The sequence below is a fragment of the Arcticibacter eurypsychrophilus genome (genome assembly GCF_001730525.1).
GTDB classification, from domain to species: Bacteria; Bacteroidota; Bacteroidia; order Sphingobacteriales; family Sphingobacteriaceae; genus Arcticibacter; species Arcticibacter eurypsychrophilus.
Window position 1 is genome coordinate 1 of the sequence record NZ_MDFN01000019.1, and the last position, 57,671, is coordinate 57,671.

Below are 57,671 nucleotides of genomic sequence, written 5' to 3' on the forward strand. Positions count from 1 at the left end.
CAAGTGTATAGTTATTTTAGGATCTGACAGAGTCCTTCCCTTCCTTTCTCAGTGCCCAATGATAGTCCTGAAGTAGTTATACACATCGAATTCATATTTTAAATATGCCAATACTGCTGGATTTGTAGTCCTGAAGTATTAATTTGAACATTCTGTAGACAATACTTAAACTATAGTGCTCGACAATGTATATAAAAATTTGAATGACTTTATTCGTTGTATACCACATTACACAACGTGATTGTGTATTTTTGCGGTATGAGTTTAGAAATGGAGAATGGAGGATTTACTTCGGAGAGGAAAAGCGGTACTGGTACAGACAGGCGAACTCGTCTTACAAATACAGTGAGTAGCCTTGGAAAGCTGCCTCCTCAGGCTATTGATCTTGAAGAAGCTGTTCTTGGTGCTTTAATGCTCGAAAAAGATGCACTCTCCGCCGTTATTGATATTCTAAAACCTGAGCTTTTTTACAAAGAAACTCATCAGAAAATATTTCAGGCCATCTCCACTTTATTTCAAAAATCATCTCCTGTTGATATTTTAACCGTCATCTCACAGCTTAGAATACAAGGAGAACTGGAGATTGTTGGAGGTGCTTATTATATAACAGAACTGACAAATCGTGTCGTTTCGGCTGCTAATATTGAATACCATGCCCGAATCATATCCCAAAAATTCATACAGCGTGAGCTAATCAGAATTTCTACAGAGATCATTCAGAACGCGTATGAAGATACGACAGACATATTTGATTTATTAGATCATGCAGAAAAAAACCTGTTTGATATTGCGCAGAATAACTTGCGACGTGATTCAAGAAAAATGGATGATATCATTCGTGAATCATTGGATTCTCTTGAAAAATTGCGCGATAAGGAAGACGGTTTAACTGGTGTTCCATCTGGGTTCACCGCCTTAGATAGGATCACCTCAGGATGGCAGCCATCGGATCTTGTTATTATAGCTGCTCGTCCGGCAATGGGTAAAACAGCGTTTGTGCTAAGCTGCGCCCGTAATGCCGCTGTTCAATTCAATAAACCAGTAGTTGTGTTTTCATTAGAAATGTCCTCTGTTCAGCTGGTCAACAGGTTAATTTCCGGAGAAACAGAGATTGAACAGGAAAAAATACGTAAAGGAAGTCTTGCTGAATGGGAATGGCAGCAGTTGCACTCAAAAATTGGTACCTTAACTGAAGCTCCTTTATTTATAGATGATACCCCTGCGTTAAATATTTTTGAATTCAGAGCGAAGTGTCGTCGATTAAAAGCTCAGTACGACATACAAATGGTCATTGTGGATTATTTACAGCTGATGCATGGTAAAGGAGAAGGAAAAGGTGGAAATCGTGAGCAGGAAATCGGTAGTATTTCCAGGGCATTGAAGTCTGTTGCGAAAGAGCTTAACGTTCCGGTAATTGCCCTTTCTCAGTTAAGTAGAGCTGTAGAGAGTCGCCCCGGTGCAAATAAAAAGCCGATGTTATCCGATTTACGTGAGTCCGGATCAATTGAACAGGATGCCGACATGGTACTGTTTTTATACCGCCCTGAATATTATGGGCTAACCGAAGATGAAGAAGGGCGGTCAACAATTGGCGTAGGTGAAGTGATTATAGCGAAGCATCGTAATGGAGAAACAGGTACAGTTCCACTTCGTTTTATAGGTAAGTACGTAAAGTTTACCGATTTAGAAGATGATTTTGGTGCTGGCTCACCTGCTAAAAGCAATGATCAGTTTGCGGGTATGGCTCCTTCTGCAGACTTTGACAAGCCCGGAAACTTCATCATTAGACCATCAAGAATGGATGATATGGAGGATGAGGCACCTTTTTAAATCAGGAGACCTAAAAGGAAGCCTGCTAAGATTAGCCAAGGGGTTCTTATTTTGGTGAAGTGTAAAATCAACATGGTCGCACTAACGATTGACAGGTCGAAGAGTGCATTTGAAGAAGATTTACTTAGCAAAGGTTGAAGTAAGAAAATAAAGGCTGCAATCACAAAACCTACAGCCACTGCATTTATCCCTGATAGTGATCTTTTGATGCTTCCTATCTTTTTTAAATCATTCCAGAATGGTACAAAGAAGAGTACCAGTATTACGCCTGGCAAATTGATTCCTAAAGTTGCAACAATGCTTCCCATAATCTGTCCGCCAAGTCCACTTCCTGAATTTTGCATCGCCATCGTACCTACAAAAGAGGTAAATGAGAAGGTTGGTCCGGGCAAGATCTGTTGAAAAGCATAACCACTTAGAAACTGGTCGGCAGTAAGGTATTCTTTCATTTCTACAAATTCCGTAAACATCAAAGGAACAAGAACCTGTCCTCCACCAAAAATAATAATGCCGTTTCGGTAAAAATTTTCAAAGAGCCTTATTGGTAAACTAAAGGGAGATGTTTGATTAATAATAGCTCCAAGGGTAGCAAAAAGAAGCAAAATACCTAAAAAGTAAAAAATCTTTTTCTGATTGATGTTTTTAAACAGGTTGCTCTGAAGGTTAGGTTCTTCCTGTGTGTCCTCAATAGCTGAGGATATGATGCCTCCTAACAAAATTAGAATAGGGAAAACAAACGCATTTTTTAAAATTAAGGTAGCTACTACTGCTGAGAAAGCAAGCCATAGGGAAAGTTTGGATTTGAGCTGTTTAAGTCCTAAAGTGATTGCGGCAGACCCTACAATTCCTACAGCAATAGGTTGAATAAAAGTCATTACCTCATTGAACTCATTTTTAGCCCCTAGAAAAGAATACATGGTAGCAATACCACATAATATAGCTGCTGAAGGAGAAACCCATATCAGAAAGGTCAAAATGGATAACCACAACCCCCCTACTTTATATGCAATTCCGACCAATGTCTGCGTGGATGATGGTCCTGGAAGCACCATGGTCATGGCATTCAGTTCTAAAAGTTCTGATTCGGAAATATACCTCCGCTTCATGACAAAGTCTTTGAGCATAATTGCTAAGTGACCCTGAGCCCCACCAAAAGCTGTGAACGTAAATAGTGTTACATCTCTCAGGAATAAAATTTTCTTTGCGTTAAGCTTAATCATTCTCGTAATCTGGCCCTGTTACCGATAAATATACGGTTTGCAGCTCCGAAAACGCATGCATATCATTAGCCATCTTTGCTATAGCCATTCCTTTTTCATATACTTTTATGGCTTCTGCAGGTCTGCCCATCGTTTCATATAATTTTCCTGCATGGTAATAGGTTCCCACATAATTTTCATTATTCTTCAAAAGATCTTCATAATAAATAAGAGCTTGTTTCTGATCTTTTTGTTTCATATATTCAGTTGCAAGAGCATATTTTATGAAAGGGTCAACAGGATCATTATCCAAAAAAGCTAAAAGCTTTTGTAATCGGTCGTTGTTCATTGTAATTAAATGCTTTTTTAATCTATTTTTGCAAAATAAAACAAAACAGGCGATTAAGGGTAAACGGAATGAAAAAAATAAAATTAGATATTGTAGGGTTATCGTATAGTCAAACTCAATCTGGCGCTTACGCCTTGGTTTTGGGGGAAGTCAACGGTAGACGACGCCTTCCTATTATTATTGGGGGGTCTGAGGCTCAAGCTATTGCTGTTGAAATTGAAAAGATGACACCTACCCGTCCTCTTACTCATGACTTGTTTAAGTCCTTTGCATTATCTTTTCATATCAATGTACAAGAAGTAATTATTTACAATTTGGTCGACGGAATCTTTTATGCCAAGTTGATCTGTAGTGATGGAGAACATCTGCATGAAATTGATGCACGTACGTCAGATGCAGTGGCTCTTGCCGTTCGTTTTGAATGTCCTATACATACATATGAATTCATTTTGGCCACTGCAGGGATCATGATTGAGGGAAATGATTTTGTTTTTTTAGAAAACATTGATCCGAACACGGCTGAAGATAAACCAGAAGCAACACCTCAAGGATACTCTTCCTTTAGCGTAGAAGAGCTAAAAGAGAAACTTCAGCAAGCCTTATTAGAGGAGGCCTATGAAAAAGCAGTAAAAATAAGAGATGAGTTATCCAAAAGAAAGTCTTCATAGCTTATTCAAATTCCCACAACATAAAACAATCACACACAAATAATAAATGGAAAGATTCACCGGCTTGATTGGTATACTACTAATTTTTGCCATTGCCTTTTTAATGTCTAACAACCGTAAGGCAATTAATTATCGTTTAGTTTTCTCAGGTATAGCCATTCAGCTTGTTCTGGCTGTTTTTATTCTTAAAGTTCCCGCAGGAAAATTAATTTTCTCCTGGCTTGGAGCAGGCGTGACCAAGATTCTTGATTTCTCTCATGCAGGGGCAGATTTTGTTTTTGGTCCTTTAGCAAGCAGGCTTGCGCTTAATACTGCTTTTGGCGTAAATACGATATTCTTTTTTAACATCGTACCCACCATAATATTTGTGGCTGTACTGGTTAGCGTGGCCTATTACCTGGGTATTATGCAACGGATCGTGAAGGTGCTCGCCTTTGGTGTTTACAAGCTTATGGGTGTATCAGGAGCAGAAGCATTGTCTAATATTGCCAGTGCTTTTGTTGGACAGGTTGAGGCTCAAATCATGATTAAACCTTATTTAAAAGGAATGACCATGTCTGAGCTACTGGCCTCCATGACAGGAAGTATGGCTTGTATCGCCGGTGGCGTGATGGCCATTTACATTTCATTTGGTGTTCCTGCCGAATACTTATTAGCAGCCAGCATCATGGCGGCTCCGGCAGCGTTGGTGATCTCAAAAATTGTATGGCCTGAAACTGAAATATCAGAAACGAAAGGTGCGGTATCATTGGAGATTAAAAAAACGAGTGCTAACCTGGTTGATTCCATATCGCATGGAGCCAGTGACGGTCTAAAAGTGGGCCTAAATGTAATTGCTATGCTAATTGGTTTTATTGCAATCATCGCCCTGGTAGATTATGTACTGGGAGGAATTGGCTCTATGCTGGGCAGTATTGGTTTGTCGCTTTCATTTGTAGGAATAGACATCAATCATTTAAGCTTAAATCAAATTTTAGGTGCACTATTTTCAATCTTTGCCTGGGCAATGGGTGTGCCATATAAAGATATTCATACTGCAGGATCGCTAATGGGTACCAAGATGGTTATAAACGAGTTTGTTGCTTATTTAGACCTTGTTAAAGTTCAAGGAGTTATAGAACCCAAAACATTGGTAATCACCAGTTTTGCTTTATGTGGCTTTGCAAACTTTAGTTCTATCGCCATTCAGGTAGGTGGAATTGGAGAATTAGCTCCGGAACGAAGATCTGATCTGGCCAAATTAGGTGTAAAGGCTTTAATATGCGGAACATTAGCTTCTTATCTTTCTGCCACTATTGCTGGGATCTTAATCGGCTAATAGTAAAGCGTATAAAAAAAGCCGGCTTATGAAATTAAGCCGGCTTTTTTTATGCGCTTTACTACTTTATACTCTATCAGCAATAGGAATAAATTGTTTATTTACTTCACCAACATAAACCTGTCTGGGTCTTCCAATAGGCTCTTTATTCTCTCTCATTTCTTTCCACTGCGCAATCCAACCAGGTAAACGTCCCAATGCAAATAACACGGTGAACATATCGGTTGGAAAACCAAGTGCCCTGTAAATGATTCCGGAGTAAAAATCCACATTTGGATATAACTTACGTTCAACAAAATAAGGATCATTCAAAGCTGCATCTTCCAGCTTCTTGGCAATCTCTAATATGGGATCATTGATACCTAATTTATCCAGGATCTTATCGCATGCTTTTTTAATGATATTTGCCCTTGGATCGAAGTTTTTATAAACCCTATGACCAAAGCCCATCAATAGGAAAGGATCGTTTTTATCTTTCGCTTTATTGATCCATTTTTCGGTATCTCCTCCGTCATTTTTAATCAACTCAAGCATTTCTATTACTGCCTGGTTTGCGCCACCATGCAGTGGTCCCCATAGAGCAGAAATACCTGCGGAAATAGATGCTGGTAGGTTACAGCCGGAAGATCCGACGATGCGAACGGTAGAAGTAGAACAATTCTGTTCATGATCAGCATGTAGAATAAGTAATTTATCCAATGCGTTCACTACTACAGGATCAATTCCTATCTCTTCCGTAACCTGACCAAAAGTCATATTCATAAAGTTAGCTACGTAATCAAGCTGGCTTTTGGGATATATGAATGGCTCCCCTAATGAACCTTTATAGATCCAGGAAACGATGGTCGGCATTTTAGCAATCAGTTTAATGATTCCTAAATCAATATCTTCCTTAGAAGGATTTGGATTTAAGCTTTCGGGTGAAAAAGCGGACAATGAACTTACTAAAGAACACAACTGACCCATTGGGTGGGCCTTTGGAGGAAAGGCGTCGTAGAACTTCTTCATATCCTCATGCAAAAGGGTATGCTTGCTGATCTGAAGCTTGAAGTTATCTGTTTCTGCCTGAGTAGGTAAATTGCCATATATAAGCAAATAGGCAACTTCTATAAAAGTTGATTTTTCTGCGAGATCTTCAATAGCATAACCTCTATACTTTAATAAACCCTGTTCTCCGTCCAGAAAAGTGATCGCACTTTTAGTACATCCTGTGTTTTTAAAACCACTGTCCAATGTAATATAACTGGTTTGATCTCTAAGCTTTGAAATATCAATAGCCTTTTCATTTTCTGTACCAGTAACGACTGGTAACTCGTACGTTTTATTACCTAGGTTTAAAGTAGCTTTTTCTGACATATTATTTTGGATGTTGCAACGCAAAAATAATTAAATATGAATATCCTCAAAGTTAATTATGATTATGTAATGTAATTTTTTTGATAATTTGAATTTACATTAAAACTGCATTTTTTGAGAAAGTATGTAAATGTTTGTTCTAAAGATTTTACCAATATACCATATTTGTGAATTTTAATGTAACATAATTGTGTATATTTATAAACAAAACTTATACAACCTTTTGTTTTATGACTCGTAGAAGGCTAGAAAGTAAATACAAAGGTTAATTATCCTGCTTATGAAAAAAGAAATACTTATAGTTGATGATGAGATAAGTATCTTAAAGCTTTTGAATTTTGTATTAGCTAAAGACTATGATCTGATCATTAAGAATAGCGGTATTGAAGCAATTAGTTGGTTGGAAGACGGGAACACACCTGCATTAATTATATCGGATTTGCATATGCCCTATTTTGATGGTAGTTCATTCGTTCGTAATCTAAAAGTCAGTGGTTATTATCGTGACATTCCTGTTATTCTTCTTTCGGGTGCCGAAGATCTGGACAGTGTAGCAGAAGGGATGTCACATAAGGCAGAATCGTATATTCAAAAACCATTCAATCCAACTGCATTAAAAACAGAAATCATTAAACTACTTATAATTCCCACCTCAATTAATTAGCACGATGGTATCTATATCCACATTAAACTTACCGCAATCAGGCATCCATGCACGGGTATTGTATGCGGGTACAGAACTGAGAGATTATTTATCCGGTGAATTGTCCAACCAGTTCTCACTTGATTCAAATGATTTGAACATTAAAAATCTTGAAAAGTTCCTAAATGATCAGTCCTTACTCACTTTACCTGATATTCTGTTGATTGAAGCAGATTTTAAGGGTGACTGGATTAATGTTATTTCGAATATCAAGAAAAATCCTCTTTTAGGAGGTATGATTATTGTTCTATTATCTGCCTTTATCAACAAGCAGTGGAGGGCAAAGGCTATGGCACTGAAGATTCATGATTTTTATAGTTACCCTTTCCCTGTTGAAGATCTTTGTGAGCGATTGCAATTCCTGGTAAAGTTCAGGCTGATTAAACCAAAACTAACAGAGTTGTCAGGGAGGGTGGATGTTCGGTATACACTTCCGGCTTATAAAAGAATCTTTGACATTATTACTTCCGGATCTGCATTATTAGTTTTATCTCCCTTATTTCTTGTTGTAGCCGCATGTGTTCTTTTCGAATCAAAAGGACCTGCTATATATAAAAGTAAACGGGTAGGTACAGGATATAAGATCTTTGACTTCTATAAATTCCGATCGATGCGTACAGGTGCTGATAAAGAAATGACAATGCTATCTGCTTTAAATCAATATACCGATATCGAAAAGGGGAAATCTGCATTTATCAAACTTAAAGACGACCCTAGAATTACAAAACTGGGTAAGTTCATCCGGATGACTAGTATTGATGAGCTTCCCCAACTTTTTAATGTACTGGTTGGGGACATGTCAATGGTTGGAAATCGTCCATTGCCATTATATGAGGCGGAGATGCTTACTTCCAATGAATGGACAACACGCTTTCTTGGTCCTGCCGGACTAACCGGTTTATGGCAAATTAGCAAACGGGGGAAAGCTGACATGTCTGAACGCGAAAGAAAGAAGTTAGATAACTTTTACGCATCTAACTATTCCTTCTGGTTAGACTTAAAAATTCTGTTAAAAACATTTCCTGCATTGTTGCAAAAAGAAAAGGTTTAATCCCTTTTCTTTTTACCTGTCATTACAATTCTGTTGAGTGAGGTTCACTCCATTTATAATAACATCAAATTCAGTACGACGGTTCAGTTGCTGATTAGCTTCCGAACACACCACACCATCATAGCAGCGGTTCACCAAGCGTGTTTTACCATAATATTCTATTTTTACCCTGCTCCCGCTTATTCCTTTTGATACCAGGTAATTCTTTGCTGATCCACCTCTTCTAAGCGATAGATTACGGTTATATCCTTCAGAAGCACGACTGTCGCAATGGCTTGAAGTAATCACGGTCATTTCGGGATGTCTTTTCATCAAGGCCGCTAAAGCATCCAGTGAAGGTCTTGCATCGGAACGTATTTCATCCCTGTCAAGATCATAGTAAATGTTATCCACAGCGAAAACACGTTTTAGCGAGTCGCAGTTATTAATTACATATTGCTGAAGGCTTTCCGTTTTATTCAGCTTCATATCCAAGCGTATAACAGAATCTGTAGTAATGCCCACCGAAGTAGTAAAAACCATTTGACTGATATATCCTAATTTTTGAGCAGTAACCTCATAATCAGTTTCCTTCTTCAGGTTATACTTAAATTCCCCTCTTGAATTAGCCGTAATGGTATCAATTCTATCTAGTGTTTTCAATAGTAACCGGCTCCCTGCGAGCGCAATGCGTGTCCTTGCATCAGTAACTAATCCTTCAAGTGAAATTCGATATGTAGCCTGACTGAAATTATAGATGTTGTCATTACCAGTTCTGTTGGAACTAAAATAGCCACTTTTACCATCATCGGACCTGATCAAGCCAAAATCATCTTTAGATGAGTTGATAGGCATACCCAAATTTCTTGGGTTATACTGAGGTTTCATATCCTTCAACATCACTTCAAAAACATCCAAACCTCCTAAACCAGCATGTCCGGTTGACGAGAAGAATAAGGTGCCATCTTTGGAAAGAGAAGAAAATTGTTCGTTTCCCTCCGTATTAATCTGTTTTCCCAGATTTATAGGTCTTGTCCATTGTGTCCCTGAGCGAACGGAATAGTATAGATCCGTTCCACCAAAACCTCCGGGCATATCGGATGAAAAAATGAGGATGTTACCATCTGCGGTCAATGCAGGATGACCTGTTGAATATTCATTGCTGTTGTATGGGAATTCAGTTATCTTGTCCAGATTCTTTCCTGTGGCCAGATACAACTTCAACTTATTAATGCCGGTCTTGCTCTTTTTTGCGGTCCCTTTATAATAATTATTTCGGGTAAAAATAAGTGAGCCATCAGGGAATACAGCAGCAGGACCTTCATGAAATCGGGTATTTACATTTCCCTTCAAGAGGTGGATATTACGATTTGGATGCATCATTGTTCCTGATGAATCCAAATAAAAGGAAGAATTGTATTGGCCTAGCGTCCTGCTATCATTACTGGTAGGTGCAGTATCGTCATCATTGTATACACTTGAATTTTTAGAATCGGCCCTATTACTGCCGATTGCATCAGAATTTACATCACCTATGTCTGATAGCTTTGCAATGTAAAATAAGTTTGTATAAGGCGTATTATCCCAGGGAAAAACCTTCTTAATGGTTGCACCCATTGCTCTGTTGCTATTAAAGAGAAGACCCTGTTTGTAGTATACAGGTGAATATTCCGAAGCCGAAGTATTTAGGTTTGTTAGGGCTACTTTCCAGAACTCACTGTTTGGCGATAATGAACCCGTGTTTGAGCGGGCAAAAGCAGAAGCTCTTTTATCTGATGGAACCATACTTAAATAGGCGCGATACCAGTTTTCCGATCTTTCATATTGCTGCGCATTAGCAAGAGCCTCTGCATAGTACAATACCCATTCCTGTTTCAATGGTTTTTGTTTACTCAGTTTCTCATACCAAGTTAAAGCTTCCGGATATTTTTTTGTTTGCCGGTAGCTAAATGCAATCATTTCCAGTGCTTGAACATTGCCGGAATCAATAGCTAAGACCTTTTCTAAATTGGCGATGGCGTTCAAATATTTTAAAGATTGAAAATCAGAAGTTGCCTGCAGCATCAATTTATCCCGAGAGGATTGAGCAAAAGCAGTGTTGATCACGAAAGTTGTGAGAATATAAAAACAAATCAGATAACGCATGGATAACTTCATAATCATTAAAAATATCTTGGAGATAAAATTTTACCACGTTCAAAGCCAAACTCATACCTGATCATAATTTCATGACTGCCCGTATTGAAGTTTCTTAAACGGGTCACACTATGATCATAACTATAGCCTATTCGGATTTGAGGACTAGCCTGAATCTCAAGAATACCTGCCACGTCGGCACTTGTGCGGTATTGTGCTCCTACAGCAACGACATCTTTTATCCAGAGCATGGCATTCAGATCCGCTTCCAAAGGAGCCCCTTTAACACCCTTGATTAACAGAGAAGGCTTCAGCTTTAAATTATCATCCACTTTGAACACATAACCTGTAGCAAAGAAAAGATGCATGTTTTTTAAACTCCCGCCGGTAGTATCATCCGCTGCCTCATATGCTGTAATTCGGGAGTTCAATAAGTCCTGAGCAGACAGGCCTATATAAAAGCGATCAGAGTTATAATACACACCCGTTCCGAAATTGAATAAGAATTTATTGATGTTCTCTGAAAATGCAGGATCGTACGCACCGGAGTTTCCCAGGTCAACACCAGTATAATTAGCCTGGTATTGAACCGCACTTCCCTGAATCCCAAAAGCCAGGGAGCCCTGAGCCATTCTGATCCTGTATGCATAACTTAGTGCAGCACCCGTTGTCGAAGTAATGCCCAGTTTATCACTTAATAGCTGCAAACCCAGACCCACTTTTTTATTATTAAATGGAGCGTCAATAGTGAAAGATGTTGTTTTGGGAGCGCCTTCTAAGCCAGACCACTGACTGCGGTGTAATGCAGTGGCCGAAACCACATTTCTGCTTCCTGCATAAGCAGGATTTATTGCCAGTGTGTTAAACATATATTGCGTGTACATCGCGTTTTGCTGCGCATCCACAGAGATTGCACATCCAAGCAAGCATAGCGCCCCTACTAATTTTTTAAGCCTCTTCATTTATCTGTTAATTGTGAGATATCCCGCTTTCTTTTCCTTATTATCCAATACAACGATGTAATAGTAGGTGCCCACAGGAACATCCTCACCAATATGAATTCCTTCCGTACACTTTCCATTCCATGTGTTCTGATATTCTTTCGACCTGAAAACCCTGTTTCCCCAGCGGTTAAAGATTTCAATATCTACCTTTTTACCAAGTGTATTTTGAATAATCAGATTATCATTAATCCCGTCGTTATTGGGAGAAAAACCACCAGGAATAAATAGGGGTTTATTTTCCAGTGTAAACGGAGTGGGATCAGAAGGAGTCGGATCTCCTGAGATCTGAGAATCCGGTGACAATCCGTTAGTTGACTGATCTGCAGTTTCTGCACCATCAAGTACGGAAACCCCTTTTACTAAAGCCCTGTTCAAAAAAGCAGTCTCATCTGTTGTCACCAAAACAACCAGATCAACCACTACGGTTTCTTTATATAGAGGTTGAATGGAGCTGGTGTTTAAAAGCAGTTCCTGATCGGTGATACCATTAAAACTACTATTGATGAGTAAACTTCCTGAAGCGGCTATGCCGGATACCTTAAATTGATTTCCTGCAAGAGCAGTCAGCAAATTATCCGTTAGACTTAAACGGTCAATACGGTAATCACCATAGTTGACAATTGTAAAAGTAAACTTGATAGCATAGCTTCCATCCAGGTTTTTAGAAATTGATGTCAGCGCTTTAGCTAAACCTATTTTAGCAGGAATATTAACCGTGATCGTCACTTTTCCTGGCACGGATTGGTTGCCTGCGCCGTCTGTAACAATATATTCAAATTCATCCGGACCACTATATCCAGGTTCAGGAGTATAAATTAGTTTACCAGTAATTGGATCAGTGGTTAACGTACCATGAGTTGGCCGAGTCGTGATTGTGACAAAACTACCTGTTGGTAAAGGAATATTGATAATAGCACTACCATTTGAAGGGACGTTCACCTTTATGGCCGGAGCAATCGGGGGTAGTCCTGTAATCGTAACCGTAACGTTAATAGGTGTAGATTGCAGTCCTTCGGGAGTAATGAGCGTATACGTAAATACATCAGTTCCGGTATAACCTGCTACCGGTGTGTAAGTAATGATTCCTGTCCCACCAACCACAATGCTTCCATGCAGAGGATTCGTTTCCGGCTGTACAGTAGTTCCTGTTTTACTCAGATCGTTATCTTTAACCGTAATAGTTACTGGGGTATCACTAGCTGTCGTAGCCGCATCTGCACTGCCTATTGGGATGACGTCGATAAACACAGTGATAGGGTCAGACTTTAGATTTTGAAGATTTTGTATGACATAGGTAAACGAATCTTTACCACTGAAGCCGGAAATAGGCGTGTAGGTGAATGTTCCATCCGTTTCCAATACAACTGTACCATGGAGTGGATTCGATAGTTTAAAAACAGTTGCTCCTGCACGTCCTCTATCATTATCAAGTACTCGTATTAAGACAGGAATGTTCGAATATGTAAACGCGTTATCATTTGAGCCCTCAGGTTTAATATTTACTGCGATAGTAACCGTAGCAATGTTTGATTCCAAGGCAAAATTATCCTTAACTGTATACACAAAAGAATCATAGCCGCTGTATGCATCATTAGGACGATAATAGATCAATCCTGTAACCGGGTCAACCAGGAGAACACCATGTAAAGGATTAGACTTAATGCTAATACTGCTTTTATCGATCGTAATGTTGCCATCTTCATCTGTATCGTTCGCCAATACGGGAATGTAGATAAATGTATTCAAAGCGGTAGTTATTGTATCGTTAACAGCCACAGGTCTTCTGTTTACTGTTAATTTTATATCATCCGATAATTCACATCCTCCAGGCGACAAAATAGTCCAACGAAATACATAAACGCCACCTGTCAATTTATTAACCAAAGAATTATAAATTTTAGGACTTAATATGGTAGCTACTTCAGGGCCAGAGAGCTGGGTCCAGGTTCCCGTATTTGTGCCCGGAGTACTTCCCTGTAAAATATAGCTACCTGCACCCGTTATAATATTAATCAATGAATCTTTTCCTGCATTAGGCTGCACAGGTATGGCTACATAATTCAACGTTATTATTCCAGGATTAGAACTTATTCCAAAATTGTCTTTAACAGTATAATAGCTAGTTACTGTGCCTATTAAGGAAGATATAGGAGTGAAAGATACAGTTCCATCGCTATTCAGAGAAAAAGTACCCTGATTAGCTATAGTATAGGTGGTTTGGATCCCAACAGTTGAAGGATCCAGATCTATGGAAACTTTATTGATAATACCCCCAATGTTTTTAGTTGCATCATTCGCAGTGACATCTACTGTTGCCACTTTGCCTGAACACAAAGTTAAGTTATCAGGATTAGCTAAAGGCTCTACTAATTCATTCTTGCTGATTACATCAATAAATACATTTCTAATTTCATGAAAATTGGTGCTTGCACCAGTTGAGGAGGATAATCCATAACTTAAATTCTGTGGAGCCAGTTCAGGATAGTAATAATTGTCAATTACGGTTGTGATTTGCGGAGTAGATCCCCCTCTTGTAATGCGTACAGTAACATTAAATCCTCCGTTTACGTTTGGAACCAGATTAATAAAAACTTTTCGGTAACCGGTAGAGCTGGCATCAGGACTACGTGTGGTACCTCCATCTGTTAAAGCAAAGGTTAAATCTGCTGTTTTTTTACTTGTCAGAAACTGATAATTACCAACTGTAAGTGCAACCCCATCTCCTTTTCCTCGTAAAGTAACTGAACCTGGTCGCATTCCTGATCCACCCTGCCTTCCTTCTGTCGGATTGGAGAAATTACCAAATTCATCTAATCCAATTCCAATGTATCCTTTTGATACACCCGGGGACACAGGAGTTGTTGTTGTAATCTGAGCATATCCTAAGGATCCACCAAAACCACCAATTACAAAAGGGCTGGCGGTAGCATCAAATAAAAATAGGCAGATCCCATCAGCACCTGTTCCACCATAGATAAAATATTCGAATTCAACTGAAAGACCTTTTGAAGAAGGGAAACTTGCTGTACTGTATATATATCCTTTTTGATTTTTAGTATTATTAGTTAAACGCAGATAACCATTCCCTGCGGCGTCAACACTAGCCCCTCCTATTCCAGTTCCAGGAGCTGCAGTTAGAAATGCATTAGGAGCTCCACCGAAATTGATACCCGGAGCTGTGCTATTTTTAAAGCTTTCGATGTATGGAAATTGTGCTTTTGCAGGTTGCGCTAACAGAAGCCCAAACGCAATGATTGCCATAAATAACGGGTAATTTTTTTTCACTTATTAATTATTTAAAACGATTTGATTTTGTTTAGGTGCGTAATTTGTGTGCAGTAATGTAGTTCAATAATAACGCCATTGTGTGATTTTGTTACAAAATAGGCATTTAATGGTGTATAATAGTTGAAACGTGCAAACTTTAAGTTAATTTTAATCACATTTTTAAATGACAGTTCTCACAATAAGAGCCTTTTTATAATTGATTTCTCGTTTTGGGTCATATGTTCTACATCATTACACATATTTATATGTGAAAATATAGCAAGAAATCACTGCTTCTTTATAAATTAGCATAATTCAAATCCTCAGTAATGCGGATGAATAAAATAATTTAATCCTTCTAAAATTAACAATGATTATTAAAAAATCATCGATCATCATATTAGTACAAATGCTTCTAATCTGTAACCTTTTGAAAGGACAGGAAACCATTATGGCAGATTATTCCGCGGTATATGTGGAGAAACTGGTGGCCGTAGCAAAGGAGAATAATCCTAATGGAAAAGTGTTTGAACACCAGGTTAACATCGCTAAAAATATGCTGAACGGAGAAAAAACATCTTGGGTAAGTTCATTCACTTTTTCATATTTAGCACGGTCAAACAGTAGTTCAGTCGATATTGTGAATCCGCAATTATTGACAGGATATCAGTTTGGAGTATCCCTCAATCCCGGTACACTGTTTAAAATACCCTTTAATATTAAAACTGCGAAAGAGCAGGTAAAAATATCTTATTTAACTAAAGAGGCTTATGATCTTCAATTAGAGAGTGATGTAAAAAGCCGGTATCTGCTTTATTTACAAAGTCTTTCCGGCCTTCGTTTACAAAACAAAATTGTATTGGATGCTGAAAGTATTTTCAAGGATATGAAGATCAAATATGAGAGGAGTGAAATAACATTTTTGGATTATAATAATGCATCTATGTCGCTATCAACTGCATATCTTACCCGTATACAAGCAGAAACAAGTTTAATAGCAGCAAAGGTTACATTGGAAGCATTACTGGCAAAGAAGCTGGAAGAAATAAAATAAATGGAAGAAATTAATAGATTTTTAAGGCTGCTCAAGAAACATCGTCTCATTCTGATCATCGTTCCTGCCATTACAGTAATCATTACATACTTCCTGGTTAGAAATTTGCCTAATTCATACGTTTCGCAAACGCAAATAGCAACGGGTATTGTGGACAATACACAATCTAGTTTAACTGGAGAAGCCACTGGCAAAAGCTGGAGTGAAGTAAGTCAGGCATTTGCAAATCTGATGGAAGTAATGCGGTTGAAAAAGATTCTTGACCAGGTATCTTATAAATTGATCATTCATGAAATAAGTGCGAAAAAGTCATTCAGACCTATTCCTACCGAATTACAAGTTTATAATCAGCAAGAGCTTAAAAAAGTATTGAGTACCTTTCAGGACAAGTATAATAAAACGCAAGGGTTAAATCTCTGGGAAAATGAACAAGTCAAACTTTATAATGTTCTTCGTGCCATTGGCTATGACAGTGAATCAATAAAGAATAATGTACGGATCAACCGGGTTGGAGACAGTGACTTTATTATGGTAGAAGCTGACACTGAAAATCCAGAGCTATCAGCTTTTATTGTTAATTCGCTTACCGAAGAGTTTATTAAGTATTATACTTTTCTGATCAAGCAAAATCAGAGAAAAGCAAATACTTTTCTGGATAAAATGCTCGTTGAAAAAAGAGCCGCCATGAATTCTAATGTGAATGCATTGCGTGATTATAAAATCAAAAACAGAGTTTTAAATCTGGAGGAGCAGTCCAGTCAGCTTTACGCTCAAATAATTACTTATAATGATCAAAAGCAAAGCATTTTAAAGGATATTGCATCAAATACAGGAGCTGTAAATGAAATTGATGCCCGATTTGATCCAAAGGATCGTAAATATTTAGAATCTACATTAACAAGCATAAACCAGCGCTTATTATCCACAAAGGAAGAATTACGATCATTATACGATTTATATATTCAGAACGACTTTGAACCCAGTTATAAAGAATCAATAGATTCGGTACAACGCATTTTGACCTCTCAGATCAATCAGTCATCAGATCAATATATCAATAGTCCATTAGCTGCTAAACAGGCGTTAATTCAACAAAAACTACAGTTAGAAGTTCAACTTGATCTTTCCAGGTATAGTATGAATTCCATTGAAAACGAACTATTGAGCTTGAACGCGCAATTTGATAAAATGGTTCCGCATGAGGCCCAAGTTCAATCATTAGAAAGAGAGGTTGATATTTCAAGCAAAGAATACCTGGATGCTTTAGAAAAGTTCAATCAGAGTAGTATGGAATCGGGATTCGCTATTAAAATTAATCAGGTTCAGATTGCAATGCCCGGATTACCGCAGCCTTCAAAGAAAATGCTGTTGGTCATCATAAGTGGAATTGTAACTTTTATATTTTGTCTCGTTGTATTATTTATTCTTTACTTTCTTGATGATACCATTAGTTCGCCGAAGGAGCTTGCAAATAAAACAGGTGTGGCAGTGTTAGGCGGACTGAACACCATACAAGGGTCAGTAGTGGATCTCAATGAAATATGGAATAGTTCTTCCTCTGATAGTATAAACCAGTTCAAGGACCAGTTGCGTTCTATACGCTTTGAAATAGACAAAGAGATCAAAAACGGTGTGATTGCCATAACGAGTATGAAGGAGTTCGAAGGAAAGACACTTTTAGCCCTTAGTTTGGCACATGCCTGGAAGATGACGAATAAAAAGGTATTAATTATTGATGGGAATTTTACTAATCCTGGAATCAGCAAATCATTAGATACTTCCATGTATATTGAGGATTATTTAAATGGGACAACAGAACTGAGTCAACTCCAAACGGACCAATCTGTCACCGTTTTGGCTAACAAAGGCGCAGATACTTCTCCCTTAGAAATAGCAGATTCAGAAACGATTAAATTAAAAATTAATCAATTAAAAGAACTCTTTGATCTGATCATTATAGAAACAGCACCACTATCTAAAATGAATCAAAGTAAAGAATGGCTCATTTTTGCAGGTAATGTTATAGCTGTTTTTGAAGCAAGACAAAGTTTGAATGATGAAAAATTGAATGATATAGCCTACCTGACATCTCTTGGTGATCAATTTACAGGTTGGGTATTTAACAAACAAGAGAGTTCCTTATCTACTCGAAAGAGAATTAAAAGTAGCAAGAACGGATGAGTATGATAAGTACAATGTGGATATTCTTTCAGGTATTAGTTGGGTATAACCTGATCTTGCCGCTTTTGCTGTATATTATATGGATGAACCGTAAGGCCTCTTCCATTATAGCAAACCAATCGCCAAACAGATCGGAAGCTGATTATGCTATTATCATCACTGCCTATGAACAAACTCAAACGCTCTGTGCTGTTGTAACCTCTATTCTTAAGTTAAACTATTCAAATTATATCATTTACATCGTAGCTGATAAATGTGATATTTCCACTTTACGGTTTGATGATCCGAGAGTTATCCTATTAAGACCGGTTGATACGCTTGCTAGTAATGTGAAATCACACTTTTATGCTATTGATCGTTTTGTTCGTAAACACGACCGCTTAACCATAATCGACAGCGACAATCTTGTTCATCCTGAATATTTAAATCAACTAAATACCTGTTTTGATCAGGGATTTCAAGCGGTACAAGGTCTTAGGGAAGCTAAAAATTTGGATACTACCTATTCATGCCTGGATGCCGCCCGTGACATCTACTATCATTTTTATGATGGAAAGGTTTTATTCGGTTTAGGGTCTTCTGCTACACTATCCGGATCTGGGATGGCTTTTACCGTTGATCTTTATCGTGACTGTCTGGAGAATAAAGAGGTAAGCGGAGCAGGCTTTGATAAAGTATTGCAATCTATAATTGTGTTGAAAGATATTCGAATTGCTTTTACGGAAATGGCTATTGTATATGATGAAAAGACATCCCGTTCAGATCAGCTCGTTCAGCAACGTTCCAGATGGATTAATACCTGGTTTAAGTATTTCAGCTTAGGTTTTACCATAATGGGAAAAGGTATTCAGAATTTCAGTTCCAATCAGTTTACTTTCGGTTTAGTACTACTCCGGCCGCCTTTGTTTTTATTTATTTTAGGATCGGGAATTTGCTTTATCTGTGACTTATGGTTTAGTCCTGTGTCATCTTTAATATGGCTGGTAGCCTTTATCCTTTTTGTTTTAGGCTTTTATATAGCATTACAAAAGTCATCAACTGATAAGCGTATCTACAATTCACTTGTGAATATACCCAACTTTATGTTCTACCAGATTGTGTCTTTAATGAAAAGCAGGAAAGCAAACAAGACCTCTGTAGCAACAAAACACTATCATACTCATTCTATTGACGATATAAATGACGTAAAATGAGAGTTGACCCAGTAATTCCAGATCAAAAAAAAGTTAAAAAAAGAATTTTAAAACGGCAGAATATCTTGAGGAAAGTAGCCATTGCGTTTGTTGCAGCGATCATTTATTTCATCTTCGTCAAAATAATGATTCTCTAATGGAAAACATTAAGCTGAACTTGAAAAAAATAAAGGGAAGTTGGAGAGATGAAAAACTTAGCGTTTATCTTAAGAGAATTTTTATAGTTGAAAAACTGACTAATATTCCTGGACTTATTTTTTTGTCTTTGTTTGCTATTGCTTTTTCCTTTGTAATGGATAAATCCGGGATTACTGGTGTTTCCCTGATATTAATTGTTATAATTGGGCTGCCTACTATTTTCTGTATCGTTAGGTTTCCTCAAATTGGTATCATTATAATTCTTATCGGCGCGTATTTCCTCATGTGGATCTATGGATTCATATCAAGCTTTCCTCTAGGAACGGTAATGGATGGCATTGAGGTGCTTCTAATCTTAGGTTTTTTTATTATTCAAAAAAAGAAATCTGATTGGAGTTTATTTAAAGAGCCGATTGGTGTTATCGTTTTAATTTGGGTAGGCTATAATATTATGCAAATCGGCAATCCAGCTGCAGAATCACGACTGGCTTGGTTATATACCATCCGTGCAGTTGCAGCTGTCATGCTCATGTACTTCATATTCAGTTATAATATACGAAGTTTGCCTTTTTTGAAAATAATACTAAAACTATGGTTATTGCTCGCGTTATTTGGTGCTTTTTATGCCTTTAAGCAGGAGTTTATTGGTTTTTCAGCATCAGAGGAAAGAGCGTTGTCAGATCCTCGTGTAAAAGCATTATACTTTATAAACGGACATTGGAGGAAGTTTTCCATTTTCTCAGATCCAGTTGCATTTGCCTACAACATGGTTGCGCCTGCTCTATTTTGTATCAGTATGCTTTTCAGTCCTCTTAAAACTTGGAAAAAATTAATACTAAGTATAATGGCTTGTATTTTTCTTCAAGCCATGTTATTTTCAGGAACCCGTGGTGCTTACGTTCTGGTTCCTGTTGCACTTGTTCTATTAGTTATTGTTAATTTGAATAGAAATGTAATCATAGTCAGTAGCATAGGAGCAGTACTTTTTGCTTTACTGATATTTACCCCTAGCTCGAGCCCAAGTATAAGACGATTTCAATCTGCTTTCCAACCATCCGAAGATGCATCCTTTAATGTACGAAAGGAAAATCAAAAAAGAATACAACCATTTATACAAACACACCCCTTAGGTGGAGGACTCGGGGCAACGGGTGTATGGGGTACACGATTTTCTCCTCATTCCATGCTTGCTAAATTTCCTCCTGATAGTGGATATGTTCGTGCAGCGGTAGAAACCGGATCAATAGGATTATTCCTGATATGCACACTGATGGTAATTATTATCAAAACGGGTATAAATAATTTTTTTTCTATAAAGGATCTGGAACTCAGGTCTTACTGTCTGGCTATGACCATTATTCTGTTTGCATTTGCTGTTGGGAATTATCCGCAGGAAGCTATTGTACAATTTCCTTCCAATATCTATTTCTATTTATTTACAGCGATAATAACGGTAACTAAAAGGCTGGATATCGAGAAACAAAAAAAGAACCTTTCCCCAAATTTTTCGTAAAGAGTAAAATTATGAATATACCCTATTGGATAGAAAAAGTTAATTTACCATATACTGATTATGCGCAAATTCCTCAGGATATATTTGATCAGGTAAACCAAAAACTAGATCATATTCAAGGAGCTGATCCTCTCATTACCATTCTTATTGCTGCCTATAATGAAGAAGTTAATATTCTACGTTGTTTGTACTCGCTTTCTCGTATGCAAACCAGCATTCCTTTAGAAATAATTGTGATCAATAATAATTCATCGGACCATACCCAAGTAACACTAGACAAACTGCATGTTAAGAAGTTATTTCAGGAAATACAGGGTTGTGGGCCATCACGTCAATTGGGACAGGAGCAAGCAAAAGGAAAGTATATTCTTCTGGCGGATGCAGATTGTCTATATCCTGATACCTGGGTAGATGAGATGATGAAAGTATTGCAAAAACCAGGTACTGCATGTGTTTATGGCCGATATTCCTTTATTCCCGAGCTTGGTTATCCAAGGTGGCAACTTTTTTTGCTAGAGAAAATGAAAGACGTCATAGCCGGATATCGTCATATTAAACGCCCTTACTTGAATGCTTATGGAATAAGTATGGGATATGTAAAAGAATTTGGTTTAAGGGCAGGATTTATTATGGTTAATGTTAGAGGAGATGATGGTCGTTTAGCTTTTGACATGATGCAATATGGTAAAATTGAACAAGTTAAATCAGCTAAAGCCAGACCATGGACAGGTCCTCGTACACTAGAAAGAGACGGTAGTTTTACTAACGCATTAAAAAATAGAGTGCTACGTGAAATTAAAAGATCATTCAGTATGCTCAAAGGAGAAAAGGCCCATGATACCAAAACATCTTCTAACGAGGATTAAACTGGTATGTTTTTGTCTTTAGCCACTTGATTAATATATTTCAGAAAGATCTTTACCACTGAAGGCCAGCTATAGGTATGTGCAAACTTGATTCTTTCCTGTTGTAAATTAGGACTATCCAGTTTCATTGCATTTTCAATAGCTTCAATGTATTCATCAGCTGTAATAGCAAGATAGGTATATGCGCTAAAAACCTCTTTCATAGTATTGGTAGCGGTAGCCACAACAGGTCTCCCCATCGCTAAATATTCAATTATTTTTAATGGGAAATTTCCGATAGTAATTTCATTAACTAATTGAGGATTGATGCATACATCAAAATATCTAACATAGGCAGGAATTAAATTAGTATGCTTCTTTTTGAAAAATGTGATGTTACTTATAGTATGTAAATCACTTTTTATAAAATTTTCGTCTTCCTCCCCTATAAATACAAAATCCCAGTCAGCCCTTTTTCTGGCAATAGTTCCTATGAGATTAATATTGATGCGCATCGAATTCAATGCTCCCACATAACCAACTACAGGCCTTTTGAATGTTTTAAGTTCTTCTGGCTTTTCCCATGACCTGGTATGATCAAAAACTTCCAGATCGGCACCGTTTCCTATATAAAAACTGTTTGGATTATAAGTCAAAGCTCTCTTGGTGAAATCTAGTGAATTGCATACCACTGCATCACTCTTTTTCATAAGTAAAGGCTCAAGTGTAGGACCATGTCTTTTCCAATAACCAAATCCAATAGTATAGTCCCGATCCAGATACACATAAAGAGCAGGTCTTAATAGCTCTTTCAAATAAAAGCTACGGAACATATCCTTATCATTTACAAGAATAAAGGATTCGAAACCTAACTCTTGTATGGCCTCTTTTATACAAGAGGAAAATCTTTTGTTATTTATCCGGTTAAATAAAGAAAACACTGCGGTAAAAGGAATCCAATTAATAGACTCTATTACTTTTTCGGGACTTAATACTGAAAGATGTTCAGTTACTTTAACTAAACCCACTTTTTTATTCTTTATATCTTGAATATGAGATTGAGTAAAGATGTCATTCGTTTTGGAATACCAAGTTCGGCGGTCAATTGGCGGATTAACATATAAAACACGATGCTCTTTAGAGAGTTCCTTGGCAAGACTGGTTGATGTCGATTCCCGATCTGTATTGATACGTTGAAGACTAACGAAGACGAAGTTCATTTTAATTAGGATAAAAAATTAATACTTAGCAAATAATAGATCAAAATTGTACCTGACCTGTCTGTATGCATATCGAATAGCAAAAATTAAGGGATTCTTGCTTGTGGTCCAGCTTTTTCTACTCATTGTACTCGGTTCTGCTTCCGAATTATCTTGAGTAAACAAGGTTTTAAAGGCGTTAAAAAACAATCCTTTCCCCTTATTTTGAATAAAGGAAATACACATTCTATATTCAGTACGATCTCCTTTTATACCTTCCGTATACCGCCCGACCTTTTTAAAGAAGTCGCTTCTCCTTAAATGAGGATGATCGCTATAGTAATAGATTTTGCCGTAATCGGTATACCAGGGTTTGATCATCATTTCGGAATAGCCTTTTTTGAAGTCTTTCAGGTAAGGATAAGGAGAGTAAGCATAAAATCTGATGATATCAAAGTCGCTTCTTTCTTTCATGATATCCAAAGCATCTTTAAAATGTACTGAAAAAATTTCTGTTGGAACAAAATCTTCCTGCACATATAAGGTATAAGGCGTTAATACGGCATCCTGGCCTTTATTTAAATTATTACCAAGACCCTTATTTACAGGAGTTGTTACAAGTCTGAAAGATAGTTCGGTCTGAAGTTTCTTGAGATACTCCTGATGTTCTGCAGAACTGCCATCATCAGAAACTACAACATCTTCAAAAATACAATCTAATTTTTGGAAACTTCTAAGAAGACGCTCTAAAGAGTTGCTCCGGTTATAATGGGTAATTAATAAAGTTACACCTGGAAATTTATTAGTCATTTAAACAAGTTAAAAATTAGATTAAGGGTACTTCACCAGACAACTAAGTTAATTCTTTTTATTCCTTTGAAATTACCTTTTATAAACTAATGTTTATAGCAGAGTATTTAACATTAGTATGAAGTTTATTTGTCATTATTAAATCGCTTGGGATTTCTTTATTTTTATGCTTATAAGCTATTGACTAATGGTAAAAACTTTTTTATGAATTATCATTCAACTTAACATAGAGTTAAATATTGAGTACATAAAGGAATATAAGTATACATTTTTATACATAATTTACTCATAATGCCCCATTTGTTTCTGTTTAGTGTAGTGATAAAATTATGAATAAGGCATTCTTTTTTATATAAATGGCAATTGAAAGGTCTTAATTTGTTTTATAATCTATTTATTCATGATTGGCATGACTTTAGGGATTATTAAGACAAAATTAGAGAAGATTACGCTATAAATATTTTATAATTTTTAAAGTGTAATCTGATGTACTTTTGATCAATTTTTAAAATTAATAGTTGTTTAAATTTTTTTCTTATTCCAAATCACTCCTTCAAACCATGTCAAATTCCTGTAAAATTAGTATCGCTGTTGCCTGTGATAATCACTATCTGATCATGCTTGCTGCATTACTTAAATCGATAGAAGTCAACCATAAATCGGCAGAGCATATTGATGTTTGGATTATTGAAGATGGCATCACAAAACATAACAGGATTAAATTGGAATCATCTTTAGACCCAGTAATGTTTACTTTAAAATGGATTAATCAAAAACAGGTAATTCCAAAGGATATGCATCTGCCGCTTGATAAAAATACTTATCCACTTAATATTTTCATGCGGATATTCATTCCATATTTTATTCCGGATGAATTAAAAAAGGTGCTTTATCTGGATGTTGACATGATCATTAACAGAGACATCTCTGAATTATGGAATACCAATATCGATAACTATATAGCCGCAGCGGTTACTGATTCAACCTGTGTTTATATAAAAAATAACGTAAAAAATTATAAAGAATTAAATTTGCCAGGTGACGCGAAATATTTCAATTCCGGATTATTGCTCATGAATATTGACAAGTGGAAAGAGCATGATATCACGCGTAAGGTTATAGAAACGGTGAATCAAAACAGACAGTATACTCAATTTAGTGATCAGTATGGTCTGAATGTAAACCTAGTAAACCAATGGCTTGAGTTAGATCCTTTATGGAATTATTATGCTGATGGGAAACATCCAGAGCCTTTTAATATTCATTTCTTTCATAGAAAGCCCTTCTATAAATCCTATTTCAATAGCCCGGTATATAAAGATGTTTTCTATAATTACCTGAATAAAACAAAATGGATAAATAGCAAACCTGTAGGTGAAACTAAACGGTATTTTATCAAAACAAGTAATGTTCTGGAGAAATTGCCTTTGTATGTTAAGAGCCTGATTTCTTAGAAAAGAATTCGTATCCCTTTTTAATTAGCTTGTTGTATAGCTTCTTAAGCAATCGTTTATAACTGTTATGTGGCTTGAAACCATTCCATTGTGTAAGTTGTAAGTAATGGTAGAATCTGTTTTTATAATCCTCATTATAGGCATATGAGGAATAAATAGGTTTTATTCCGATGAAATGAATCAGATAAGGATTTGGTTCTTTTGATACGGCATAACAGTTCCATTTGGAATCCAGCTGTAACCACTGATCTGCAAATACAACATTCAACCCATACTGATCAGGAAAATTAGTATATTTTTTGTTTTCATTAACACATTTTAATATGCGTTCTGTGCAGTTCAGTTCGCGCCATTTCTTCGGATTTAATATTAATAAGCCACTATTGAAATATTTTGTATCTGGAGATAAGCCTAGTTCTTTGTAGTTGCTTATTCCTCCCCAGGTGCTACTTACTACACCTGAACGATCAACTACCCCTCCAATGACCTTATCTTGCAAATCTATCTTCCACAACTCTTGAATATCTTCCTCCATAATCATGTCTACATCCAGATAAATGACCTTCTCTAATAAAGGAGAAATAAAATGGGGAATAAATAACCGTGCATATACATTCAGGGGGAAAGAAGAGGCATCCAGGGGTAAATTTGACTTATCTGGTATGATTTCACTTAATTTTAACCAGTAAATATGAAAAACATCCTTACTGACCGATCCGATAATTTTATCTTTATTTTGTTTGATCAATCCATCTTCTACTATATAAAGATTGATCGCCGAATCAGCTTTATAATTAACTTCTATTGACTTCAACAGTGCAGCTAATAATACCGCATAATGATTGTCACATACAGTTACTACGGTAATTTTTTCTGCCGATTCTTCCATAGGTTAAATATCATAAAATAAGCTCGTCTAACTTGAATTATTTTTTTTACTTTTCCATACTACATGCACAACCTCCTTTTAAAATGGATCCAATTGATTTTTATGAAACATTTTTTCAAAAAAACCATAAAAGGGTATATAAATAAGTAATGAGCTTTAAGAAAACGTTTTTTAAGAATATATTGGTAACGGGTGGATATAATTATATATCTCAGCTTATCGTTTTCTTATCTTCCTTTATAACAGCGCGATTACTCCTACCTGAAAATTATGGTCTTGTGGGATTAATTACTGTGTTTACAAATTTTATATCTGTATTTTCAGATAGTGGTATTTCTTTGGCCGTTATCAAAAGTGATTATGGACGATCTTATTACAAAGGATTAGATACTCTTTCTATAATTATCGGAGTGGCACTTTTTTTTCTAACCTCCTTATTAGCCTGGCCTATTGCCTCTTTCTATGGTAATCATAATCTTATACTTCCTGCAATCGTGCTTTCTTTGACATTTATTACCAGAAGTATGTCTATCGTAAGAGCGGCTTTACTATCAAAAGCATTAAATTTTAATGATATTGGAAAGATCACATTGATTAATACCATTGTAAGCATAATTCTGACTATAATTTTAGCCTACCTGGGAGCTGAACATTGGTCCATTATTATTCCTCAAATTGTAACTTCCATCATTGCCGTTGTTTATTATGAACATAAAACGGGATTAGGGTGTAAATTATATCCATTTAAATATGCTAAAATTGCCTATAAACATACTCAGAACAGTATCAAAAATCTCCTTGGCTTTAATCTGATTAATTATTGGGCAAGAAATTCAGATAACCTCATTGTAGGTAAGTTTTATGGAGTGAATGACTTGGGTATCTACAATCGGGCTTATAGTTTATTGACTTTACCTTTATCGTTGGTTACCGGATTAATGGGGACGGTTTTATATCCCAGTCTTAAAAAACTAAAATCTGAAGGTGGCGATATTAACAAAGAGTATGTTTTTGTTCTAAAAATTATATCTATTCTCGTTTATCCTATTGCTTCCATATTTATCTTGTTTCCAGAACAACTCGTATCATTTCTGTGGGGGCAAAACTGGTTAGCTGTAGGGAAACTTCTACCCTATTTTGGACTACTAATATTTGGACAGTCTTTATTATCCACTACAGGGAATATCCTGGTGTTGCTGAATAAGGAAAAGAAATTAATGATTAGTGGATGGGTAAGTGCTTTTTTTACCATAGCAGGAATTTCAATAGGTGCCTATTATTCTTTAGTAGGTATAGCTCAGTTTTATTCCCTTTCCTTCATATTATTTGTTCTGCCCTTCAATATGATCTTCATTTTTTATAAGGCACTGGCTTTTAATTTAAGACAATTACTACTATTTTGGCTTCCGGTAATCCTCCTTTCTCTTGGTATATGGTTTGCTTGTTTCTATGATCAATTTGAACTTAAGCTGTTTTTTCTTTTTCTAATGCTCATAAATCTTGGAATTAGCTCTGGTAAAGAAATCAAAAGCATTTTAACGATTATTTCTAATAAAATTTCTCCTAGTAAAACAGCATGAAAATAGACCATATGGAAAGCGAAAACACGACCAATATATTTGTGATTATTGTAACTTACAATGGTGCTAAATGGGTAGAAAAATGTTTCGATAGTTTAAAAACATCAATTGTACCACTTCAAATTATAGTAGTTGATAATCAATCTACGGATAATAGTATTGACCTTATCCGTTCTGGGTATCCTGACGTAAAAATCATTCAAAGCCAAGTGAATCTTGGATTTGGTAAGGCAAATAATATTGGCATTAGCGAAGCCCTCAATCAGGGAGCAGATTATGTGTTTTTGTTAAATCAAGATGCTTGGATTATGCCTGAAACAGTTGCAACATTAGTTACAGTTCAAGAGAAACATCCCGAATATTTTGTTTTAAGTCCTGTTCACCTTGATGGTACAGGTAAGAAATTAGATTTTGGTTTTTCAATCTATATCTCGCCCTATCACTGTGAAAATATGGTTTCTGATTTAATATTAAGAAACGAGCCCCCTCAGGAAGTGTATACCACAACTTTTGTCAATGCAGCCTTTTGGCTAATTAGTCGCCATGCTATTGAACAAATCGGCCTTTTTGATCCGATATTCCCACATTATGGCGAAGATGATGATTATATGCATCGCGTTATTTATCATGGAGGGAAAACAGGGATATGCCCTGCCGCATTTGGGTGCCATGATCGGATTCAAGAACTTGCTAGTGTACAAAAATTTCCTTATGAAAAGCGTTACAAAAGACAAGTTGTAGGATGTTTAATTACACTAATGAACATCAACAGAAGCTTTTACCATTGTTTCATGGTGTTCCTTCGATCACGTATGGAATTCTTCTTCTCTGCCTTTTTTAAATTAAAGTTTAAGGAATCTTATTTGGAAATGAAAGTATTCGTTCATATCTTCTTCATGATTAAAAAAATAAAAAGACATAGACTGAAAAATATGCAAAAAGAAAGCTGGCTTAATCATTAATTGACTTCTTCCTTTTGAACTGATCGATCTTTGATTTTAATTATCTTTTACCCATAGTTAATTCAAAGGAATGTTCATGATTGTCTTAAAAGTAAATTTATAAGGTCATATATCGTACATAAAGGCTAAATTGGCTGAATAATCAATTCGAAGAAAACGATTTAGCTTGAAGTAGATTCGTTGATTTGTGTCAATTTTTATCTTTTTGTACTTTAACCAAACCCTAAATAAATATATTGAAACGTTCAGCTTTACTCTTTTTTTTGCTCCTTTCTTTCTGTATCAGTTCTGTTGTTGCCCAACCCTATTATTTTAAACGGTATGAAGTTGAAAATGGACTATCCAGCAATTCAGTGTTTTGTTCCCTTCAGGATCATAAAGGTTTTATGTGGTTTGGCACGGTAGATGGTTTGAACAGGTTTGATGGATTTACCTTTAAAGTGTTCCGACCTGATCGGGATGACTCAAGAAGCATCGGCAATAACAGTATTATTTCTTTAACTGAAGATAATCAGGGAACAATATGGACAGGTACGGAAAAAGGACTTTATAAGTTTAATACAGAACACGAGACTTTCTCGAAAGTAAAGTCCACTTTACTTATGGGCATAACAAACTTAAATGCAGATAAAAATGGTAACCTGTGGTTTATGGCCGATTCAAAAGCTTTCCGCTATACCCCAAAAACTGATCTGCTCATGCTGTTCAATTTTGAAAATAAATTTGATATTTCTTCTTTGTGTATCAGCCCCGACGGAACGATATGGACAGGTACATCAACAGGTTTGATTCGGAAACTAAATATTAAAAATAAATCATACAGCACTTATAATGTTTTTTTACATTCCAAACCCGCTAAATCGGTTAACATACTCAGGGTCTTTGATGCTAATGCCCAATATCTATTGGTTGGTACCTCCAATCAGGGGGTAAAGCTTTTTAATAAGCGAACTAAAACGTATGAGGATATACTGACCTATAATAAAAGCGGTAGCGAAATTTATGTCCGGAACTTTGTTCATTATGGTGGAGATGAGTATTGGATTGCAACGGAATTAGGTGTATTTACTTACAATCTCAGAACCAAACAAACGGTTAACCTGGTGAAAAACAATAACAATCCTTATTCGATCTCTGATAATGCGGTATATACGCTTAGCCGGGATAAGGAAGGAGGAATTTGGGTTGGTAGTTTTTTCGGGGGGCTTAATTATTATCCGAAGCAATATAATTTGTTCGAAAAGTTCTTTCCTGCAAATGGTGGAGGATCCCTAAGTGGAAATGCGGTTAGGGAGATCTGCAAAGATCAGTATGGTTCTATCTGGATAGGTACAGAAGATGCCGGACTAAATAAATTTGACCCTAAAACCGGTATTGCAATTCCTTTAAAATCAACAGGAGCTAAAACCGATATCGCGTATACCAATATTCATGGGCTACTAGCATTCGGCAACCAGCTATGGATTGGAACTTTCGAACATGGTCTGGATATTATGGATATCCGAACAAATAAAGTGATTCGCCATTTTGACTACGGAACAGACTCTGGTTCTTTAAAAAGCAATTTTATCGTTAATTTTCTTAAAACAAGGTCTGGTAAACTCTACGTAGGGACTACAAACGGATTGTACGCTTACAATCCTGTAAAGAAGAGTTTTAGAAACATCTATTTTCCTGATAATTACCGTCCATTTATTTATTCCACCCTGGAAGATTATAAGGGAAATATCTGGGTGGGTACAATTAAAGACGGCGCTTATCTCCTTAATCCGAAAAGTGGAAAGATCAAGCAGTTTGTTTATGACCCCAAAGATATTCACAGTCTAAATAGTAACCGCGTAAATGGGATCTTTGAGTCCAGTGACCGAACCATCTGGCTTACCACTGAGAGTGGTGGAGTTTGTAAGTTTAATTCCTTTAATAACACCTTTAAAAGGTACACCACGAAAGATGGATTACCAAGTAACTTTGTTTTTAAAATATTGGAAGATTCAAAGCATAAGTTATGGGTCAGCAGTTCAAGAGGTTTAGTCCGTTTTGATCCGGCTACTGAAAGGATGCAAATCTTTACCCGGTCTAACGGTCTGCTGAATGATCAGTTTAATTATAATTCAGCCTTTAAAGATACGCTGAATGGAGATATGTATTTTGGAAGTGTCAAGGGAATGATCCGGTTTAATCCGGATAAGTTCATCCCGAATACCTTCATTCCTCCTGTTTATATCACTAGATTTGAGGTGTATAATAAGGAACTGGTTATCAACAAACACTATTCCCCACTAAAAAAGTCTATCTTATTTACTAATAGCATTACCCTTTCCTACGACCAGTCCTCCTTTAATATCGAATTTGCCGCTTTGAGTTATACCTCTCCGGAAATGACGGAATATGCCTATAAACTAGAGGGGCTGGATAAAGGATGGACCTATTTGAAATCAAACCGAAGAGCCTATTTTACAGAGCTGGCTCCAAAGAAATATATCTTTTATGTAAAAGCAGCTAACAGTATTGGTTTTTGGAGTAAAAAACCTACCATGTTGATTATATATATTCGTCCCCCTTTTTGGAAAAGTCCATTCGCCTATTTTTTCTATATAATTATTAGTGTATCCTTAATCTTTTTTCTAATCACATACTTTGATGACAAGATAAAAGAAAAGAACCGGCGTAAATTAGAACAGCTATCCTATAAAAAAGAGAAAGAAGTTTATCAGGCCAAAATTGATTTCTTTACTAATGTAGCGCATGAAATCCGGACACCTCTTACCTTAATTCAGGCACCACTCGAAAGAATCATCAGTAAGGTGGATGAAGTTCCTGCGATCAAAAAAAATATCCTTGTCATGGAAAGGAATACCAGGCGATTACTGGAACTTACAGAGCAATTACTTGACTTTAGAAAGGTCGAAACGAATAGTTTTAGTCTCAATTTTGTGGAAACTGATATCGTTGCCTTACTAAATGATGTCGTACAACGGTTTCAACCTGCAGCTGATCAGAAGAATATTATGCTGCAGACAGACTTCCCCCTCACCTCTTTTAAAGCCAGTACAGATACCGAAGCCTTAAATAAGATCATCAGTAATGTGATATCAAATGCTATAAAATACTGCGAATCTCATGTCATCATTTCATTGTCTGACATCAATATGGAAGCTAACCTATTTTCCATCAAAGTTAAAAGCAATGGGAACCTGATTCCAATAGACATGAAAGAAAAGATTTTTGATACCTTTTTCCGTATTAAAGAGACCCGATCAAAACCGGGAACAGGCCTAGGACTAGGCCTTTCCCGGTCACTTGCTGAATTACTGCAAGGGTCTTTAATTCTGGATGTCCCGGAAAACAATATGAATGTATTTTCCATCATTTTGACTATCCGTCCGAAACAATCCTACTAACATTAAACTTATCAATAGGCGTATGCAGGATATTATGATTGAACCAATAAATGCGGTTTTTCCTGGTAAGTTTTCCATAAGAGCTCTCCGAACAAGGTATTCGCCCAGGCGAACCAGGAACGGGAAAACTTCTTAGGATCATTTTTATGAAATGTTTCATGCATAAAACCAGTATCGCCATGTGTCTTACGAAGCGTTTCAATGCAATTTTTGATCTCTGCATCGTCCGTACTGGTTAAACCTCTCATGATGATAGCCATTGGCCAAATCATATCCTGTCCCACGTGGGGACCGCCAATCCCCTCTGCCGCAGTTCCTTTAAAGTAAAAAGGGTTGTCTTCAGACAGAATAAATTTGCGGGTACTCATATAAAGAGGATCAGTGGTTTTTACTGCTCCCAGGTAAGGTAAAGATAAAAGACTTGGCACATTTGCATCGTCCATAGTCAGATAGCTACCAAAACCATCGGTTTCAAAAGCAAACATTTTTCCATATTTCTCATTATCTACTATAGCAAATTGTTCAAGTGCAGCTTCCACTTCTTTAGATAACAAGGTAAGTTGGTCAGCAGTTGATTGATCTTTAAAGATTACCTGCATCATCTCCGCAGCCTCCTTTAAACTGACCACTGCAAAGAAATTAGAAGGAATCAGAAAGGAGAATACCGTAGCATCATCACTAGGCCTGAAGGCCGAACAGATCAGTCCTACTCCTTTAACCGGATAGCCAAACCCATCCATAGTTAGCGTATCTGTCGCTTTGGCTGTTTCTCTTTGAAAATGATAAGGGCCCAGGCTATCTTTCCGCTGTTGTTCACGAAAAACATGCAGGATGGTTTTAATCGCTTGTTGCCATTGCTCACCAAATGGAGATGAATCCCCACTGGTCTTCCAGTAATGATACCCAAGCCGTATAGGATAACAAAGTGAATCAATTTCCCACTTCCGCTCATGCACTCCCGGTTTCATATCTGTTTTGTCCGTGCTCCACTCTCCTACTTTGTTTGCGTCATGATAAAAGGCATTCGCATACGGATCTTTCAATATATAGGTAACCTGTCGGTTTATAACACCGGCTATAAGCTGCTGTAAGGGTTTATCCTCTTTAATAAATTGCATGTACGGCCAAACCTGCGCACTGCTGTCACGCATCCACATGGCATCAATATCTCCAGTGATTACATAAGTATCGGAAACCCCACTTTTAACTTCATGAAATACAGTCGTATCTAAGGTATTCGGAAAACAGTTTTCAAATAACCAACCCAATTCCGGATTTTTTACTTTCTTTTTGAATTCGGTAATAGCCTTTTCTACTGCTTTACTGGTAAACTTCCTGGATCCTGCGGCTGTTCTAACCACAGGAAATGCTGGAGATGCTGCGAAACTTAAGTTATTACTTAACATATATCCTGCGCTTAATACTCCTGCACTTTTTATAAATGTCCTTCTTTTCATGTTTTAACTGGTTTTGTATTTTGTTAGTTTATCCTTTCAATCCGGAAAGAAAAGGTATTTACCTTACTCACCGGCAACTCATATTTCTTTAAGGGACCAGGACCACAACTGGCATTTCCTATTCCTCTTTGCATATAATCCAGACTTAATATCGTTTCTGGCTTTTTGATGCTGTTATGTTGAAAATCATGCACCACATTCCAAAGTTCCTGATCGGTATAATGCAGTGCGCTGAAGTTTAATTTATCCACTGATGTGATCTTAATTCCTGTATGGTTTTCATCTGATACGCTGAGCCAGCGGATGTCTTCATGATTTCCCATACTTTGTGAACGGGTATAATGTTCTTCCATACCGTCAACCGTGTTACTGAAGATGCCGAAAAAGGCCGAAGACTTCCTGTCCGCGTAATTTTCATGAGGTCCCCTTCCGTACCAGCTTACCTGTTCCATTGAAGGGATCAATGAAATTTGCAATCCTAGTCGGGGAACATGATAAGCATCATTCGTATTATCAATAGTCGCTTCCACATTAATTAATCCTCCTGCATAGATGGTGTAATTTACAGCATAAGGAAGGATACTCGTTTTATCACCTTTCAGACTCATTTCCAGAACAGTTCTAATGGTGATGCTTTTTACTTCCCTTTCAGGAGAATAAGTGAAAGAGATCAGCCGAGTATCGGGTTCAACATATTTACGACTGTCATTGTTAATACTACGATACCAGTTCAACGTTAATCCCTTCCCATTATAGATGACCTCATTCTTGTCATATTTTAAAGAAGTCAGTAATCCCGTAGTTTTATCAAACTGCACATTGAAATCCGGACCAGACACATTCACTATATTATTTCTTTCTTCTACATATAAGTTACCTGGACCAGTATGAGCGATAGAATCCTGCAAAGGCCGCTTTGTCAAAGCCAGCTGTTCTGAAGCAACGACATAACCGCTTTTTGCCCATAACCTATCTTTAGCCAAAGCAAATTCAACATTCAAAAAATACTCACTACTATCACTAGCCGGAATCCGGTAAGGAACTCCTATCTCAACAGAATCACCTGGATTTGCATGTTGAGGATCAAGAGCACCTGAATCAACTACCAGGCCATTCCTTAAGACGCGCCAGTTGATATTAAACTGATCAAGATTCGTAAATGCATAACGATTAATGATTTTCACCGTACCATTACTCAGGTCGGCAGAACGGATTTTAATGTACTGATAAACCTTTTTAACCTCCAGCATCTTTGCTGTTATTCTTCTGTCCGGAGTTGTAATTCCGTTATTACAAAAGTCAAAGTCATTTGGCTTATCACCAAAGTCGCCGCCAAAAAAGTACTGGTCTTTAGGACTACCAAACTTATTTATTCCCTGATCTACCCAATCCCAGATACATCCACCGATCATCCGCTGCGAATGGTTTTCTATATAGTCCCAATATTCTTCCAGATTGCCAACCGCGTTTCCCATGGCATGTGCATACTCACAAAGGAAAAAAGGCTTGTCTGTCTTTTGCCTGTCCGTAGCGATCATATCATCCACCGATGGATACATCCTTGAATCCATATCTGCAGCACTATTTTTTCCTTCGTAGTGGACAATAAATGTGCTGTCTATCTTTTTAATTTTCTTATAAACCTGCACAAAATTCTCACCATCTCCACATTCGTTTCCCATAGACCAGAAAACTACTGCCGCATGATTTTTATGCTCTTCCACGTTACGGACGTTCCGGTCAATAAAGGCAGGGAGCCAACTGGGCGTATTGCTCAGCGATTGATTTCCATGACATTCCAGATCGGCTTCTGCAACCGTGTATAAACCATAATAATCAAATAGCGCATACATTTTTTGGTCATTGGGATAATGACTCGTGCGGATGGTGTTTATATTCGCTTTTTTCATCAGCAGAATATCTTCCAGCATGGAGGAAACAGGCACTGCTTTTCCTAACTGCGGATGGATATCATGTCGGTTCACGCCTTTTAATAATACCGGTTTCCCGTTAATAAAGAGTCGCTTTTCTTTAATCTCCACTTGCCGAAAGCCAAACTTGCTTGAAATAACTTCCTGTATTTTTTCATCCTGATCCTGTAACGTAAATATTGCGGTATAGAGATCAGGCTTTTCTGCCGACCAAAGTAAAGGGCTTTTAATCACATCCTGAAGGTCAACCGCCAACTCCTGATCTTTTTTTACTGTTGCCAAAGGCTGGCTCAATTGCATTACCTCTTTACCCTTTGGATCCAAAATGGAGATCTTCAGGTTTCCTGACTTTGCATTTTGCTTACCGTTGTTCCGGATGCTTGTTTTAATCCGCAGATCAGCTGTGGCAAAATCATCATTTTTAAATTCAGTCTTAATATAATAATCCCTGATATGAACCTGGGGAACAGCATAAATAGCTACATCTCTATGGATTCCACTTAAGCGAAACATATCCTGATCTTCAATATAACTACCGTCACTCCAACGATAAACTTCAACAGCCAGACTATTTTCACCTGCCTTTACTTCTTTGGTTACATTAAATTCTGCGATGTTGTTGGCCCCCTCGCTATATCCAACTTGCTTACCATTCACCCAAACATAGATGGCGGAATACGCCCCGTCAAATCGTAAAAAGATCTCTTTCCCATCCCAGTTTTCGGGAATAGAGAAATTACGTAGGTATGATCCAACCGGATTCGGCTCTTTCTCATTAGTATAACCGGATTGAGATTTGATAAAAGGAGGATCGTTTTTGAAAGGATAAGTGATGTTCGTATAAATCGGTGTGCCATATCCCAACATTTCCCAGTTACAGGGTACTTGAATTTCCTTCCATTCCGAACTGTTAAAAGTTGGCTTATAGAATTCAACCGGACGCTCTGATGGCTGTTTAACCCAGTTGAATTTCCACTTGCCATTCAAAGAAAGAAACAATGGAGATTTAGTCGCCTCCCATGGAGTATGAAAAGTAGGATCCTCCTTTAACGTTTCCGTAGAAGGAAAAGGTATATAAGGCACATGTGCAGGCTCTTTATTAATCCCAAAGATTGCTTCATTCTCCCATTCTGCCCTGTCCCCCTTTTTTTCTGCCTTTGTTTGTGAAAGGATAATAGTTGGAAATAGGCTGATGAAAAAAAACAGGATTACGGAATAAGAGACTTTAAAACTCATGAATTTGTATTTAAAATAAATAATTAATAAATCTAATTCATTAGTTGATAATTTGTTAAGCGAATTAAAATCTATTAATTAGTTATACTAAATATACATGTATTAAACGATTTAGCAAAAATTATTGATCTTTTGAAGGTACTAATGCGTCTATATATTTCTTGACTCAGTTTAATCAATCAATTCCTTATTATAAATTAATAGTCCGCATAAACAAATTATAAAATCAGTTCAACAAAAGAAATTGCTTGCCCACCACCTTTAGCCATTACTATATCCATTGAATCCGTAGATTTAATGTTCACGTATAGTTTTGTTCTCTCCCCAAGGCTGATGCCATATTACATCTTTCTTGTCGTACAAAACTTTGTGAACAGTAAAATCCTAATTTAAATTTACACCATTTTTAGCTATTAATCCCAGTAATGAAGAAGAAATTAGGGGCTTTTTATTGGAAGTAACTTGATAATAAGGTGTACCGCTTTTATCTAACCAAAATTTTAATTGTGTGTTTTTATTCGGTGAATAAACTTCCTTTGAAGAAGCGCCTTTAGTTAAGCAGCAAATTAATAAAAATAAACAAAAGGTGATATTACCTATATTCATTATTTTATAGTTAGTAATTTTTTTAAAGTAGTGTGTTAGCAGGAGATTTATAATCTATAAATCTCCTGCTAACACACTACAAGTGAACTAGTTTAATCTTACTAATCAAGAAAACCTTCATTTTTAAGCATGGCCAGTGATTCCATCAGCATGCATCCACTTAATTCAGCGCGCAAACTAGCATTTGCTTCAGGAGCTTGCCACCAATGATAACCATATAAAATAACAGGATTTTTGCTAGTTCCTGCAGTCCATAATATCTCTGCGTTATGCTTTAAAAAATTGACATATCTTTTTCTTGCAGTTTCTGGCAAATCTTTATTTAGGATAAGTTGGGTAAGATACCGAACAAAAATACCTTTAAACAGATTCACATCATGATCTTGTTGTTCAGCCCAATCACTAAGTACTTTATTGGTTGAATTTACCAAAGTACTTGTAGTCCAATCAGCTGTTTTCATAGCATCATTTAAGTAAACTTTATTACCGGTAATTTTATAAAACTCTAATGCGGCACCGATATATGTTCCTGCATTATAGGTCCAATCGCCATTTTTATCAGCGAAATTATCATATACCCGTCCTGATTGCTGCACAACCCGGTTTTCTTTCATCCAATTGTAAATATGCGAGAGCCAGTATAAATTATTATGGCCGTTAATAATTTCGGCTTCCCCATATTTTTGCCAACGTCTGGCTGCTATAATTGCAGCTGGACCATTTGATGGAACCCCTTTGCTCTTTCCTTCAGTTGTATTTTCATGGTTCCATGGTATTCCTCCGCCGTCATCTTCATTCCAACCGGCTGCAATCCATTCCCAAAGTTGTTTTGACGATACTTCATAACGAACGTCTCCGGTTGCTTCAAATGCGCGTAGATGAGCCAGCCCATGCCAGCCCATGTCGTCATAGTAATTATTGTAAAAACGCCCTCCATTCTTTGCTTTGACTCCTTCATAAAAATCAGAGATTCGTTGCTTATATGCATCATTTTTTGTTCTTTGATAGGCGTCAACCATAACGTCAAGGCCATGAGCTTCAGGCCAGTAATCATATTGGCCAATTGCGCCCAAATTGTCATTATTAAAATGATGTTTTGTAGAGTTCCAATATACGCTCACGAAACTCATGCTACTACTGTCAGCAGCAGCACTCCAGTCAACAGGGTACGTGGTATTCCTATTTATATATTCGTCCTCGATTTTCCCACAAGAACTACTTATAAGTGCTATTCCAGCAATTAATATTATTGTCTTCATTTGTTTTTTGTTAAATAAAAAACTACAATTAACAATTCGTGCTTTCATATGCCGATTTAGTATATTATTTGATGGGTATATTTTTCGCTGTCAGAGCTAAAGGATACAACTATACTGCATTTTTTAGTTGTTCTATTAGGGAATTTAAATGAATAATCCCATTGATTCTTGTCCGATGAATTCAACTGTAACGAAAAATATGCTCCTGTTGTAGTTGATGGAGGTTGATTGTCTTTATTTATGCTAGCCAATTTTTGTTCCGTTCCTCCCATTGTCAACCAGAAGAAATATCTATCATCTCCCCAATTTGTTGTGAAATCTGGTACAACATCATTTACTCTCCACACTCCTTTTCCTTGATAGGCTAATGTTGCCCTTTGTTGAGGAGTACACATAAAGAAATCTAATTTTGTGATTTCCTTTATTGAAATAGCTGTTGTATTAAAGTCTAAATTAATCTTATATATTCCATCCTTTGCAACTGTTGCTCCATTCTCGTTTTCTTTGAAGGTAGTACCTGCCGCATCTACTGAGAATGTTCTTGATACCTTACTCTTTGAATCAACAAAACTGTATTTCTTACCTGCAAGTATCTTGGTATAAATTTCAAATTCAGTACCTCCACTGAGTGGCTTTACAGTTAATGCATTTGCTAACTCTGCACCGCCTTCAGTTCCTTCGCCTGTAAGATACAATGCACTTGGGGCGTCGATACCACTTAACCTGGTAATATTTATTTTACGGCTTTGCTTTGACATTACTTTTGTGAGCCCTCTGGAAGATACTACGGTCCATTTAAGTACCCCTTCTGTCGAAGATGGAATACCCGCCAGGCCGCCAATTTTATTCAGTACTTTATGAGTTATGCTTGCTCCTGTGCTTATTCCGTTATTGTCAGCAGTGACAACGAAGATCGGATTGGAGAAGTCACCGTCCTGTTTATCAAATAAAACATCGTAATAAACTAAACCATTGTCCTGGGCTACAGCTTTTTCCCACTCAAAGTATAAACTAGATGTTGCCGATTGTAATACGATATTTCGAGCATCATCTGGTGAATAAAGAGTATTAACTTCAGTTACAGTAACTTCCTTAAAATCTTCATTTTTATCGCAGCCCAAAAAGGCCATAATTAATATTAAAGAAAAGCAAATTGACAATATATTCTTTTTCATAATAGTCTTTTTAATAATTAATATCCTGGGTTCTGTATTAAATTGGGATTTAAAAGGAGTTCTTTCCTTGGTATTGCCCATAAATAATCACGGTTTCGGCTAAAGTTTCCAGCAGGCAGTTTGATGTAATCGTAGCTTCCACTGCTTTTATCAAATTTAGCACCACGAGAAGGTTGTGTCAATACAATTTCGGCTGTTTTCCAACGACGAATATCAAAGACCCTAAATCCTTCTAAAGCCAGTTCGCAACGGCGTTCATTATGAATAACTTCACGTAGTGTTGCTTGTGTACCAACAGGTAGATTCAAAGCTTCACCTGTGTTGTCGAAACCAGCTCTTTGTCTTAACTTTCTTATGGTTAAATCCCAAACTGAAGCGTCCATCTGGCTTAATTCATTTTTTGCTTCCGCATACATTAGTAACACATCGGCGAAACGAATCAAAGGAATGTTGAGACTTGAAGCCCAACCACCACCCGAGTATGTTAAAGGGTCAGGATCACAAAATTTACGATAGTAATAACCTGTAGGAGTTTGTGCGGTTCCCGCTCCTGTATACTTATCTGACGATTTCCCTGCAGGAACAGTACCATCCGGATGGATAACAACAGTGTATTCTGTTCCTGTCCTGTCTTTCCATTTGGATCCATCATATACGATACTCGCATTTAAACGTAGATCGCGGTTGGCGTAATCAGGATCAGCGGTTGTCCATTTATTACCATTTTTCATTAGGTAACTGTCAACAAGACCCTGAGTCGGACCTGCTAAACATAGACGAGCACCGGCAGACATGGGCGCAAAATCAACCAGATTTCCCCAGGTTTTTACTTCAGGAACGTATTGAATGCTTAGGATGATTTCGTTGTTATATTCATTCTTTGCCCAAAACAATTCTTCATAGTTGGGAAACAACCCATATGTGCCATTTGCTGTAGTGTTAATGAGTTTGTCACAATATTCTGCAACCTTGGCCCAATCATTATCATATAGATAAGCACGTGCGTTAAGTGCAACAGCCGCACCTCGTGTAATCCTACCATTATCTGCTGCTTGATATTCTTCCCGACTAGGTAAAATAACGGCAACTTCGTCTAATTCCTGGTGAATCCATTGCATTATTTCTGCGTGGGACTTAGGCTTAAGCGCCTTTGATTCATCCAGTGTAATATCACTAGTGAAATGAGGTACTGCGCCGTACCATGTCGTAAGCTCCAGATAGAGTGAGGCACGTATAAAGCGAATTTCAGCTTTTCTTTTTTCTTTCAGTTCCGGATCCATACCCGTAACTCTATCTATATTGGCCAAAAAAGTGTGACAGGTTTTAATTCCTCCATAGCAGGCGCCCCATTCACTTTCAAATCGTGCGTTTGAAGCATCCGCCAGACCCGTTGCAATGATCTTTTCGGTAGAGGATCCGTAACCGTTATAAACGTTGTCGCTCAATATCTCATTTGCCATGAAGTAATCGCTGCTAAACATCTGCCGATATGCCATGTTTAATACAGAGTTAGCCTTATCTAAAGATGTCCAGTAAGTTTCATCTGTAAACTTACTGGTAGGCACAACATCCAGCTTTACGCATCCTGCAAAAGATAAACATGTTATCATTAAAGCAAGAGTGCTATATTTTATATATTTCCTTTTCATGATTCCTTATTATATAGTTTTAATTTTATGCTCTCAGTTAAAACTGAATATCAAAACCACCACCAATATATTTAAGTAGAGGATAGTTACGCCCACTGTTAGCACCTGACGCATTCATACTTCCACCAAATTCTGTAGATTCTGGATCAATGAAAGAGTTCTTTGTGAAAGTAATTAGGTTCTGTCCACTGATGAAAACACGCACTGTGTTCAGACCCATATTAGAAACCAATTTTTTGGGTATGGTATAACCAATTTGAATGTTTTTCATACGCAAGTATGCAGCGTTGAAAATATTTAGGTCAGACCCTTTACCGTAATTATTAATGGTAGATGCAGTACCTGGAGCAGTAAGCCTTGGCCTTGATGCATCAGGATTTGCAGGTGTCCAATAATCTAGTTGATGTTCAAACATAACAAAGGAATAGCCCCCATGAAACGGCTCAATAGATTCACCACGTAAAGCCATATCGCGTTTGCCAACACCTTGCCATAACATATTCAAGTCAAACCCTCTCCACTGAACATCGTAAGTTATTCCGAAAGTATAGCGAGGGAAAGCATGTCCCAAAACATATCGGTCACTGTCATCAATAATACCATCACCGTTACGATCTTTATATTTGACATCTCCAGGCTGGGGTGACACTCCTATAGGTAGGGCAGAATTCTTAACATCTTCCTCATTTTGGAAAAATCCTTCTGTTTTATATCCGTAATAACTAAATAACGGTAAACCTATTCGAACAATCCGTTCAATCTCATCAGATTTTGAGATCTGTTCATTCCCTTCAAATTTAATTACTTCATTACGGGAATCACCAATATTGAATCCGAATGAATGACTAAATCTATTATGTCGCAGATTATAATTAAGGGAGAACTCCCAACCTTGATTGACTATTTCCCCTAAATTTGCATTGGGTACTGCTCCTCCTAAAGTAAGTGGGGTTTGAGGTACTAATAGAATATCCTTAGTTGTTTTATGAAAATAGTCAAAAGTTGCCCTTAGTCTGCTTTTAAAGAAAGATGCATCTGCCCCAATATTTAATGTTGTCGTCGTTTCCCATTGTAATCCTGGGTTGCCGAAGGTATATCCAGTACCTGGCACTGATACATTATTAAAGCCGTATTGACTGGGATATATCGTATAAGTTGCAAATGTTTGATAATCATCTACGTTTTGATTACCAAGCTTACCATAAGAACCCCTTATCTTCAAATCTCCTACTCTATCTTTCCAAGATTCGAGGAAGTTTTCTTCTGAAGCACGCCATCCCAAGGATACTGCAGGGAAAAATCCCCATCGTTTGTCTGGAGCGAACCTCGAAGATCCATCATATCTAAAACTTGCTTCAGCAAGATATTTATCATTATAAGAATATCCTACCCGTCCAAACCCTGAATAAATACTTCTTTCGGTAGTTCCACCTACAGTATTATAACTGCTTTCATCTGTAATAGTTCCTTCAACAGGTGTTCCTAATATAGGATCTACAAATTTTTTCTTTACTTCTTGCCGAAGTTGACGGTATGATTCGTTGGATACTCCAGCAAGAAGAGAGATGTTATGAACTTTTGCAAATGAATGCGTATAATCTAACATTGCTTGTACATTCAAAACAGTTGCTTTTGCGCTATAATCTTCAATACTATAGTTCTTCGAATCATTTTGATTTACTGGAGTCTCATCGCCCGACAAATTGTACACCGGCCAGTAGAACCTCCTGATTAAACGGTTTTCGGGACGAAGGTCTAACCCTAATAATCCCTTTGCCTTTAACCCTTTCAACAGTTCAACTTCTCCGTTTAAACTTCCCTGAAAATGATCATTCACTGAATTTATATAACCACCATGCTCTAAATTCGCTAATGGATTACCAGCAGTCAGTACTTCATTCGTATAGTATCTCCCATTTTCATCTTTTAAAACGTAGGTATTATATACCGGAATACGGGATGCATCAGCTATTAAGAACCCATTATCTCCTTGATAAGCTTTACTATCACTTCTGTCATACCACAAAATGGTGGAAAGTTTCAATCGTCCAATATCGGTAGTAATATTCGAACGAAAGTTGTAGCGTTTTGTGCCATAATCTGGCCCTTTATAATTACTTTTCTGATCATAATATCCAAGAGAGATCATGTAAGCCGTATTGGTTGATCCCCCTTGTACATTTATATTATAATTTTGCTGTAATCCATCCTTTAAAATTCCATTCAGAAAATATTCGCTGTCACCAGTAGCAAACTGACTTATTTGCTCGGAAGAATATATGGGATTCGCTCCTGAATTTACGTAAGAGTCATTTCGTAGCAATGCGTTCTGATATCCTTTTAAAGGGGTCATCAACACTTCGGCGTTTTGAGTTCCAACAATTCCACCGAATCTGATGACAGGCTCCATGCCTTTTTTGCCTTTTTTGGTTGTAATTAAAATAACTCCATTGGCCGAACGTGATCCATAAATGGCTGAACTCCCAGCATCTTTTAAAACCGAAACGCTTTCAATATCATTCGGATTCAGATTGTTCATATTATTAATGTCATCACTGATTATCCCATCAATCACCAATAAGGGAGAATTATTCCCAATAGTGCTAACCCCTCTAAGATTGATATTCATAGCGTTGTCATTAGGATTCATGCTTCGCTGTTGAATAACAAGGCTTGGCGATGACCCTTGAAGTGCTTGAGTAACATTGCCTACCGGACGATCTTCAATCTGACTCGCTTTAATCTGATCTACCGCTCCCACCACACTTGATCTACGCTGCGTTCCGTAACCCACTACTACAACTTCTTCTAAAGCTTTTTGCTCTGGAATCAGGCTCACTGAAATGGTAGTTTGTCCTGTAATAATTACTTCTTTAGCAGCATAACCGATAAAAGAAAATACAAGTACCCCGTTGTCATTAGGAGTGCTGATTTTAAACCGACCATCCACATCCGTGCTGGTTGCTATTGAAGTTCCCTTGAGTCGTACACTTACCCCCGGAAGCGCATCACCCTTTTCATCCGTTACCCTTCCTGTAAGGTTAACAGCTTGATTGAAAGACGTACCTGCAAAGGTTTGAGTCCTTTCAGTTTTCTTCCTGACTACAATTGTGTTCCTTTCAATCACAAAGGTCAGGGGTTGTCCGGCAAAACATTTTACAAGTACATCCTCAATAGAGGCATCTTTTACAGAAATATTAATAGGTTTGGTTTCCTGCAACATATCAAGATCATAGAAGAAATCATAATTGGTTTGTTTCTTGATTTCTTTGAAAACCTTTTCAATGGTTACATTATGTTCCGCTAAATTAATTTTCTGTGCGTATCCTTTCGCGCTCACTTGTAAAAATGCTGCCATCATTAAACAAATGGTTAGTTTCATGGCGAGCAAAAATTTAAAAGATATGCGGTTCATGTAACTGCATATTAATCCAGTACAAATTTTATACATTTGATTTTAGGTTTAATTATAGGATATTGTTAGTCAAAATCTTGCTGGTTAGCCTCATTGTTTACAGGAGCGGGCCGAATCGCTCCTGTTTATTCAGGTTAAGCGCTTGTTAGTATAGTTTTATGGCATAACTGTAATCCTCCTTTCTTCAATTCCGAAGTGAATAACTCCTGTTAACTCCATTATTTTTAGCACTTCAGAGACGTTTTTGAACTTAGAAATAGTTCCCCCAAATCGTTTATTCTGAATGTTTCCTTTATATTCGATATCCACATTGTACCATCGGGAAATCTTTCGCATAATACTGCCAATATTTTCATTTTCAAATACGAAATAACCGTTTTTCCAGGCAAGCACCTCCTCTGTATCTACATTGGATAGTTGAATGTCATGGGCAACTTTTGCTTGCTGACCGGGATGCAATAACCGGGTAGTATGTGTGGCTAATTGAGTAACACGGACAGATCCTTCCAATAATGTGGTTTTGGATACCGCTTCATCTGCATAAGCATTTATGTTGAAATGGGTGCCCAGTACACGGATTTCCTGTTCTCTTCTATCCCCTTCCTCACAAATTGTATGTACGATAAAAGGCATTTTATCATGTCCTTTCTTTGCTATTATCGTTTTTACCTCAAAATAAGCCTCCCCTGTCAATTCTACTTTTCGTGTTCTTCCTGAAAACTGTGCGGGAAATTTTAGAGATGATGCTGCGTTGAGCCATACCCGGGTACCATCGGGTAGAATAATCATATATTGTCCTCCTTTTGGCGTACTAATGGTATTGTATGCCAAGTTGCGGGAATCAGCATCAGCATGTCCGCCTTTCAAAATCTGAAAAACAACCTGACCATCCTGATCATTCCTGATTGCGATATTACCGCGGTTAGCCAGAAGACCTTTTTTCTCTTTATTCAGGATGATTTGCGAGCCGTCGGAAAGAGTCAGGATCGCTTTGTTTCCACCTGGGTTGATGTCCTTAAATTTAGTGCTGACAATTTGGTTCTTCTGAGAAAAGTTAATTTGGATGTACTGATATGCCCCGAATGATAAAACAAGAAGTACAACAGCTGCAGCTGCCAAAATATATTTAATAATTGCAGTTCTTTTAATGTGAGGTATGTGCTCATGGGTATTTTTCAAAATAGCCGAATAGAGACGTTCTTTAAGCTCCTCGGGTGTTTCGGCTGATTCACTTTCCAGTATACGGTCGTCAAATGAAGCGTACCAGGTATTGAACGATACTTTTTCCGCATCAGTAATCGTACCTAGCCTCCACTTCTCAGCAAGTTCATACATACGTTTTTCTGTGTTTTGATCGGGCATATTGGCGTTCTTTCTATAATAGCCAAACCTGTAGCACAAATCCCTTAGTCCAAATGCAAATAAATTTAGTGTAGATTTAAATAAAGAGTATAATCCAGTTGAACAGGTTCCCGAATGAGCTTCGAAGGGTTTTGCGTGCTCTGGATAAATGCACTTCTACGGTTTTTTCAGAGATGCAGAGTTCTTGTGCAATCTGTCTTTGCGTATAGCCCTTTTCATGTTTAAGTGTAAATACCAAACGGCACTTATCTGGTAGTGTATCAATAGTATGCTGAAGCCTGGTTTTTAGTTCATTCAGATCAAGCGTTTGTAAGGTAGTATAATCCAATTCGGAATACGATCTGGCTGCTTCCTTTTGATATACCTGCTGCCTGACTCGCTTTGCCAGCCGATTAATCACTTCAAACTTCACTGCCGTTGCAAAGTAATTGCTGAAGCCTGTTGTTAAAACAAAATAATCCCGCCTGCGCCATAGATTGCAGAAAATATCCTGTACTACTTCCTCTGCTTCCAGTTCATCATTCAAGCGTTTACTGGCAATAACGTATAATTTATCCCAGTAACGATCGTATATTTCTCTAAAAACATTCCTTTCGCCATTTTTAAGAAGTACTGCCAGGTCAAAATCGGTTAATTGGTTATAAGCTTGCATTGAGCTGGTATTTAAGCTAAGCTAATTTAAATCCTTTTTCTTGAATTACTGATTTTATTATCGATCAGGTTTTCAATAGAATAAGTATTATGATAGTATATTCTCTCTCCATAGCGAAGACGCTCCTACTAAAATGGCTTCCTCCCCTAATTTTGCTTTTAAAATGGGAATAGTGCTATATTGAGGTAAAAGTCCAACACGGAGCGCATCTTCAAATAAATAGAAAGACTGCGCAATATTTCCTCCCAATATCACGGCCTCCGGATTTTCTATTTCAATAAACATATTTAAGAAAGCAGCTAGATTTGTTCCGAATTCTTCAAACAATTGGTCAATGTGAGGATTACTTTCTGCCATACTGACCAGCGTTTTTACATCTGTTACTTTTTTCCCGCTGAGCTCAAAATAACGCTGAGCAAACCAGCGCGTAGATAAATAATCTTCGGCAATAGTATCTTTAAAAGGATTATTCCACCGATCTGCATCATGTGCCACTCCTTTCCTATACCAGGAAGATCCCAGTCCGGTTCCTAATGTTAATCCTATCACAGAATTATAATCAGCCCCTGCTCCTCCGAATGCTTCGCCTTGCAGAAAACTGGCCGCATCATTCATCAAGCGGATATGATCCGCTGGGATTTCTAGTTTTTTCGATAACAGTTCTTTTAGATTCAAACCATACAGGGTATCGTATTTGTCCTGGTTTTTTATATAACTAACTCCGGTATCATAATTAAGTGGCCCTGGTATTCCAATTCCTATCTTCTTATCATCTGTTTTTAAATGGCTAAATACATTATTTATTAATTCAGCCCAGGATTCAATAATTGCATTAGCCTTAGCATGAGAATCTATATGTTTGCGTAACCAGGTTTCTGGTAGTATTTGTTTATTATCAAGATCAACTAAAGCTGCTGTTATATGAGAGCCACCAATATCTACTCCCATCACTATTGAACTATTCATATTAATTTATGCTGATTTATAATGTCAAACAAACATATAAATAGTAAAACGTTTTAGCAAATAATTAAATGGATTTATCAATTATTATTAAAGTTTGCTTTGTTTTTAGAGATCTTCTTGATATGATTAGATTTAGTTCAAATTAGGGTAATATGATTTTTCTGAGCTGAAGTTCGGCGGACAGACATAAAAAAAGGACTATAAAGATCAGACGATCCTAATAATCCTTTTTCAAGCTGGTTATAGTATTGAATTTAATTTTATATCAGAGGTGCTTAGGGCAGCTCTGACAGTTTTACGTTTTTTGCGCAAAAGATACCATAAAACAGGATATATCCATAACAAATCACAGGAACGATAAAAGAATGATGGATGCCAATTGAATCAGCAAGAGCTCCCTGTATTAACGGAACTACAGCACCACCTAAAATCGCCATTACCAGAAGGGAAGATCCCTGACTAGTATATCTTCCTAAACCTGCAATTGAAAGTGTAAAGATGTTCGAAAACATAATCGAGTTAAACAGACCTACGCTCAACAGTGTCCACATGGCCACAGGGCCAAATGTGAAGATACTGGTAAGTACCAGGATCATGTTCACAACGGCGAAAATAGCAAGCGTACGTGCCGGTGCTGATTTACCAATGAAGAAACCAATCAGGTTAAGCACGATAAAGCCTAAGAAAGCGCTAATCTGCATAAAGCTTAGATCTACAATGCTGAAAAGTAAAGCGAATACAACGATTGCAACACCGATCATATAGATTAATTTCTTAGAAGCCGTCAATGTTTGATTTAACGATATTGCACCCAGGAACCTGCCGATCATTGCACCTCCCCAGTATAACGCCAGGTAGTTTTTACTTACTGATTCAGGGATATTCATAATATCTTCATGCGCCAGGTAATTAATCATAAAACTACCAATGGAAACCTCGCCTCCTACATAAAAGAAAATTCCCAAAATACCTAATCTCAGTTGTGGGAATTTGAATGCACCAAGACCACCATGTTCCGTTTCATCTGATTTAAATGTAGGCAGATTGATCTTATACACGATAAATGCAACAACAAGAAAAATGATTGTAAATGCGATATAAGGTGTTTTAGTGGCATCAGCAGACAATACGCCATTGTTTGAGAATAATTCGAATATTAAAAATCCACCTAATATCGGAGCAATCGTTGTTCCCAGGGAATTGAATGCCTGTGCGAGATTTAACCTGCTTGAAGCACTTTTTTCATCTCCCAAAAGGGATACATATGGATTTGCTGCAATTTGCAACAGCGTAAAACCTAAGCCTAGAATGAACAACGCACCTAAAAATAAGCCATATATTGATAATACAGATGCTGGATAAAATAGAAAGCATCCAAGTGCGGAAACCACAAGACCTAACAGCATTCCATTTTTGTAACCAATTTTATTAATTGGGTCACCTTTATAATAAGAAATGATGAAGTAGCAAAGCGAGCCAATGAAATAGGCACCAAAGAAGCAAAATTGTACCAGCATCGATTGCAGATAACTGAGCGAAAAAAGTTCCTTTAAATGAGGAATTAAAATATCATTCATGGAGGTTATGAATCCCCACATAAAAAACAAAGAAGTCAGTGTAGCAAAAGGTACAGTGTAATTCTTTGATGTTTCAGCACTGGGTTGGTGACCAGTCTCAATTGTGTTTCCTACCATATTAGGTTTATAAGATTTATATAATTAAATAAGTTTATTGGTTTTGCCTTCCTCAAGACTTTGCAAAGGTAATATTATTTGTTTCATGCTAAATTAATTTATTAAGCTTGAAATGAACTTTTTTTAGCATTTTAATTGTTTATTGAACGATTAAAACCTGGATCTCTCCCCTAATATTTTTTAGGACCTTTATTATGAATACGTGTTACGATTTGAATGATTGATTTTGCTGCCTGGTTTGATTTCTGCATGCCCTATAATCCTGTTTGGAATCTCAATTTATTGTGTTTAACTCTAATATACCCCTATTTCTATAAAGTAATCTTAGTAATTTACTATTAATGCTACGATAATGAATCTGACAATAGTCCATGTTAAGTCCATGTTTTTATGGAAAAACATGGACTTAACATGGACTTAACATGGACTTAATATAGAATTATTTTGCTTTGAATAATAAAAAGGTCATAACCGGATATCTATTTATGCATGGCAAACTCTTACCGTGTTTGTCTTTAGCATGGACATAATCAAATTAAAATGCAATCTTTATGCTTTACAAGATTATAGCAACTTTGGCTAAAAAAGTATTATAATCCAGATTTTAATCTCATGTTATTTGAATAATTTTAAAATCAATTGAACAGCTTACTGTATTTCTGCTTCCTTTGATTCAAATACTTTCTTGATATAACAGACCCTTTTATATGCCTAAAATTAAATTCATTTCTATCTTACTTTTTGTGATTGGCCTTTTTACAGGTCTTTCCTCTGTTTTTGGTGAACCTTATGCGCCGGAATCCTCAAAGGACCCGAATCAAAAACTTGTTTTTTATAGTGCAAAAGAGAAAAGTTTTCAATACACAGGCCGTATCGATTTTACAAATCCTGCTTTACCTCGTTTTTATTCACCCGGAGTATACATTAAAGCAAATTTTGAAGGCAGCAGCTGCCAGATTGAGTTGAATGATGAAGTATTATATGGTACGAGTCACAACTACATTTCCGTGGTGGTTGATAATAACGTTCCAAAGCGAATTAAACTCACTGGTAAAAATAACATTTTGACGGTTGCTGAAAACCTGACCGGCAAAACTCATACCCTATTGATCTGCAAATCCACAGAATCAGGTATAGGTTACCTGGAGTTTGTAGGGATCCGTTGTAAAAAGCTTTTGCCCCCATCTCCACGACCTGTTCGTAAAATTGAATTTATTGGAAATTCTATTACCTGTGGCACAGGCAGCGATTTAACTATACCATGTGAAAGTACAAAAGATTGGTATGATCAGCATAATGCGTATTTGAGTTATGGGCCTCTGACTGCACGTGCCCTTCAGGCCGAATGGGTACTAACTTCAGTTTCTGGGATTGGCTTAATTCATAGTTGCTGTGAATTGCCCGTCACCATGCCGCAGGTATTTGATAAACTTAACATGCGTGATAACAAGATCTCCTGGGATTTCTCCCGTTATCAGCCAGATATTGTGACTGTTTGTCTGGGTCAAAATGATGGACAGCAGGATTCTGCTGCTTTTTGTAACGCCTATGTGGATTTTATTGGAACGATCAGGAAACATTACCCGGAAGCTTCTATCGTTTGCCTAACTAGCCCCATGGCCGATTCTATACTGGTTCCTTTTATGAAGAAAATGTTAACCTCCGTAGTAGCCAATGTACTGGCACAGGGAGATAAAAATGTATATACTTACTTCTTCACTAAAAGATTCAGTAAAGGATGTGGCGGGCATCCTGATTTAACGGAGCATCAGGAAATAGCCAATGAACTAACCGGCTTTATAACGAACATTAAAAAATGGCAATTTGAAATCAGGAATGAAATGTAAGAATTTGTTTATAGCAGCGCTCGCAATGGTTAGTCTGCATGTTATCGCCCAAGATAATGAATCTATGAGAGGCTTAACGGATCAGAAAGCTAACCTTGAAACACAGGCACTGTTTAAAAATCTGAAAGCTATTTCAAGACATCAGATTTTGTTTGGACACCAGAGTGCAACAGAATACGGACATGGCTGGTACGGTGATAAAAATCGCTCAGATGTCAAATCGGTCACCGGATCTCATCCTGCGGTGATTGGTGTTGATTTTTCGAGTTTATGGGGAAAATCAACGGAGAGTATCAGTAAATCAAAAGCTTTTTTGAAGAAATCTATCAGGGATACTTACAGGAGAGGTGGAGTGACTACTGTAGCGTGGCATTTTAACAATCCCGTTACCCCTGAAACCGGGTTTTACTGGAAGGATTCGGTATCTGCTCCAGCAGTTCCGGATATTATTCCCGGAGGATCGCATCATGAGCAGTACAAGAAGATTTTAAAAACGCTTGCTGAAGTGGCTAAATCTGCAAAAGGTAAGGATGGCCAAGCAGTTCCCATGATCTTCCGCCCGTATCATGAGTTTGATGGCGATTGGTTCTGGTGGGGCAAGCCTTATTGCAAAAAAGAAGAATTTATTAGTTTATGGCGGTTTACGGTGACTTACTTAAGGGATTCTTTGGATGTACATAATTTTATTTATGCGTTTTCGCCTGATGTCAGGTTTACTACTGAAGAAGAATACTTGGATCGGTATCCGGGCGATGCCTATGTGGATTTGGTGGGCATGGATGATTATGCCGATTTTGGACGCGAAGGGAAGTACGACTTGGATGCGGCTGTAAAAAGACTGCGTATTGTATCTGATTATGCAAAGAAAACAGGTAAGCTTGCGGCCTTTACGGAAACTGGACTGGAGACGATTCCAAATCCGGTATGGTGGACAGATGTGCTACTGAAAACATTAAAGAGCGCTAACCTGGAACTTTGTTATGTTTTGGTTTGGAGAAATGATTCTAAAAGTGCAACACATTTTTATGCGCCATACCCTGGTCAGCAAAGTGTTCCAGATTTTATTAAATTTTACAAAGATCCATTTATACTTTTTGAAAAAGACCTAAAACATATTTATAAGAATTAAAACATCTTTTTGGATCCAGGAATGACGTAATTTCTGTTCATCTTTGTGTGATAAAGCATATAAGATGAATTGGATCATATTGATTATTGCGGGCTTGTTTGAAGTAGGCTTCGCTTCCTGTCTGGGAAAGATGAAAGAAACCAGCGGTAATACTGCTTTATTGTGGGGAACAGGTTTTGTTTTTTGCCTGTCTGTGAGCATGCTTTTACTCATTAAAGCAACGCAAACTTTGCCTATAGGAACGGCTTATGCGGTATGGACAGGTGTTGGTGCAGTGGGGACTGTTTTAGTGGGGATACTGGTTTTTAAAGAACCGGCTACATTGGGTAGGCTATTTTTTATTACCACTCTTATCGGCTCGATAATTGGATTAAAATTTATGTCTTCAGCTGGATAAACGTAGTACACCGAGATTAAAAAGGTGTACTACGCTTTAAATTATTATGCTTTATAGGCTATGATCTCCCGACCAATCCGATTTACTTCTTCATCTTCTGCGAATAAGGGCAGATCTGTATCTGGATCTAATTTTAGCCATTGCAATTCAGTGTCTTTCTGTATTTTAACGTATTCCTGACCGTCTTTAAAAACAGTATACACATCTTCTTCTTCTGGAAATATAGAATACTCTATTCCTCCGACGGCGATATCAAATGGTTCATCCATGTTTATTTAATTATGTTTACGCTTCATATTTAATTTTGCCTTTTTACCGGCACCGATATTAAAGTCTTTACTGTTTTTCTCTGATTTTTCATGAAAAGCTTCTCCCCTTTCGGACTCTTCAACTCTTTTTACGGTAGTCTTTATTTTAGTCTTCGTTTTGCTTTCCACATCGATAAACAGGTCTTCAGGTAATGAAAGAACCAAAAACTTTAGACCCAATGCCTGTTCAATTTTCCTGATGCTTGCCAGTTCTATATCGGTTGAAAATACAATACATTCCCTTTCTTCATCATCACTTGCCTTAATCACTCTGGAGATATAGGTTTCTTTTTCTACAGGTGGTTCCAGGTGAATCAGTTTGTCTACTCCCTGAAGATCAAGCGAGGGCGTTAATTCATTGGCAATGACCAGGATACTCAATGCTTCCGAATCAAGAAATTCTCCAACCGAACTCACACCCTTTGATTCAAAGAATACCGGGTTTAGAATGGCGGCCATGTGTTTATTGCGGGAAGTCAAGCTATTGTAGACCTTCTCTGCGGTAAGTCGTGTGTTGACAAATACGACCGTTTTAGGTAGCTCATTGATAATCAACAGATCGTTTAACAGATTGAGCTTAGTCCTGAAGTTTGGAACCTGGTAAAGCTGTTGTCCAAAGACTGCTGCTACGGTATCCGTTTCCTCTTCTATCTCAATGTGTACCGGGTTTCGCATAAAGGGATCGATCATCTGGCTGATCCGGGCATGCATTAGCTCTGCGAAGACCAGACGCTGGCATTTGATGATACTGTTGGCTAATTCGTTTACCGGTAATTGGAGCCCATGTTTAACGATTAATTCTGCATCATCTACGATAAAGAGTTGAATTTTGTTTAGGTCCAGCGCAAGCTTAAGATAAATTGCACGTGCACGGTCAGGAGTTGCTACAATAATGTCGGCGCCATCGGCAAGGTCATTCAGCTGATTTTCCATTGCAGCTCCAGGAACCAGGGATACCGTGCGCAGTGAAAGGTTTTTGTTCAGCAGGTTTATTTGAGCAACCACAGCATCAACGCGGTCTTTATCAGGAACAAGAATCAACACCCTTGGAGCATCCTCAGGCATTTGTTTTAAGCGCATTAATGCGCCCAGTATATATGTGGTTGTTTTACCACAGCCTTCAGGACCGGTAACAATGATATCCTGTCCACCTATAATACGTGACATTGTTCTAAGCTGAACTTCCTTGGGTACAAGGTATCCGGCTTCAGTGACTGATCTTACAAGTTGTTTACTAAGCTTTAATTTTTCTAACCACACAATACTAAATATTAAAAATAGGGAAATGCAAATTTACGATTTTATACGTTGAAAAAAACTCTCGGTGTTAAACTAATTCCCAGCCCATCAGGAGCATGACCCTACGAAACTCTTCCTGCAGTGGAGCTTCTATCAGGATTGCCTCATTGGTGATAGGGTGGTTAAAGGAAAGAGATGAAGCGTGGAGCAGCATCGTGGTCATTTCCCATGTTTCTTTAAAGAGTTTATTTTGTTTATTGCAGCCATGTTTCCGATCGCCTATAATAGGGTGAAATACATGAGCGAAGTGTTTTCTTAGCTGGTGCATCCTTCCTGTTTCGGGTTTGGCCTCCACCAGGGAATACCTGGATGTGGAGTGTGATCCCAATGCGACCTGTAATTCTGCCCGCTTGAGAGTATGATAATGCGTGAAGGCCTCCTGAATTGTACCATTTTCTTTTTTCAAAGCATAGTCAATATCTTCTTCATCCGGCGTATGTCCGCGTACAATAGCCAGATATTTCTTAATAACCTTTTTCTCCTGAAATTGAATATGCATGGCTACTTCGGCTTCTTTGTTTAAAGCAAAAAGCAGGACACCTCCTGTCTTGCGGTCCAGTCTATGAACTGGACTCACATAATGATCAATCTGATCACGCAAGAGCTGCAGTGCAAATTCTTGCACATCGATAGCTATTGGTGAACGATGGACTAATAACCCATGAGGTTTGTTAACGGCGATGAGGTGCTCATCTCTGAATAGTATATCTAGCATGTAATTAATAGCAAACTTACAGATTTTTTATCCATAGCGTCTGCTACAAGTTTATTTATGGTCAAACTCCCACATAAAATAAATTATGCATATAGAGAATATAAAGAACTCAATCATGATGGCCTCCCTTTGTTCAAATTTACGAACAGTATGAATGGAAACAAACTTGTTACTTCAAAAATGAGCAATTTATGAACGATTTACAAGTATTGAACTTAATCGCTTTAATGCTAATGTAAAGAGTAATGCTTCTTGGGTTTTATTGTAAATTCTACACTTATATAGCTGTGTTGCTGTGCATAGAAGTGTGTAAAGTTTTAGAGGGTCTACTTGATGTAGATTATAAAACGAAAAAAGCCCTTTTGGAATGACCAAAAGGGCTTTTTTAATGAATTCTTTTATTATTATTTTGCAAAGATGCTGCTGATGTTCTTATAACCTGTGGAGGTATTGGAATACCAATCGGTATAACTTGTTCCACCTGATATAGCCCACTTTGCAAAGTGCAGATAAGCTTTGGTAATATCCGTTTTCTCTGTTGGGTAAGAGAAAGCAGATACCGGAATTTCCAACGCCCATGGCAAACCTGTTTTATTAAAGTAAGGTTTTGCTGTGGTTGAATTATCGTCTGCAGTTCCAAAAAGTGCGGTATTAGCCAATTTAGTTGGTTTCTTTCCGGCTAGGTGAGTTTCATATCCGCGTCCGCTACCTGCATTCCAAATAAACACATTGTAGTTACCTACACCTAATTTAGCAATAGTAGGTCCGTTTTTAATCTTTAGTGTCATGGAATATTCTTTTGCAGTAGCTTCTGTTCCTACTGAAGTGTTCCAGTTTGTTTGTTCGTTCCGGCTATTGCTGAAAAGAATTACGACTAAGCTATCTTGATTAGTTTCTACAGTAGCACCAGTAATACTTTCCAGATTTGCGGCAGGGATATTAAACTGTATACCAGTACCATTCTTATATGAACCACCTGTGGCAAGTAATTTATAGTCCGCTTTTATTTCCACTACAATATTGGCAGCATTTGAGGCTACTTCATAGCGATAGTTAAGGACGATGTCGTTCATATCATAGTCTCCCTTTGAAGGCCATGTATCTTCGAAAGCAACAGTTGATCCGCCATTTGCATAATTGGCTTGTAGGTTGCGGTATGCTTTGGTTGGATCGGAAGGATAATCGTCTTTTAAGTCAATTACACCATCTTTATCAGTATCCACTAATACAGGAGCAGGTGCCGTTCCATAACCATCGGTACAATCGCTGGAAGGGATATAGATGCCGCAGCCATTTTTTGCATTGTTTGAAAAATGTCGGGCATCCAGTGTGCGCAGGTTATCACAATATAACAGATTACCAGTAAATATTCCGCCCTCACTATTCAAAGCGGCTGCTGATGTGCCGGTTACTTTAAAGAGAGACCATACAGTTCCAGATGATGGACCGGAAATGGTGTTGGTGCTTCTTGCAATATCTTTAGTTTGGAAGATTGCATTGGCTGATAACTGCATATTGGAAGTAAGCGTAGATTTTGTCTGGACGTCAATGAAAGAAGCATTTTTCATTACTGTTCCATTCAGAACGAACTGATCGGAGATGATTAACTTACAATTGTTATTGAATGTTCCATTTAATGCATTTAAGGTTTTCAACCGTATTGTTCCGTCATTGGTGAATAGGCCTGAGAAACTTAAGGTTGATGTTAATGCAGTGAAAGTTCCTGTATTGGTGATGATAGAGGAAGCATCCATGATCACATTATTACCAAGAGTACTGGTAAAGGTACCATTGTTATTGAATTTGCTGGAGCTTCCACCTACAGTGAAGATGCCTTTGGTAGTTAGAAGGCTATTGTTAATAAATTGACCACCATTTTGCATATTAAAAGTACCTAATGCGTTTACAGTACCTTCATTAGTGAATACCCCTCCGTTAACCCATATAGATGTGTTGGCGTTAATAGTTCCAAAATTAGTTATTGTTCCTGATACCAGGGTTAAGTTCTCTGTATTGAAAGTTCCTGCATTATATATAGAACCAACTACCTGTTGATCCCATTGGGCTGCATTCATCTTTAGTGTTCCAAAATTTTTGATTGAAGCAGTTGCATTCCACTGCACGCTGCTGTTAATGGTTAGGCTACCTGTACTGGTTACTATAATTTTTAACCCGTTTATGTTGCCGCCATTTAAGATGACATTCTTACCGCAAACAACAAGTGTTGCATTATGGGTATAGCTTAAGTTGATGGTTACATCATCTGCTTTTACAGCATAAACACCTCCGCTAACGGGAAAGGATGCTTGCCAGGAATATTGAGGTGCAGCCCACACTATTCCGGTACCACAATCAGGACTTGTTTCAACAACTGCTGAGGTGCTGAATGTAGTTAATGATTTTGAGGCTGCTGCTGATATGGATTGAACAATACTGGATGTTCCTATCGCAATGGAAACCTGTGTGCTGGTAATAGCTATTTTGTCTGAAACTGT

41 protein-coding genes (1 of these 41 running past the window's edge) are annotated in these 57,671 nt (G+C 37.4%); 17 read left to right on the plus strand and 24 right to left on the minus strand.

What is annotated here, in order from left to right; genetic code table 11:
* The first annotated feature begins 258 nt into the window (after window positions 1–258).
* Complete coding sequence (dnaB, locus tag BFL47_RS11510) at window positions 259–1,830, plus strand: replicative DNA helicase (RefSeq protein ID WP_069659949.1); 1,572 nt, start codon at window positions 259–261, stop codon at window positions 1,828–1,830.
* Here the strand turns inward: dnaB and chrA are convergent.
* Both chrA and BFL47_RS11520 read right to left on the minus strand, forming a co-directional pair.
* Window positions 1,827–3,050 carry a chromate efflux transporter gene (chrA, locus tag BFL47_RS11515; protein WP_069659950.1) on the minus strand — a complete coding sequence of 408 codons (1,224 nt, stop codon included), beginning with the start codon at window positions 3,048–3,050 and terminating at the stop codon, window positions 1,827–1,829. The genes dnaB and chrA overlap by 4 nt on opposite strands.
* Window positions 3,043–3,378 carry a tetratricopeptide repeat protein gene (locus BFL47_RS11520; protein WP_069659951.1) on the minus strand — a complete coding sequence of 112 codons (336 nt, stop codon included), beginning with the start codon at window positions 3,376–3,378 and terminating at the stop codon, window positions 3,043–3,045. The genes chrA and BFL47_RS11520 overlap by 8 nt, the downstream gene beginning before the upstream one ends.
* A gap of 68 nt (window positions 3,379–3,446) precedes the next feature.
* Between BFL47_RS11520 and BFL47_RS11525 the strand changes: the two genes are divergently transcribed.
* Complete coding sequence (locus tag BFL47_RS11525; RefSeq protein ID WP_069659952.1) at window positions 3,447–4,046, plus strand: bifunctional nuclease family protein; 600 nt, start codon at window positions 3,447–3,449, stop codon at window positions 4,044–4,046.
* 46 nt (window positions 4,047–4,092) lie between these two features.
* Complete coding sequence (locus tag BFL47_RS11530) at window positions 4,093–5,364, plus strand: NupC/NupG family nucleoside CNT transporter (protein WP_069659953.1); 1,272 nt, start codon at window positions 4,093–4,095, stop codon at window positions 5,362–5,364.
* Window positions 5,365–5,430: 66 nt separating this feature from the next.
* On the opposite strand, the gene BFL47_RS11535 is transcribed toward BFL47_RS11530, so the two are convergent.
* Window positions 5,431–6,720, minus strand: coding sequence for a citrate synthase (locus BFL47_RS11535; protein WP_069659954.1), 1,290 nt, complete (start codon window positions 6,718–6,720; stop codon window positions 5,431–5,433).
* A gap of 280 nt (window positions 6,721–7,000) precedes the next feature.
* On the opposite strand from BFL47_RS11535, the gene BFL47_RS11540 reads away from it, so the two are divergent.
* Both BFL47_RS11540 and BFL47_RS11545 read left to right on the plus strand, forming a co-directional pair.
* Complete coding sequence (locus BFL47_RS11540; protein ID WP_069659955.1) at window positions 7,001–7,384, plus strand: response regulator; 384 nt, start codon at window positions 7,001–7,003, stop codon at window positions 7,382–7,384.
* Between the two features lie 4 nt (window positions 7,385–7,388).
* On the plus strand, window positions 7,389–8,474 hold the full coding sequence (locus BFL47_RS11545) for a sugar transferase (protein ID WP_069659956.1): 1,086 nt from the start codon (window positions 7,389–7,391) through the stop codon (window positions 8,472–8,474).
* A gap of 12 nt (window positions 8,475–8,486) precedes the next feature.
* Here BFL47_RS11545 and BFL47_RS11550 read toward each other — a convergent pair whose 3' ends face one another.
* From BFL47_RS11550 to BFL47_RS11560, 3 genes are read right to left on the minus strand one after another with little or no spacing between them, the layout of a single operon-like run.
* Window positions 8,487–10,610 (minus strand): OmpA family protein, encoded by a 2,124-nt coding sequence (locus BFL47_RS11550; RefSeq protein ID WP_069660027.1) that lies wholly within the window; start codon window positions 10,608–10,610, stop codon window positions 8,487–8,489.
* A 5-nt stretch (window positions 10,611–10,615) separates the two neighbouring features.
* Window positions 10,616–11,551, minus strand: a complete 936-nt coding sequence (locus BFL47_RS11555) for a PorP/SprF family type IX secretion system membrane protein (protein WP_069659957.1) — start codon at window positions 11,549–11,551, stop codon at window positions 10,616–10,618.
* Window positions 11,552–14,878: an Ig-like domain-containing protein gene (locus BFL47_RS11560; protein WP_139125811.1), complete on the minus strand. Its 3,327-nt coding sequence runs from the start codon at window positions 14,876–14,878 to the stop codon at window positions 11,552–11,554.
* Window positions 14,879–15,230: 352 nt separating this feature from the next.
* Between BFL47_RS11560 and BFL47_RS11565 the strand changes: the two genes are divergently transcribed.
* The 5 genes from BFL47_RS11565 (at window position 15,231) to BFL47_RS11585 (ending at window position 21,805) form a co-directional block, all read left to right on the plus strand.
* A complete protein-coding gene (locus tag BFL47_RS11565) occupies window positions 15,231–15,914 on the plus strand; it encodes a TolC family protein (protein WP_069659959.1) in 684 nt (227 codons plus the stop codon).
* On the plus strand, window positions 15,915–18,095 hold the full coding sequence (locus BFL47_RS11570; RefSeq protein ID WP_069659960.1) for a GumC family protein: 2,181 nt from the start codon (window positions 15,915–15,917) through the stop codon (window positions 18,093–18,095). It begins immediately after the preceding gene.
* On the plus strand, window positions 18,092–19,288 hold the full coding sequence (locus BFL47_RS11575; RefSeq protein ID WP_069659961.1) for a glycosyltransferase: 1,197 nt from the start codon (window positions 18,092–18,094) through the stop codon (window positions 19,286–19,288). The genes BFL47_RS11570 and BFL47_RS11575 overlap by 4 nt, the downstream gene beginning before the upstream one ends.
* Before the next feature lie 136 nt (window positions 19,289–19,424).
* Entirely contained in the window at window positions 19,425–20,939 is a 1,515-nt protein-coding gene (locus tag BFL47_RS11580; protein ID WP_069659962.1) for an O-antigen ligase family protein, read from the plus strand.
* An 11-nt stretch (window positions 20,940–20,950) separates the two neighbouring features.
* Window positions 20,951–21,805 carry a glycosyltransferase family 2 protein gene (locus tag BFL47_RS11585; RefSeq protein ID WP_069659963.1) on the plus strand — a complete coding sequence of 285 codons (855 nt, stop codon included), beginning with the start codon at window positions 20,951–20,953 and terminating at the stop codon, window positions 21,803–21,805.
* On the opposite strand, the gene BFL47_RS11590 is transcribed toward BFL47_RS11585, so the two are convergent.
* Complete coding sequence (locus BFL47_RS11590) at window positions 21,802–23,004, minus strand: glycosyltransferase (RefSeq protein WP_069659964.1); 1,203 nt, start codon at window positions 23,002–23,004, stop codon at window positions 21,802–21,804. The two genes, BFL47_RS11585 and BFL47_RS11590, sit on opposite strands and share 4 nt — an antisense overlap.
* Before the next feature lie 18 nt (window positions 23,005–23,022).
* Window positions 23,023–23,793 (minus strand): glycosyltransferase family 2 protein, encoded by a 771-nt coding sequence (locus BFL47_RS11595; protein WP_069659965.1) that lies wholly within the window; start codon window positions 23,791–23,793, stop codon window positions 23,023–23,025.
* A gap of 560 nt (window positions 23,794–24,353) precedes the next feature.
* Between BFL47_RS11595 and BFL47_RS11600 the strand changes: the two genes are divergently transcribed.
* Window positions 24,354–25,247: a glycosyltransferase family 8 protein gene (locus BFL47_RS11600; protein WP_083257141.1), complete on the plus strand. Its 894-nt coding sequence runs from the start codon at window positions 24,354–24,356 to the stop codon at window positions 25,245–25,247.
* Here BFL47_RS11600 and BFL47_RS11605 read toward each other — a convergent pair.
* Window positions 25,228–26,136, minus strand: coding sequence for a glycosyltransferase family 8 protein (locus tag BFL47_RS11605; RefSeq protein ID WP_069659966.1), 909 nt, complete (start codon window positions 26,134–26,136; stop codon window positions 25,228–25,230). The genes BFL47_RS11600 and BFL47_RS11605 overlap by 20 nt on opposite strands.
* Before the next feature lie 149 nt (window positions 26,137–26,285).
* Between BFL47_RS11605 and BFL47_RS11610 the strand changes: the two genes are divergently transcribed.
* The 3 genes from BFL47_RS11610 (at window position 26,286) to BFL47_RS11620 (ending at window position 32,079) form a co-directional block, all read left to right on the plus strand.
* The gene (locus tag BFL47_RS11610) at window positions 26,286–27,716 is read left to right on the plus strand and encodes an oligosaccharide flippase family protein (RefSeq protein ID WP_069659967.1); all 1,431 of its coding nucleotides are present in this window, start codon (window positions 26,286–26,288) and stop codon (window positions 27,714–27,716) included.
* Window positions 27,713–28,678: a glycosyltransferase family 2 protein gene (locus BFL47_RS11615; protein ID WP_083257142.1), complete on the plus strand. Its 966-nt coding sequence runs from the start codon at window positions 27,713–27,715 to the stop codon at window positions 28,676–28,678. The genes BFL47_RS11610 and BFL47_RS11615 overlap by 4 nt, the downstream gene beginning before the upstream one ends.
* Window positions 28,679–28,914: 236 nt before the next feature.
* Window positions 28,915–32,079 (plus strand): ligand-binding sensor domain-containing protein, encoded by a 3,165-nt coding sequence (locus BFL47_RS11620; protein WP_069659968.1) that lies wholly within the window; start codon window positions 28,915–28,917, stop codon window positions 32,077–32,079.
* A 32-nt stretch (window positions 32,080–32,111) separates the two neighbouring features.
* Here BFL47_RS11620 and BFL47_RS11625 read toward each other — a convergent pair whose 3' ends face one another.
* From BFL47_RS11625 to BFL47_RS11675, 11 genes are all read right to left on the minus strand, one after another.
* A complete protein-coding gene (locus BFL47_RS11625; protein WP_069659969.1) occupies window positions 32,112–33,536 on the minus strand; it encodes a glycoside hydrolase family 125 protein in 1,425 nt (474 codons plus the stop codon).
* A gap of 23 nt (window positions 33,537–33,559) precedes the next feature.
* Window positions 33,560–36,703, minus strand: a complete 3,144-nt coding sequence (locus BFL47_RS11630) for a glycoside hydrolase family 2 TIM barrel-domain containing protein (RefSeq protein ID WP_069659970.1) — start codon at window positions 36,701–36,703, stop codon at window positions 33,560–33,562.
* A gap of 384 nt (window positions 36,704–37,087) precedes the next feature.
* Window positions 37,088–37,309 carry a glycoside hydrolase family 97 N-terminal domain-containing protein gene (locus tag BFL47_RS11635; RefSeq protein ID WP_069659971.1) on the minus strand — a complete coding sequence of 74 codons (222 nt, stop codon included), beginning with the start codon at window positions 37,307–37,309 and terminating at the stop codon, window positions 37,088–37,090.
* Window positions 37,310–37,410: 101 nt separating this feature from the next.
* Window positions 37,411–38,568, minus strand: coding sequence for a glycoside hydrolase family 76 protein (locus BFL47_RS11640; protein ID WP_069659972.1), 1,158 nt, complete (start codon window positions 38,566–38,568; stop codon window positions 37,411–37,413).
* 56 nt (window positions 38,569–38,624) lie between these two features.
* On the minus strand, window positions 38,625–39,743 hold the full coding sequence (locus tag BFL47_RS11645) for a SusE domain-containing protein (RefSeq protein ID WP_069660030.1): 1,119 nt from the start codon (window positions 39,741–39,743) through the stop codon (window positions 38,625–38,627).
* 17 nt (window positions 39,744–39,760) lie between these two features.
* Complete coding sequence (locus BFL47_RS11650) at window positions 39,761–41,392, minus strand: RagB/SusD family nutrient uptake outer membrane protein (protein ID WP_069659973.1); 1,632 nt, start codon at window positions 41,390–41,392, stop codon at window positions 39,761–39,763.
* A 37-nt stretch (window positions 41,393–41,429) separates the two neighbouring features.
* Entirely contained in the window at window positions 41,430–44,753 is a 3,324-nt protein-coding gene (locus tag BFL47_RS11655) for a TonB-dependent receptor (RefSeq protein WP_245681357.1), read from the minus strand.
* A 210-nt stretch (window positions 44,754–44,963) separates the two neighbouring features.
* Window positions 44,964–46,169: a FecR family protein gene (locus BFL47_RS11660; RefSeq protein WP_069659974.1), complete on the minus strand. Its 1,206-nt coding sequence runs from the start codon at window positions 46,167–46,169 to the stop codon at window positions 44,964–44,966.
* Between the two features lie 76 nt (window positions 46,170–46,245).
* Window positions 46,246–46,821: an RNA polymerase sigma factor gene (locus BFL47_RS11665; protein ID WP_069659975.1), complete on the minus strand. Its 576-nt coding sequence runs from the start codon at window positions 46,819–46,821 to the stop codon at window positions 46,246–46,248.
* 87 nt (window positions 46,822–46,908) lie between these two features.
* A complete protein-coding gene (locus BFL47_RS11670; RefSeq protein ID WP_069659976.1) occupies window positions 46,909–47,787 on the minus strand; it encodes an ROK family protein in 879 nt (292 codons plus the stop codon).
* 275 nt (window positions 47,788–48,062) lie between these two features.
* Window positions 48,063–49,481 (minus strand): sugar MFS transporter, encoded by a 1,419-nt coding sequence (locus tag BFL47_RS11675; protein WP_069659977.1) that lies wholly within the window; start codon window positions 49,479–49,481, stop codon window positions 48,063–48,065.
* A 707-nt stretch (window positions 49,482–50,188) separates the two neighbouring features.
* Between BFL47_RS11675 and BFL47_RS11680 the strand changes: the two genes are divergently transcribed.
* From BFL47_RS11680 to BFL47_RS11690, 3 genes are all read left to right on the plus strand, one after another.
* Window positions 50,189–51,328 carry an SGNH/GDSL hydrolase family protein gene (locus tag BFL47_RS11680; protein ID WP_069659978.1) on the plus strand — a complete coding sequence of 380 codons (1,140 nt, stop codon included), beginning with the start codon at window positions 50,189–50,191 and terminating at the stop codon, window positions 51,326–51,328.
* Window positions 51,318–52,457, plus strand: coding sequence for a glycoside hydrolase family 26 protein (locus BFL47_RS11685; protein ID WP_069659979.1), 1,140 nt, complete (start codon window positions 51,318–51,320; stop codon window positions 52,455–52,457). Before BFL47_RS11680 ends, BFL47_RS11685 begins: the two co-directional genes overlap by 11 nt.
* Before the next feature lie 64 nt (window positions 52,458–52,521).
* Window positions 52,522–52,854: a DMT family transporter gene (locus BFL47_RS11690; protein WP_069659980.1), complete on the plus strand. Its 333-nt coding sequence runs from the start codon at window positions 52,522–52,524 to the stop codon at window positions 52,852–52,854.
* Between the two features lie 44 nt (window positions 52,855–52,898).
* On the opposite strand, the gene BFL47_RS11695 is transcribed toward BFL47_RS11690, so the two are convergent.
* From BFL47_RS11695 to BFL47_RS11710, 4 genes are all read right to left on the minus strand, one after another.
* The gene (locus BFL47_RS11695) at window positions 52,899–53,123 is read right to left on the minus strand and encodes a hypothetical protein (protein WP_069659981.1); all 225 of its coding nucleotides are present in this window, start codon (window positions 53,121–53,123) and stop codon (window positions 52,899–52,901) included.
* A gap of 6 nt (window positions 53,124–53,129) precedes the next feature.
* Window positions 53,130–54,422: a DEAD/DEAH box helicase gene (locus BFL47_RS11700; protein WP_069659982.1), complete on the minus strand. Its 1,293-nt coding sequence runs from the start codon at window positions 54,420–54,422 to the stop codon at window positions 53,130–53,132.
* Window positions 54,423–54,489: 67 nt separating this feature from the next.
* Window positions 54,490–55,176: a pseudouridine synthase gene (locus tag BFL47_RS11705; protein WP_069659983.1), complete on the minus strand. Its 687-nt coding sequence runs from the start codon at window positions 55,174–55,176 to the stop codon at window positions 54,490–54,492.
* Between the two features lie 404 nt (window positions 55,177–55,580).
* A protein-coding gene (locus BFL47_RS11710; protein ID WP_083257143.1) for an LruC domain-containing protein crosses the window boundary here: on the minus strand, window positions 55,581–57,671 show its 3' portion. Its footprint extends 342 nt past the window's final position; only the last 2,091 of its 2,433 coding nucleotides appear in the window; the start codon falls outside the window, past its right edge; the stop codon is at window positions 55,581–55,583.

What these genes read in the sequence shown, in the direction of transcription:
- dnaB (WP_069659949.1), top strand. Translation starts at nt 259, where the DNA reads ATGAGTTTAGAAATGGAGAATGGAGGATTTACTTCGGAGAGGAAAAGC.
- chrA (WP_069659950.1), bottom strand. Translation starts at nt 3,050, where the DNA reads ATGATTAAGCTTAACGCAAAGAAAATTTTATTCCTGAGAGATGTAACA.
- BFL47_RS11520 (WP_069659951.1), bottom strand. Translation starts at nt 3,378, where the DNA reads ATGAACAACGACCGATTACAAAAGCTTTTAGCTTTTTTGGATAATGAT.
- BFL47_RS11525 (WP_069659952.1), top strand. Translation starts at nt 3,447, where the DNA reads ATGAAAAAAATAAAATTAGATATTGTAGGGTTATCGTATAGTCAAACT.
- BFL47_RS11530 (WP_069659953.1), top strand. Translation starts at nt 4,093, where the DNA reads ATGGAAAGATTCACCGGCTTGATTGGTATACTACTAATTTTTGCCATT.
- BFL47_RS11535 (WP_069659954.1), bottom strand. Translation starts at nt 6,720, where the DNA reads ATGTCAGAAAAAGCTACTTTAAACCTAGGTAATAAAACGTACGAGTTA.
- BFL47_RS11540 (WP_069659955.1), top strand. Translation starts at nt 7,001, where the DNA reads ATGAAAAAAGAAATACTTATAGTTGATGATGAGATAAGTATCTTAAAG.
- BFL47_RS11545 (WP_069659956.1), top strand. Translation starts at nt 7,389, where the DNA reads ATGGTATCTATATCCACATTAAACTTACCGCAATCAGGCATCCATGCA.
- BFL47_RS11550 (WP_069660027.1), bottom strand. Translation starts at nt 10,610, where the DNA reads ATGAAGTTATCCATGCGTTATCTGATTTGTTTTTATATTCTCACAACT.
- BFL47_RS11555 (WP_069659957.1), bottom strand. Translation starts at nt 11,551, where the DNA reads ATGAAGAGGCTTAAAAAATTAGTAGGGGCGCTATGCTTGCTTGGATGT.
- BFL47_RS11565 (WP_069659959.1), top strand. Translation starts at nt 15,231, where the DNA reads ATGATTATTAAAAAATCATCGATCATCATATTAGTACAAATGCTTCTA.
- BFL47_RS11570 (WP_069659960.1), top strand. Translation starts at nt 15,915, where the DNA reads ATGGAAGAAATTAATAGATTTTTAAGGCTGCTCAAGAAACATCGTCTC.
- BFL47_RS11575 (WP_069659961.1), top strand. Translation starts at nt 18,092, where the DNA reads ATGAGTATGATAAGTACAATGTGGATATTCTTTCAGGTATTAGTTGGG.
- BFL47_RS11580 (WP_069659962.1), top strand. Translation starts at nt 19,425, where the DNA reads ATGGAAAACATTAAGCTGAACTTGAAAAAAATAAAGGGAAGTTGGAGA.
- BFL47_RS11585 (WP_069659963.1), top strand. Translation starts at nt 20,951, where the DNA reads ATGAATATACCCTATTGGATAGAAAAAGTTAATTTACCATATACTGAT.
- BFL47_RS11590 (WP_069659964.1), bottom strand. Translation starts at nt 23,004, where the DNA reads ATGAACTTCGTCTTCGTTAGTCTTCAACGTATCAATACAGATCGGGAA.
- BFL47_RS11595 (WP_069659965.1), bottom strand. Translation starts at nt 23,793, where the DNA reads ATGACTAATAAATTTCCAGGTGTAACTTTATTAATTACCCATTATAAC.
- BFL47_RS11600 (WP_083257141.1), top strand. Translation starts at nt 24,354, where the DNA reads ATGTCAAATTCCTGTAAAATTAGTATCGCTGTTGCCTGTGATAATCAC.
- BFL47_RS11605 (WP_069659966.1), bottom strand. Translation starts at nt 26,136, where the DNA reads ATGGAAGAATCGGCAGAAAAAATTACCGTAGTAACTGTATGTGACAAT.
- BFL47_RS11610 (WP_069659967.1), top strand. Translation starts at nt 26,286, where the DNA reads ATGAGCTTTAAGAAAACGTTTTTTAAGAATATATTGGTAACGGGTGGA.
- BFL47_RS11615 (WP_083257142.1), top strand. Translation starts at nt 27,713, where the DNA reads ATGAAAATAGACCATATGGAAAGCGAAAACACGACCAATATATTTGTG.
- BFL47_RS11625 (WP_069659969.1), bottom strand. Translation starts at nt 33,536, where the DNA reads ATGAAAAGAAGGACATTTATAAAAAGTGCAGGAGTATTAAGCGCAGGA.
- BFL47_RS11630 (WP_069659970.1), bottom strand. Translation starts at nt 36,703, where the DNA reads ATGAGTTTTAAAGTCTCTTATTCCGTAATCCTGTTTTTTTTCATCAGC.
- BFL47_RS11635 (WP_069659971.1), bottom strand. Translation starts at nt 37,309, where the DNA reads ATGAATATAGGTAATATCACCTTTTGTTTATTTTTATTAATTTGCTGC.
- BFL47_RS11640 (WP_069659972.1), bottom strand. Translation starts at nt 38,568, where the DNA reads ATGAAGACAATAATATTAATTGCTGGAATAGCACTTATAAGTAGTTCT.
- BFL47_RS11645 (WP_069660030.1), bottom strand. Translation starts at nt 39,743, where the DNA reads ATGAAAAAGAATATATTGTCAATTTGCTTTTCTTTAATATTAATTATG.
- BFL47_RS11650 (WP_069659973.1), bottom strand. Translation starts at nt 41,392, where the DNA reads ATGAAAAGGAAATATATAAAATATAGCACTCTTGCTTTAATGATAACA.
- BFL47_RS11655 (WP_245681357.1), bottom strand. Translation starts at nt 44,753, where the DNA reads ATGATGGCAGCATTTTTACAAGTGAGCGCGAAAGGATACGCACAGAAA.
- BFL47_RS11660 (WP_069659974.1), bottom strand. Translation starts at nt 46,169, where the DNA reads ATGCCCGATCAAAACACAGAAAAACGTATGTATGAACTTGCTGAGAAG.
- BFL47_RS11665 (WP_069659975.1), bottom strand. Translation starts at nt 46,821, where the DNA reads ATGCAAGCTTATAACCAATTAACCGATTTTGACCTGGCAGTACTTCTT.
- BFL47_RS11670 (WP_069659976.1), bottom strand. Translation starts at nt 47,787, where the DNA reads ATGAATAGTTCAATAGTGATGGGAGTAGATATTGGTGGCTCTCATATA.
- BFL47_RS11675 (WP_069659977.1), bottom strand. Translation starts at nt 49,481, where the DNA reads ATGGTAGGAAACACAATTGAGACTGGTCACCAACCCAGTGCTGAAACA.
- BFL47_RS11680 (WP_069659978.1), top strand. Translation starts at nt 50,189, where the DNA reads ATGCCTAAAATTAAATTCATTTCTATCTTACTTTTTGTGATTGGCCTT.
- BFL47_RS11685 (WP_069659979.1), top strand. Translation starts at nt 51,318, where the DNA reads ATGAAATGTAAGAATTTGTTTATAGCAGCGCTCGCAATGGTTAGTCTG.
- BFL47_RS11690 (WP_069659980.1), top strand. Translation starts at nt 52,522, where the DNA reads ATGAATTGGATCATATTGATTATTGCGGGCTTGTTTGAAGTAGGCTTC.
- BFL47_RS11695 (WP_069659981.1), bottom strand. Translation starts at nt 53,123, where the DNA reads ATGGATGAACCATTTGATATCGCCGTCGGAGGAATAGAGTATTCTATA.
- BFL47_RS11705 (WP_069659983.1), bottom strand. Translation starts at nt 55,176, where the DNA reads ATGCTAGATATACTATTCAGAGATGAGCACCTCATCGCCGTTAACAAA.